Annotated in this window: 50 protein-coding genes, 3 pseudogenes and 1 CRISPR repeat array; of the genes and pseudogenes, 41 read left to right on the forward strand and 12 right to left on the reverse strand. The window is 26.2% G+C overall.

Features of this window, described 5'->3' with window-relative positions:
• Positions 1–302 precede the first annotated feature (302 nt).
• The 15 genes from MBORA_RS10080 to MBORA_RS00150 all read left to right on the forward strand — a co-directional run bounded on the left by MBORA_RS10080 (position 303) and on the right by MBORA_RS00150 (position 15,585).
• Positions 303–395: a hypothetical protein gene (locus tag MBORA_RS10080; RefSeq protein WP_231475858.1), complete on the forward strand. Its 93-nt coding sequence runs from the start codon at positions 303–305 to the stop codon at positions 393–395.
• A gap of 309 nt (positions 396–704) precedes the next feature.
• Entirely contained in the window at positions 705–1,724 is a 1,020-nt protein-coding gene (locus MBORA_RS00085; RefSeq protein ID WP_042692512.1) for a glycosyltransferase family 2 protein, read from the forward strand.
• A gap of 10 nt (positions 1,725–1,734) precedes the next feature.
• Positions 1,735–2,877: a glycosyltransferase family 2 protein gene (locus tag MBORA_RS00090; RefSeq protein WP_063720056.1), complete on the forward strand. Its 1,143-nt coding sequence runs from the start codon at positions 1,735–1,737 to the stop codon at positions 2,875–2,877.
• Positions 2,870–3,985, forward strand: a complete 1,116-nt coding sequence (locus MBORA_RS00095; protein WP_052331775.1) for a glycosyltransferase family 2 protein — start codon at positions 2,870–2,872, stop codon at positions 3,983–3,985. The genes MBORA_RS00090 and MBORA_RS00095 overlap by 8 nt, the downstream gene beginning before the upstream one ends.
• 3 nt (positions 3,986–3,988) lie before the next feature.
• Complete coding sequence (locus tag MBORA_RS00100) at positions 3,989–5,245, forward strand: glycosyltransferase family 2 protein (RefSeq protein WP_063720057.1); 1,257 nt, start codon at positions 3,989–3,991, stop codon at positions 5,243–5,245.
• A 10-nt stretch (positions 5,246–5,255) separates the two neighbouring features.
• On the forward strand, positions 5,256–6,578 hold the full coding sequence (locus tag MBORA_RS00105) for a UDP-glucose dehydrogenase family protein (protein ID WP_063720058.1): 1,323 nt from the start codon (positions 5,256–5,258) through the stop codon (positions 6,576–6,578).
• Positions 6,579–6,581: 3 nt separating this feature from the next.
• A complete protein-coding gene (locus MBORA_RS00110) occupies positions 6,582–7,943 on the forward strand; it encodes a glycosyltransferase family protein (RefSeq protein ID WP_042692509.1) in 1,362 nt (453 codons plus the stop codon).
• Between the two features lie 8 nt (positions 7,944–7,951).
• Positions 7,952–9,058, forward strand: a complete 1,107-nt coding sequence (locus tag MBORA_RS00115) for a glycosyltransferase family 2 protein (protein WP_063720059.1) — start codon at positions 7,952–7,954, stop codon at positions 9,056–9,058.
• 536 nt (positions 9,059–9,594) lie between these two features.
• Positions 9,595–10,272 (forward strand): epoxyqueuosine reductase, encoded by a 678-nt coding sequence (locus MBORA_RS00120; RefSeq protein ID WP_042692506.1) that lies wholly within the window; start codon positions 9,595–9,597, stop codon positions 10,270–10,272.
• Positions 10,273–10,381: 109 nt separating this feature from the next.
• Positions 10,382–11,212 (forward strand): amino acid ABC transporter substrate-binding protein, encoded by an 831-nt coding sequence (locus MBORA_RS00125; RefSeq protein ID WP_063720060.1) that lies wholly within the window; start codon positions 10,382–10,384, stop codon positions 11,210–11,212.
• Between the two features lie 27 nt (positions 11,213–11,239).
• Positions 11,240–11,890, forward strand: coding sequence for an amino acid ABC transporter permease (locus MBORA_RS00130; RefSeq protein ID WP_042692503.1), 651 nt, complete (start codon positions 11,240–11,242; stop codon positions 11,888–11,890).
• Positions 11,891–11,902: 12 nt separating this feature from the next.
• Positions 11,903–12,586 carry an amino acid ABC transporter ATP-binding protein gene (locus MBORA_RS00135; RefSeq protein ID WP_042692500.1) on the forward strand — a complete coding sequence of 228 codons (684 nt, stop codon included), beginning with the start codon at positions 11,903–11,905 and terminating at the stop codon, positions 12,584–12,586.
• Positions 12,587–12,797: 211 nt separating this feature from the next.
• On the forward strand, positions 12,798–13,784 hold the full coding sequence (locus tag MBORA_RS00140; protein ID WP_042692497.1) for a zinc-ribbon domain-containing protein: 987 nt from the start codon (positions 12,798–12,800) through the stop codon (positions 13,782–13,784).
• Positions 13,785–13,842: 58 nt separating this feature from the next.
• Complete coding sequence (locus MBORA_RS00145; RefSeq protein WP_042692494.1) at positions 13,843–14,898, forward strand: zinc ribbon domain-containing protein; 1,056 nt, start codon at positions 13,843–13,845, stop codon at positions 14,896–14,898.
• A gap of 27 nt (positions 14,899–14,925) precedes the next feature.
• Complete coding sequence (locus MBORA_RS00150) at positions 14,926–15,585, forward strand: uracil-DNA glycosylase (RefSeq protein WP_198643698.1); 660 nt, start codon at positions 14,926–14,928, stop codon at positions 15,583–15,585.
• Between the two features lie 217 nt (positions 15,586–15,802).
• Here MBORA_RS00150 and MBORA_RS00155 read toward each other — a convergent pair whose 3' ends face one another.
• Positions 15,803–16,354, reverse strand: a complete 552-nt coding sequence (locus MBORA_RS00155) for a manganese efflux pump MntP (RefSeq protein WP_042692490.1) — start codon at positions 16,352–16,354, stop codon at positions 15,803–15,805.
• 56 nt (positions 16,355–16,410) lie between these two features.
• Between MBORA_RS00155 and MBORA_RS00160 the strand changes: the two genes are divergently transcribed.
• The gene (locus MBORA_RS00160; protein ID WP_169805450.1) at positions 16,411–17,304 is read left to right on the forward strand and encodes an SLAC1 family transporter; all 894 of its coding nucleotides are present in this window, start codon (positions 16,411–16,413) and stop codon (positions 17,302–17,304) included.
• On the opposite strand, the gene MBORA_RS00165 is transcribed toward MBORA_RS00160, so the two are convergent.
• The gene (locus tag MBORA_RS00165; RefSeq protein WP_042692485.1) at positions 17,266–17,682 is read right to left on the reverse strand and encodes an NUDIX domain-containing protein; all 417 of its coding nucleotides are present in this window, start codon (positions 17,680–17,682) and stop codon (positions 17,266–17,268) included. The genes MBORA_RS00160 and MBORA_RS00165 overlap by 39 nt on opposite strands.
• Positions 17,683–17,729: 47 nt before the next feature.
• On the reverse strand, positions 17,730–18,050 hold the full coding sequence (locus MBORA_RS00170) for a DMT family transporter (protein ID WP_042692482.1): 321 nt from the start codon (positions 18,048–18,050) through the stop codon (positions 17,730–17,732).
• A gap of 132 nt (positions 18,051–18,182) precedes the next feature.
• Between MBORA_RS00170 and MBORA_RS00175 the strand changes: the two genes are divergently transcribed.
• From MBORA_RS00175 to MBORA_RS10445, 13 genes are all read left to right on the forward strand, one after another.
• The gene (locus MBORA_RS00175) at positions 18,183–19,151 is read left to right on the forward strand and encodes an NAD(P)H-dependent glycerol-3-phosphate dehydrogenase (protein ID WP_042692478.1); all 969 of its coding nucleotides are present in this window, start codon (positions 18,183–18,185) and stop codon (positions 19,149–19,151) included.
• A 9-nt stretch (positions 19,152–19,160) separates the two neighbouring features.
• The gene (locus MBORA_RS00180; RefSeq protein ID WP_042692475.1) at positions 19,161–19,856 is read left to right on the forward strand and encodes an IspD/TarI family cytidylyltransferase; all 696 of its coding nucleotides are present in this window, start codon (positions 19,161–19,163) and stop codon (positions 19,854–19,856) included.
• 18 nt (positions 19,857–19,874) lie between these two features.
• Positions 19,875–20,708: a LicD family protein gene (locus tag MBORA_RS00185; RefSeq protein WP_063720062.1), complete on the forward strand. Its 834-nt coding sequence runs from the start codon at positions 19,875–19,877 to the stop codon at positions 20,706–20,708.
• A gap of 13 nt (positions 20,709–20,721) precedes the next feature.
• Positions 20,722–21,552: a LicD family protein gene (locus MBORA_RS00190; protein ID WP_042692470.1), complete on the forward strand. Its 831-nt coding sequence runs from the start codon at positions 20,722–20,724 to the stop codon at positions 21,550–21,552.
• A 157-nt stretch (positions 21,553–21,709) separates the two neighbouring features.
• Positions 21,710–23,017 (forward strand): phosphoenolpyruvate mutase, encoded by a 1,308-nt coding sequence (aepX, locus tag MBORA_RS00195; protein WP_063720063.1) that lies wholly within the window; start codon positions 21,710–21,712, stop codon positions 23,015–23,017.
• A gap of 9 nt (positions 23,018–23,026) precedes the next feature.
• Entirely contained in the window at positions 23,027–23,758 is a 732-nt protein-coding gene (locus tag MBORA_RS00200) for a metallophosphoesterase family protein (protein ID WP_063720064.1), read from the forward strand.
• Between the two features lie 20 nt (positions 23,759–23,778).
• A complete protein-coding gene (locus MBORA_RS00205) occupies positions 23,779–24,777 on the forward strand; it encodes an NAD-dependent epimerase/dehydratase family protein (protein ID WP_063720065.1) in 999 nt (332 codons plus the stop codon).
• Between the two features lie 9 nt (positions 24,778–24,786).
• Positions 24,787–25,557: a DUF6564 domain-containing protein gene (locus MBORA_RS00210; protein ID WP_042692468.1), complete on the forward strand. Its 771-nt coding sequence runs from the start codon at positions 24,787–24,789 to the stop codon at positions 25,555–25,557.
• Positions 25,550–26,740 (forward strand): saccharopine dehydrogenase NADP-binding domain-containing protein, encoded by a 1,191-nt coding sequence (locus MBORA_RS00215; RefSeq protein ID WP_197017421.1) that lies wholly within the window; start codon positions 25,550–25,552, stop codon positions 26,738–26,740. Before MBORA_RS00210 ends, MBORA_RS00215 begins: the two co-directional genes overlap by 8 nt.
• A 15-nt stretch (positions 26,741–26,755) precedes the next feature.
• Positions 26,756–27,880, forward strand: coding sequence for a phosphonopyruvate decarboxylase (gene aepY, locus MBORA_RS00220; protein ID WP_042692466.1), 1,125 nt, complete (start codon positions 26,756–26,758; stop codon positions 27,878–27,880).
• Positions 27,881–28,021: 141 nt separating this feature from the next.
• The gene (locus tag MBORA_RS00225) at positions 28,022–29,449 is read left to right on the forward strand and encodes a flippase (protein WP_042692463.1); all 1,428 of its coding nucleotides are present in this window, start codon (positions 28,022–28,024) and stop codon (positions 29,447–29,449) included.
• A 174-nt stretch (positions 29,450–29,623) separates the two neighbouring features.
• Positions 29,624–29,815 (forward strand): hypothetical protein, encoded by a 192-nt coding sequence (locus tag MBORA_RS10440; protein WP_042692460.1) that lies wholly within the window; start codon positions 29,624–29,626, stop codon positions 29,813–29,815.
• Between the two features lie 2 nt (positions 29,816–29,817).
• Positions 29,818–29,970: a hypothetical protein gene (locus MBORA_RS10445; protein WP_155930808.1), complete on the forward strand. Its 153-nt coding sequence runs from the start codon at positions 29,818–29,820 to the stop codon at positions 29,968–29,970.
• A gap of 459 nt (positions 29,971–30,429) precedes the next feature.
• Here the strand turns inward: MBORA_RS10445 and MBORA_RS00230 are convergent, their stop codons facing one another.
• Positions 30,430–31,629 carry an ATP-binding protein gene (locus MBORA_RS00230; protein ID WP_063720066.1) on the reverse strand — a complete coding sequence of 400 codons (1,200 nt, stop codon included), beginning with the start codon at positions 31,627–31,629 and terminating at the stop codon, positions 30,430–30,432.
• Between the two features lie 231 nt (positions 31,630–31,860).
• On the opposite strand from MBORA_RS00230, the gene MBORA_RS00235 reads away from it, so the two are divergent.
• Positions 31,861–32,400 carry a glutathione peroxidase gene (locus MBORA_RS00235; RefSeq protein WP_042692458.1) on the forward strand — a complete coding sequence of 180 codons (540 nt, stop codon included), beginning with the start codon at positions 31,861–31,863 and terminating at the stop codon, positions 32,398–32,400.
• A gap of 316 nt (positions 32,401–32,716) precedes the next feature.
• Positions 32,717–34,131 (forward strand): annotated as a pseudogene (locus tag MBORA_RS00240) (nicotinate phosphoribosyltransferase).
• 5 nt (positions 34,132–34,136) lie between these two features.
• On the opposite strand, the gene MBORA_RS00245 reads toward MBORA_RS00240, so the two are convergent.
• Positions 34,137–36,212, reverse strand: a complete 2,076-nt coding sequence (locus MBORA_RS00245) for a Coenzyme F420 hydrogenase/dehydrogenase, beta subunit C-terminal domain (protein WP_082853363.1) — start codon at positions 36,210–36,212, stop codon at positions 34,137–34,139.
• A 594-nt stretch (positions 36,213–36,806) separates the two neighbouring features.
• Here MBORA_RS00245 and MBORA_RS00250 point away from each other — a divergent pair.
• Complete coding sequence (locus MBORA_RS00250; protein WP_169805451.1) at positions 36,807–36,995, forward strand: hypothetical protein; 189 nt, start codon at positions 36,807–36,809, stop codon at positions 36,993–36,995.
• Between the two features lie 279 nt (positions 36,996–37,274).
• Here the strand turns inward: MBORA_RS00250 and MBORA_RS00255 are convergent, their stop codons facing one another.
• Both MBORA_RS00255 and MBORA_RS00260 read right to left on the reverse strand, forming a co-directional pair.
• Complete coding sequence (locus tag MBORA_RS00255; RefSeq protein WP_042692454.1) at positions 37,275–37,664, reverse strand: type II toxin-antitoxin system VapC family toxin; 390 nt, start codon at positions 37,662–37,664, stop codon at positions 37,275–37,277.
• A complete protein-coding gene (locus tag MBORA_RS00260; RefSeq protein ID WP_042692452.1) occupies positions 37,664–37,894 on the reverse strand; it encodes an AbrB/MazE/SpoVT family DNA-binding domain-containing protein in 231 nt (76 codons plus the stop codon). Before MBORA_RS00260 ends, MBORA_RS00255 begins: the two co-directional genes overlap by 1 nt.
• 281 nt (positions 37,895–38,175) lie before the next feature.
• Here MBORA_RS00260 and cas6 point away from each other — a divergent pair.
• A pseudogene (gene cas6, locus MBORA_RS00265) lies at positions 38,176–38,868 on the forward strand (CRISPR-associated endoribonuclease Cas6); the annotation flags it as partial.
• Between the two features lie 41 nt (positions 38,869–38,909).
• Positions 38,910–41,124: a CRISPR direct-repeat array (repeat unit 30 nt; unit sequence ATGTTAATCAGACCAATTTGGGATTGAAAT).
• A 59-nt stretch (positions 41,125–41,183) separates the two neighbouring features.
• Here cas6 and MBORA_RS00270 read toward each other — a convergent pair.
• Both MBORA_RS00270 and MBORA_RS00275 read right to left on the reverse strand, forming a co-directional pair.
• Positions 41,184–43,460 (reverse strand): ABC transporter permease, encoded by a 2,277-nt coding sequence (locus MBORA_RS00270; RefSeq protein ID WP_042692449.1) that lies wholly within the window; start codon positions 43,458–43,460, stop codon positions 41,184–41,186.
• 4 nt (positions 43,461–43,464) lie between these two features.
• The gene (locus tag MBORA_RS00275; RefSeq protein ID WP_042692446.1) at positions 43,465–44,169 is read right to left on the reverse strand and encodes an ABC transporter ATP-binding protein; all 705 of its coding nucleotides are present in this window, start codon (positions 44,167–44,169) and stop codon (positions 43,465–43,467) included.
• A 468-nt stretch (positions 44,170–44,637) separates the two neighbouring features.
• Between MBORA_RS00275 and modA the strand changes: the two genes are divergently transcribed.
• From modA to MBORA_RS00310, 8 genes and pseudogenes are all read left to right on the forward strand, one after another.
• Positions 44,638–45,426, forward strand: a complete 789-nt coding sequence (modA, locus tag MBORA_RS00280) for a molybdate ABC transporter substrate-binding protein (RefSeq protein WP_042692443.1) — start codon at positions 44,638–44,640, stop codon at positions 45,424–45,426.
• Positions 45,427–45,444: 18 nt separating this feature from the next.
• The gene (locus MBORA_RS00285; protein ID WP_042692439.1) at positions 45,445–46,236 is read left to right on the forward strand and encodes an ABC transporter permease; all 792 of its coding nucleotides are present in this window, start codon (positions 45,445–45,447) and stop codon (positions 46,234–46,236) included.
• A gap of 26 nt (positions 46,237–46,262) precedes the next feature.
• A complete protein-coding gene (locus MBORA_RS10085) occupies positions 46,263–46,889 on the forward strand; it encodes an ATP-binding cassette domain-containing protein (RefSeq protein ID WP_157944468.1) in 627 nt (208 codons plus the stop codon).
• Positions 46,890–47,037: 148 nt separating this feature from the next.
• A complete protein-coding gene (locus tag MBORA_RS10090; protein ID WP_052331772.1) occupies positions 47,038–47,343 on the forward strand; it encodes a TOBE domain-containing protein in 306 nt (101 codons plus the stop codon).
• Positions 47,344–47,357: 14 nt separating this feature from the next.
• Entirely contained in the window at positions 47,358–47,834 is a 477-nt protein-coding gene (locus MBORA_RS00295) for a methylated-DNA--[protein]-cysteine S-methyltransferase (RefSeq protein ID WP_042692437.1), read from the forward strand.
• Positions 47,835–47,965: 131 nt separating this feature from the next.
• Complete coding sequence (gene rbr, locus MBORA_RS00300; RefSeq protein ID WP_042692434.1) at positions 47,966–48,511, forward strand: rubrerythrin; 546 nt, start codon at positions 47,966–47,968, stop codon at positions 48,509–48,511.
• A gap of 1,071 nt (positions 48,512–49,582) precedes the next feature.
• Positions 49,583–50,095 (forward strand): annotated as a pseudogene (mtrA, locus tag MBORA_RS00305) (tetrahydromethanopterin S-methyltransferase subunit A); the annotation flags it as partial.
• A gap of 159 nt (positions 50,096–50,254) precedes the next feature.
• Positions 50,255–52,783: a helicase C-terminal domain-containing protein gene (locus MBORA_RS00310; RefSeq protein ID WP_063720068.1), complete on the forward strand. Its 2,529-nt coding sequence runs from the start codon at positions 50,255–50,257 to the stop codon at positions 52,781–52,783.
• A gap of 2 nt (positions 52,784–52,785) precedes the next feature.
• Here the strand turns inward: MBORA_RS00310 and MBORA_RS00315 are convergent, their stop codons facing one another.
• The 3 genes from MBORA_RS00315 to MBORA_RS00325 are packed head-to-tail and all read right to left on the reverse strand — an operon-like array spanning position 52,786 to position 55,548.
• Entirely contained in the window at positions 52,786–54,222 is a 1,437-nt protein-coding gene (locus MBORA_RS00315; protein WP_063720069.1) for an ABC transporter ATP-binding protein, read from the reverse strand.
• Positions 54,215–54,958: an energy-coupling factor transporter transmembrane component T family protein gene (locus MBORA_RS00320; protein WP_042692428.1), complete on the reverse strand. Its 744-nt coding sequence runs from the start codon at positions 54,956–54,958 to the stop codon at positions 54,215–54,217. The genes MBORA_RS00315 and MBORA_RS00320 overlap by 8 nt, the downstream gene beginning before the upstream one ends.
• Before the next feature lie 8 nt (positions 54,959–54,966).
• Positions 54,967–55,548: an MptD family putative ECF transporter S component gene (locus MBORA_RS00325; RefSeq protein ID WP_042692424.1), complete on the reverse strand. Its 582-nt coding sequence runs from the start codon at positions 55,546–55,548 to the stop codon at positions 54,967–54,969.
• Positions 55,549–55,935 lie beyond the last annotated feature (387 nt).

Below are 55,935 nucleotides of genomic sequence, written 5' to 3' on the forward strand. Positions count from 1 at the left end.
TAATGCTTTAAATCAGCTTTAACTTCATGAATTTTAGAAAGTGGGATATCTTTATTAATATAAGCATTTCTACTCATATTACTATTTTAGTCACATTTAATATAAATATTTTTTGTCTAAAACTATATTTTACTAATTTCGAAGATAAAATAATTAAATATGATAATTTTAAAATAAAAATCTTCGAAGATAATAATAAAATATTTATTATTAAAACTAATTAAAATAATGATTAAGATTTGTATGGATGATATAAACCCTTTAAGTATATTATTCCTGTATATAATACTGAAGAATATTTAATAGATTGTTTAGATAGTGTTAAATCAACATTATCTGGCATTGAAATAATTTGCATTAATAATAAAACAACGGATAATTCTCTAATATACTGAAGAATATATTTGTAGGAATTTGTATCTTTTTATATTATTATTGTTAGTTAAAGTATTTTTCCAGTTTTATAATATTTTAGATTATGTTGAAAAATCAGTAAATATAATTAGTTAATCAGGAATTTTTTAGGAACTTAGATGATTTCACTTTATATAATTTATTTTATTATTATGATTTATTTTCAAAATTAAAGTTAGTAATTTATCTAAGGGGATTATTAATTAAGTTTTTTTTAAAATTCTATAATCTAGTCTTCTTTAAATATTATTAATTAGAAAATTATTACTAAATATTCTATTGTGGTGTTTATGATTAAAGTTTCTGTTGTTATTCCTGTTTATAATGTTGAAGATTTTTTAGAGGAATGTTTAGATAGTGTTATTAATCAAACTTTAGAGGATATTGAAGTTATTTGTATTGACGATGGATCAACTGATAATTCCTTAGAAATTCTTAATAACTATTCAAAAAAAGATAGTAGAATCCAAATAATAATTCAGGAAAATCAGGGGCATGCTGTAGCTACAAATAATGGAATAAAATTAGCTAAGGGTAAATATTTATTTTTAATGGATTCAGATGATATTTTAGAGTTAAATGCTCTTGAAGAGACATATAATGTAGCTGACGGGGATAATTTGGACTTTGTTATTTTTCAAGCAGTTAATTATTACATGGATACTAAACTTGTTAGAAGCGAGAAATATAGTATGAATGCTTTAGCGGATTATGTTGGAGATAGAGTTTTTAATTATAAGGATATTAAAGAATTTATATTTAAAATTACTGTTACACCTTGGAGTAAATTATATAATAGGGAATTTATTTTAAATTCAGATGCTAAATTTCCAGATGGTCTTATTTTTGATGATAATGTATTTTTCTTTGATATTCTCTTTTCTGCTAAAAGAATTGGATTTTTAAAGAAACATTTATTTAAAAGACGTTGGCATTCATCATCTTCAACTACTTATGGCGGTTCTAAATTTATTGATTATATAAAGATTTCAAACTTAATATGGGACGTTTTTAAAAAACATGATGTTTTTGATGAATTTAAGGAAGGACTTTATTCTAAAAAAACAGCTACGGTTTATTATTGGTATAAAAAGATTAATGATAAGTTTAAGCAAGATTATTTTAATGAAATGAAAAAAGATTATCTTAAATTAGCTAATAATAAAGATTTTATATATAATTTAAATAAAAATAATAAATTAATATTTGAAAGTGTTTTAAAATCAAATAATTATCATGAGTTTGATTTAAAAATGAAAAATAAAAAATCTATTAGTTCAATTTTGGATAAAATTTTAAGATTTTTTTAAATGTGATATTATGGTAAAAGTTTCAGTTATTATTCCAGTTTATAATGCTTCTAATTATCTAAAAGAATCTCTTAATTCTATTTTAAATCAGACATTAGATGATATTGAAGTTATTTGTGTTGATGATGATTCACAAGATAATTCATATGATATTTTAGTTGATTTTGCATCTAAGAATAGTAATATTTTAGTTTTAAATCAAAAACATAATGGTGGTGGAGCTGCTCGTAATATGGCTTTAAAACATGCTAAAGGTAAATATATTTATTTTATGGATGCTGATGATATTTTAGATAAAAAAGCTTTGGATGAGTTTTATCATATAGCAGAAGAAAAATCGCTTGATTTTTTAATTTTTCAAGCTATTAATTATGATGATGATACTGGAGAGTATTTTGAAACTGCTAAATATTCAATGAATAAGTTATATGATTTTGTAGAGGATAATATCTTTTCTTTTGATGATTTAGGAGATTATATTTTTAATGTTAATATGACTCCTTGGTGTAAGTTTTATAATCGAGAATTTATTTTAAAAACTGGTGCTAGATTTGCTGAGGGATTGATTTTTCATGATAATATTTTTCATTGGCAAATGTTTTTCGATGCAAAAAGAATATATTTTTATAAAAAATCTTACTATACAAGAAGAAGACATTCTAAATCATCAACAGGGGCTTGTGATGAACGTCATATTAACACAATTAAAATAAACAATCTAATTATTCAGGAATTTATTAATCACGGATATTTTGATAAATATAAAAAAAAATTATATAATAAAAAATTAAATACTATTTTTTTAAGATACTCTGAGATTCAAGATCAGTTTAAATCCTCTTTTTATGATGCTATGAAGAAAGATTTTTCTAAAATTCTAAATCATGAAAAATACGATGAAGTTATGCACTGTTTAAATGAACTTAATAAAGACAGGTTTACAAGTGTAATTAAAGCCGATAATTTTGAAGAATTTGAATTATTACTTTTAAACGTTGATTTGAGAAATGAAAATAGAAAATTAAAAGTTAAAAATAGAAAATTAAAAAAAGATGTAAAAAAAGCCAAGAAGTTAAATAAGTCAATTATCAATTCTAATAGTTGGAAATTAACTAAACCTTTAAGAGCTTTAAAAAGGTGGCATGATGCCTAAGGTTTCTGTTATTATTCCAGTTTATAATGCTCAAAAATATTTAAAAGAAGCATTAGACAGTGTTTTGAATCAAAGTTTAAAAAGTATAGAAGTTATTTGTATTGATGACGGGTCAATCGATAATTCTTTTAATATTTTAAATGAATATTCATTAAAGGATAATCGTATTAAAATATTTAAACAAGAAAATAAAGGTGCAGGAGCTGCCCGTAATTTTGCTTTAAATCAATCTAAGGGTAAATATATTTATTTTATGGATGCTGATGATATTTTAGATACAAATGCTTTAAAACAGTTTTATAAAATATCAGAAGAAAATTCACTTGATTTTTTAATTTTCCAGGCTATTAATTATAATGAAGAAAAAAGCACTTATTATAATATTCCAATATATTTAATGGATGATTTAATAAATGATAAAGTATTTTCTTTTGATGAATTAGATGATAATATTTTTAAGATCAATGTAACTGCATGGTCTAAGTTTTACAATAAAGACTATTTATTAAAAATCGGTGCAATTTTTCCCGAGGGAGTAATATTTGAGGATAATTTATTTTTTTGGAAAACAATGTTTCATGCAAAAAGAATATTATTTTACAAAAAATGTTTATATATTCATAGAATACACTTAAAATCATCAACTAGACTTTGTGATGAACGTTTTATTGATACAATTAAAATTAATAATTTAATTGTCCAAGAATTTATTAATGAAGGATATTTTGATAAATATAAAAAAGAATTATTTAATAAAAAGGTAATGCTTACATCTGTTAGATATAGAACTGTTCATGAGGATTTTAAGAAGTATTTTTACGAAAAAATAGTGGAAGATTTTACAAAAATTCTTAATCATGAATATTATGATGATTTTAGAGATAGTTTAGGTGAAATCAATACTCTTAGATTTGAAAATGCAATTTTATCAAAGAATTTCAAAGAATATGATTTAAAAAGCCAATATATCGAACTTAAACGTGAAAATAGGGAAATTTTAAAAGAAAATAATAGCTTAAAAAGGCAGATTAATAAGTTAAATAAGAAAAATAAGCAATTATTATCTTCAAAAAGTTGGAAGATTACTAAAATATTTAGGAGAAATTAAATAATGGTTAAAATTTCTATTATAATTCCAGTTTATAATGCAAGTAAGTACCTTAAAGAAACAATAATGAGTGTGGTTAATCAATCATTTAAAGATTTTGAGATTATTTGCATTGATGATGGATCATTAGATAATTCGTTAGAAATTTTAAATGAATTATCTGATAATTATAATCATGTTAAAATACTTAAACAATTTAATCAAGGGGCAGGTAAAGCTCGTAATTATGGTTTAGATGAAGCTAAAGGGGATTATGTTGCTTTTTTAGATGCTGATGATATTTATGTTGATGAACATGCATTGGAAATGCTTTATAAGGTAGCTATTGAAAATGATGCTGATATTGTTTGTGGGAATTTGAAAAAAATCACACAAGATCGGGTTTTAATCGATAATCCTAATTGTAAGGAGAATAATTATTATTGTTTTGATGAGTTTTGCACTATTTCTCCTGCTGAATATGGTGTCCCATGGGCGTTTTATAAAAATATTTTTAAAAAATCTTTTTTAGATGATAATAACATACGATTTAAGGATTTAATTAGAGGTCAAGATCCTGTATTTCTATCTGAGGCATTAGCTAATGTGGAAGTTCTTTATGGTGTTCCAGTTGATTTTTATGCATATATGTTTCCTCTTAGAGGAAAGCCTTATTATAAAGTTAACACTAGCTTAAAAAAATTACATTATATTACCCATTATAAAGATACTTTTGATATTTTAGAAAAAGCAGGTTTATTTAATTTATCTGAACAATATAAGCCTAAATTTATTAAATATCTTAATTATTCTATTAAAACTCAAAACCTTGAAATTTATAAATTGGTTATAGATGTTTTTGGTAAAAATAATGATTACTTTGATAACTTTCAAAATGAATATAATTTATTTATTGCATCTCATATGATGCATATGCTTTTAATTAATGATAATAATGATTATTTTAATAAAATACGTGAAGAACTTAATAATTTGGATATATTGAATAATAATTTGCTTCCAATTGAGCTATATGAAAATATTAAATTATTATTTGAAGCTACTAATTATAAAGAATATAAAAATAAATATTTTAAATTAAAAATAAGTCAGATTAAAAGAGAATATGATTTATTAACTGAAAAGAACAATTCATTAATAGATGAAAATACAAAATTAAATAGTAAGTTAAAAAATCAAAAAGAATTAACAAATGCTCTTTTAAATTCAAAAAGTTGGAAAATAACAAGTGTTTTAAGAAAAATTAAAAAACAACATTAAGGATGGTATTGTGAATATTACAGTTATTGGTGCTGGTTATGTAGGTATTGTAACTTGTGCATGTTTTTCAAAGATGGGAAATAAAGTTTATTGTGTTGATATTGATAATCAAAAAATTAATAACCTTAAAAATAACATAATGCCTATTTATGAACCTAATTTAAAAACACTTGTTAAGGAATGTCAAAATAAAAACGATTTATTATTTACAAATAATCTTAAAGAAGCATTAGATGACTCAAATATTATTTTTATAGCTGTAGGTACTCCAATGGATGATGATGGAAGTGTTAATTTAGATTATATTTTTTCTGCTGCTCGTGATATTGCAAATAATATTACTAGAGATTCCTTAGTTGTTGTTAAATCAACAGTACCAGTAGGGACATGTTTTAAAATAAAAAAATACATTGAAAATATTCTTGATGAAAAAAATTCTTCAGTTAAAATTAATATTGCATCAAATCCAGAATTTTTAAAGGAGGGTAATGCTATTGAAGACTGTTTACATCCAGATCGTGTGATAATTGGGTGTGATAATTATGAAATTTATGAAATTTTAAAAGATTTATATTCTTCTTTTGTTTTAAATCATGATAGATTTATTTTTATGGATATTAAAAGTGCTGAAATGACTAAATATGTTTCTAATGCAATGCTTGCTACTAAAATTTCATTTATGAATGAAATAGCTAATATTTGTGATGTTACAGGAGTTAATATTAAAAACATTCGCTTAGGTGTTGGTTCCGATAAAAGAATTGGTTATGATTATATTTATTCTGGATGTGGATATGGAGGAAGTTGTTTTTCAAAAGATGTTCGTGCACTAATTAAAACTGCTGAAAATAATGGTTATAGAACAAACATATTACCTAATGTTGAGATGGTCAATAAAAAACAGAAAATGCTTTTAATAAGAAAGATTGTAGATAAATTTGGTGAAGATTTATCAGCTCTTAATTTTGCTATTTGGGGTCTTTCATTTAAACCAGATACGGATGATGTAAGGGAAGCTACATCACTTGTTGTAATCTCAGAAATTATTAAAAAAGGCGGTAAAGTCAAAGTATATGATCCTAAAGCTCAAAGTGAATTTAAAAAAGAGATTTCCAACGACTATCTAAGTTCTATCGAATTTACAAATAACCGTTATGATGCTTTAAATGATTGTGATGCATTAGTTTTAATTACTGAATGGAAAGAATTTAGAAATCCTGATTTTGATATTTTATCAAAAAGATTAAAGCGAAAAATCATTTTTGATGGCAGGAACATTTACAATAAACGAATTATAAATTTAGGCTTTGAATTATATCAAATTGGATGCTAGATTATGAATAAAACATTAGTTATATCTTATTTTTTCCCACCAAGTAATTTTACATCAGCAGTTGTTCAAGCCAAACGAATTATATCAAATAAGGAACATGTTGATTTATTATATGTAGATGATGGAGGTAGCTACAATAGCTTAAGAGAGTTGGTCGATGAGTTCATTGATTTAAAAATCCCGATTAAGATTAATGCTGAAAACAAACTGGATATAATTAAAGAATTTAATAATTCAATTTCGCATATTAAAAAAGATTATAGTGCTGTTTATAGTAGGTCATGGCCTGAATATAATCATTTTTTAGCTTTAGAATATAAACTTGAAAATCCTAATGTTCTTTGGAGGGCTGAGTTTTCAGATCCTATTTTTGTTAATATTGATAATTCAAGAAGAAAAAACAAACTAAATTTTGATGATGACTATATTAATAAAGTTAATAGTAAAATAGCTAAATTAAATAAGGACTTACCATTGATAGCTAATCCTGTTAATACATTTGCCTTAGTTGAGTATTTAACATTTATTTTTGCTGATGAAATAATTTTTACTAATTATAATCAAAGAGAGATCATGTTAAAATCATCGCCATGGGATGTTTATGATTTGGTTGTGTCTAAATCAATTATTAAGGCTCATCCAACACTCGATAATGATTATTACAATATTAAATCATCAGATATTGATTTAGATGATGATTGTATTAATATTGCTTATTTTGGAAATGACTATTATAGTCAAAGACATTTTGAAAGCTTATTTTACGCTTATGATTCATTAGTTCACAAATATAAGAATAAAATTAAGTTTTATTTCTTTTTATCTAATGATAAATTATTTAGATTATTTATTAAAGATTTAGAAATAACTAATAACATCATTATTAAAAAACCGATTGATTATTTGGAATTTTTAAATGCGTGTAATAAATTTGATGTTTTACTTGTAAATGATGTTATTACTAATTATTCATTTGAATTTAACCCATATTTGCCATCAAAACTTGCTGATTATTTAGGCTCTAGTAGTGATATTTGGGCAATCTGTGAAAGTGGCAGTATTTTATGTGGTGTTGATTGTAGATATAAATCTGATATTCATGATTATGACTCTTCTCGAGAAGTATTGCTTAAATTATTAAATGATTATAATTTGTCCGATGAAAACTTTGAATTTAATAGTGGCTATGTAGATTATAGGCTAACAATTTTAAATGAATTAGTTGAAGAGGAATATAATAAAAATGTCAAGCTAAATAAACAAATCAAATCTCTTAAGGGTCAACTTAAACATGTAAGGAATAAAAATAATGAAATGTTATCATCAAAGAGTTGGAAGTTAACAAAAATATTTAGAAAAAAATAGGTAAAATCATGACAAAAATATCTGTTATAGTTCCAGTTTATAATGTTGAAGACTATTTAGGTGAATGCTTAGATAGTCTAATCACACAAACACTTAGTGACATTGAAATAATTTGCATAAATGATGGATCTACAGATAATTCTCTAGAAATATTAACTAACTACTCAAAAAGGGACTCAAGAATTAAAATCATAACACAAGAAAATAAAGGACTATCAAGTGCTAGAAATCGGGGTTTTGAATTTATAAATGGCAAATACACTTATTTTATAGATAGTGATGATATTTTAAAGTCAGATGCATTAGAAAAGCTATATAATTTGGCTTGTGATAAAAACACTGATTTTATAATTTTTAAATTAATCAACTTTGACAGCGAAACTAAAGAATTTTCTAAAAACGATTACTTTGAGGCTAAAAAATTAGCTAAACGGGTTGAAAATAAAGTATTTAATTATAAAGACATTATTGATATTGTATTTTCAACACCTGTAAGTACTCCTGGAAATTTCTATAAAAGTGAATTTGTAAAAAACTTTCGATTTATTGAAAATAAGATATTTGAAGATAACTTATTCTTTGCAGAATGTATTTTCAATGCAAAAAGAGTCTATTTTTTAAACCAACATTTATATTACAGAAGAATAAGACCAGATTCAATTACAACAACACCTACAAAAAATTATGTAGACAGAATTTATATTTCAAATCGGATTTTTGATTTAACAAAGAAATTAAATCTTTTTGAAGATTGTAAAAAACAGCTCTACAATAAAAAGATTAATCTAGCTTATAATTATTTGTTTGAGCTAGAAGGTGAAGATAGAGAATATTTTTTTAGTGAGGTTAAAAAGGATTTTCAAAACAAGAAAGAAGAGTTTGAAGGGGATCATGATTTTTTAAAAGTTTTATATCCAAAATCAAAGAAAATATTCTATGCAGGATTATCATCTACTTCCGCTAATGAATTTAAATTAGCTGTTGAGAGTGAAACATCGGATCATAGTGTCACATTAGAAAAAGAAAATGATGGCTTTAAGAAAAAAATAAAAAAGGATTTTAAATCATTAATTCCTTTTAAAAATATTAATTTTAAATTTTTAAAGTTTAAATGACATTATAGCTAATAAATGTAAGTTTTAGGTTAATTATGCAATATATGATATTATAATGTTCATATTTTAGCTAAATAACAATTGTTGGGGGGAGCTTATAATGGGATTCGATAAAGAATAATTTAAAAAATTATTGCATTATATCATACACAAATGTGGATTAAACCCGAATGTAGGAAAAACAGTAATTTACAAATTATTATATTTTTCAGATTTCAATTGCTTTGAACTATATGAAAAAGCATTAACTAATGAAAAATATAGAAAATTACCCTATATAGAGTAAGAAATTATGACTCAAACTGATGCGGGTTATGACAAAAATACTGAAAATGATGAATATTTTCGTATTGCTGGTTTAGATAAATGCATGACATTACCTGCTTTTGTTGCTAATGTTATCTAATTGTGAAAAAATGAATTAAATTGGTTTGGATAATAAAGTTATTAAAGAACAAATAAAAAATTATAATCATGAAATTCCTTTAAATTAATTTAGTAATTATATATGCTAAAATTAAAATCAGGTAGTAATCATGGTATTTGAAATGGAACTTAAAAAGTATTTATTGGATTTAGGTGTAAGTAAAGTTGGGTTTGCAGATATAGATGGCTTAGCATCTGATTTTTTAGATTTACCTAATGGAATTAGTCTTATTTTAAAACTTCCTAAAAAATGCGTTGATTATATTGAAAATGATGAATATGATAAATATTGGATGCTATTTCACAAAACAATGGCTGAAATTACTAAAATTGCACTTTTGGGTGAGGAATTTATTAAAAATAAAGGTTATAATGCTTTTGCTCTTACAATGGATAGAAATGAATGTGATATGGAAAAATTATTAAGCATTTTACCTTTAAAAACAATAGCTACAAAATCAGGCCTTGGTTGGATTGGTAGGTCTTCTCTTTTTGTATGTGAGGAATATGGCTCAGCGGTTTGTCTTTCGGGTATTTTAACTGATATGCCAATTGAATTTGCACATTCAATTGAAGATTCTTATTGTGATGATTGTGAAGAATGCCAAGATGCTTGTCCTGTTGCTGCAATTAACCCTACTAAGTGGAATTCACGGCTTAATAGATCAGATATTATAGATATTGAAGTTTGTAGTGAATATGTAATTGATCAATTTAGAAAAGGTAGTGGTTGTAGTAAATGTTTATCTGAGTGTAAATTAACTCAGGAATACTATAAGAAAATTTAGCTTTTTTTAAAATTAAATCTTATATAATTAAATATCTTAATGGATATAAAGTTAGACATAGATTAGATTACTCTATTCTATCTAGAAAAATATTTTTTTGGTGTAAATAATGAATAAAAAGATAGGTTTAATATTAGCTATAGTAATAATATTATTTTTAATAATAGGTACTGCTAGTGCTGGTTGGTTTGATGGTTTATTAGGAGGCCAATCAAGTTCTGATAATGATGATAAAACTCTTGTTGTTGGTTTTGATGCTGAATTTCCTCCATATGGATATAAGGATGATAATGGAAGTTATACTGGTTTTGATTTAGATTTAGCTAAAGAAGTCTGTAAAAGAAATAATTGGACATTTAAAGCACAACCAATTGATTGGGATGCAAAAGATGCTGAATTGGAATCTGGTTCTATTGATTGTATTTGGAATGGATTTACAATAAATGGTCGTGAAAATGATTACACATGGTCTGATGCATACATTGACAATAAGCAAGTTATTGTTGTAAAATCTGACTCTGATATTTCTTCTTTAGATGATCTAAAAGGTAAAACTGTAGAAACTCAAAAAGATTCCTCTGCTTTAGGTGCTCTTGAAGGAGACAATAAAACTTTAGCAGATACATTTGCAACCTTAACTCAAGTAGCTGATTATAATACTGCATTTATGGATTTAGAATCTGGAGTATGTGATGCTGTAGCTATTGATATTGGAGTTGCTCAATACCAAGTAAGTTCTAAAGAGAATCCTGATGATTATACTATTTTAAATGATACTATTTCATCTGAACAATATGGTATTGGATTTAAAAAAGGAAATACTGATTTAAAAGATCAGGTACAAAAAACTTTAGACGAAATGTTTAAAGATGGTACTGTAGCTAAAATTGCTGAAAAATATAGTGATTCTGGTGTTCCTGGGTCATTAATTACAAAATAAATTAGTTATTAGTTTTGGAGAGTAGTTATGATTTTAACAACAGCAATAAGTCAACTTTTTGGAGGTTTAATTACCTCAGTAGAAATATTTATACTTACTTTATTATTTTCAATCCCTCTTGGTTTTTTAGTAGCTGGTGGGAGAATGAGTCGTATAAAACCTTTAAGTGCTTTAATGAAGGTGTATATTTCTATTATGAGAGGTACTCCATTAATGTTGCAGTTAATTGTGATATTTTTCGCACCTTATTATATATTTGGTCTTAATTTATCTAGTGATTATAGATTTTTTGCAGTTATTATTGCATTTTCTATAAATTATGCTGCTTATTTTGCTGAGATATTTAGAGGTGGAATTGAGGCTATTCCAAAAGGTCAGTATGAAGCTGCTCAAGTTTTAGGATATAATAAACTAGAAACATTCTTCATTGTTATTCTACCTCAAGTAGTCAAAATTATTCTCCCTGCTGTAACAAATGAAGTAATTACTTTAGTAAAAGATACTTCTCTTTCATTTGTAATAGCTATTCCTGAGATGTTTACTGTAGCTAAACAAATTGCAGCTGCAGATGCATCTATTACAGCCCTTCTTGTTGCAGGTATATTTTATTATGTTTTCAATGCAGTTGTTGCTTTTGTAATGGCTCGCTTTGAGAAAAAATTAAGTTATTATGATTAGGGGGAATATTTAATGAGTTTATTAGAAATTAAAAATCTTAAAAAAAGTTTTAATGATGAAGTAGTTCTTAAAGATATCTCTCTTAATGTTGAAAAAGGTGAAGTATTATGTATTATTGGACCATCTGGGGCGGGTAAATCCACTTTACTTAGGTGTATTACAGGTCTTGAAACAAAAAATAGTGGTTTAATTAATTTTGATGGAACATTTGGATTAGTTTTCCAGAATTTTAATTTATTTCCTCATCATTCTGTTATGAAAAACATTACAAATGCACCTATTCGTGTTCAAAAAAGAGATAAGAAGGAAGTTTATGAAACTGCCCGTGATTTACTTAAAAAGATGGGACTAGAAAATAAAGAGAATGCTTATCCTTGTGAATTATCGGGTGGTCAACAACAAAGGGTTTCAATAGCTCGTGCATTGGCTATGAATCCCGATATCTTATTTTTTGATGAACCTACCTCGGCATTAGATCCAGAATTAACTGGTGAAATTTTAACTGTTATTCGTGATTTAGCTAGTATGAAGATGACTATGGTAATTGTAACTCATGAAATGAGTTTTGCTCAAAATGTTGCTGATACAATTATTTTCATGAATGATGGTGTGATTGCTGAAAAGGGTAGTCCTGAAGAGGTATTTACTTGTGAAAATCCTAGAATGAAAGAATTTTTAGGTAAATTTCATGATTAAGATATAATTTTTATTATATCTTCTTTTTTTATATTAGTATTACTTATTAGGATTATTATTCTTTAAGGAACTTCTTCTAGTTAATTGAATATTTGATTTATTTTTGTAAATTAAAAATATTCAAAATTAAATAATTTCTGCCAACCCTCACATTTATTTATAATTGTATATAAATTATTATTAAATAATAGTTTTTTTTTGGTGTCATGAAATGTTATGTCCAAAGTGTAAAACAGAAAATAGTGATTCGGCTAAGTTTTGTAAGACTTGTGGTGCACCTCTTAATTCAAAAACAATGAGCCATAAAAATGTAATTAATTCTTTTAGTTCTGATGAAATTAATAATAAAAATAAAAAGATTTTAATAGCTATTTTGGCTATTGTTGTTGTTAGTTTAGCTGGTGCTTTTATATTTTCTTCTGGAATTTTAGGTTCAAATGAAATACCTTTAGAAACACAAAATTTTGAAATATTTAAAATTGATGCTCCTGTTGGTTCTAAGTTCATTGAGTATACTTCAATGCCTAGTTATGCTAATATTGGTGGTTTTATTCTTCTTGAAAATGTTGGAAACTATTCACAAGAGGTATTTATGTTAGGAGTTTCAACATTAGAATTTTCTCTACCTCCATCTAATTTTGCTCTTGTTGATGGTGAGGGCGATATTAAAATTTATGAAAATTCATCGGTTAATTTGTATTTGGTGGAAAGGACTATTGATGGTTATACATTTTCTTTAATGGGTAATAATCTTGATTTATTAAAAAAGATGATTAATTCAGTTGAAATCACTGATAAAAATGCTTTAGCTAAGCAAAGTAGTTCTCAATCGACAAGTAACAACAACCCAACATCAAGTTCTAATCCAACTAGTTCTCCTTTAACTATTCAAGGTGGTAGTTTTTCAACAGGAAGTGGTTTATCTGATAAAACTGAGGCGTCTATTTATGTAGGTTCTGAACATGCTGGTGAAAAAGTTACAATTCAGATTTATTACAGTCGTGATGGTAATTCATTGAATAGTGGTAACATGGTTCAAAAAACTGTGGATTCATCAGGTTATATTCATGTAAATAGTGCTGATTCTTATAAGTATTATCCTGATTATGCTACAGTTAATGTTTATGATTCAAGTGGAAATCTTCAAGATAGTGTTAGTGTTAATTTAAGTCCAACTAGTGGAACTCAAACATTTTAAAAAATTTTATGTAGTTAGTTTAATAAAATATTATTAAATGAATATTTAGGTGTTTTAATTGTTATGTCCAAAGTGTAAAATTGAAAATAGTGATAATGCAAAGTTTTGTAAAAGCTGTGGAACACCTTTAGCTAAAAAAACTATTGATCATAAAAGTGTCATTGAATCTGTAAGTTCTAATAATTCTTCAAATAGTGATAATAAAAAGATGATAATGGCTATTTTGGCTATCGTAGTTATTGTTTTAGCGGGTACTTTTGTGTATTCTTCGGGTATTTTATCTCAAGATAATAATCCTAATAGTGTTGAGGTTCCTTTATCTAATTCTAACAGAAGTGTTGAAGTTCCTGTAAGAAATAGTGAAAATTCACAAGCAACAACCCAATCCACGAAAATTGAATTAAAAACTCAGAATTTTGGTGATGTTATAAAAATGTCAGTTCCTAAATCTTCTAATTTTATTGAAGATGGATCTGATATGAGTATTGTATTTTATTCTTATAGAAATACTGGTGATTATTCATATGATGCATATGCTTTAATGTTTTGCCCTATCAAACCGGATATGTCTGATAATTTTAATTTCATTAAAGTTGATGGTGATGTTAAGGTATACACATATAAAGATAATAGTAAGTTTTATGTTGTGGAAAAATCAATTGATGGATGTTATTTCTCATTAATGGGTGATAATTTAGATCTCTTAGAGAAAATGATTAATTCCATTGAAGTTACAAATAAAGATGCATTATCTTATTCAACTTCTAGCTATTATGATACTTCGTCTAATTTACCTTTAAGCATTTTAGGAGGTAGTATTAGTACTGGTAGTGGTTTATCTGATAAAACTGAGGCGTCTATTTATGTAGGTTCTAATCATGCTGGTGAGAAAGTTACAATTCAGATTTATTACAGTCGTGATGGTAATTCATTGAATAATGGGAATATGGTTCAAAAAACTGTGGATTCATCAGGTTATATTCATGTAAATAGTGCTGATTCTTATAAGTATTATCCTGATTCTGCAATTATTAATATCTATGATTCAAATGGAAATATGCAGGATAGTGTAACTGTTAGTTTAACTCCAAATAGCGGTAAACAAACGTTTTAACACTTTATCTTTTTTTTAATGGTTTTTATGATAGGTAATGATTGGGATATACTTTTAAAAGATGAATTTAATAAGGATTATTTTAAAAATTTAGAGGAATTTGTATTAAACGAGTATAATACTAAAACTATTTATCCTCCTTTTGGTGATATTTTCAATGCATTTAAATTAACTCCTTTTAGTGAAGTTAAAGTAGTTATTTTAGGTCAAGATCCATATCATGAGAAAGGTCAGGCTCATGGGCTTGCTTTTTCAACACCACCCAATAGACCTATTCCTCGTTCTCTTAAAAATATTTTTAAGGAGATTGCTAATGAGTATGGTTATCCTATTCCTGATTCTGGTTGTTTAGAGTCATGGGCTAACCAAGGAGTTTTTTTGTTAAATACTGTTTTAACTGTTGAGGAAGGTAATGCTAATTCTCATAGTAAATGTGGTTGGCAGACTTTTACTAATAATGTTATTAAACTTTTAAACAAAAAAGAAAGTCCTATTGTTTTTTTATTATGGGGAAAACAAGCTGAAGTTAAAAAGGAGTTATTAAATAATCCTAGTCATTTGGTTTTAGTTACTTCTCATCCAAGTCCATTTTCTGCTAGACGTGGATTTTTTAAATCTAATCATTTTAAATTAGCTAATGACTTTCTAAAAAAGAATAATATTTCTCAAATTAATTGGAAATTATAAAAAGGGGTTTTTGGTGTTTAATTGGCTGCTTAAACACCAAAAGGATACATGAAAGGGTGTTTTCATGTTTGATTTATAGAAATTTCTTTCTACTTTTTTTTGGAGATTGTATTTTTTGATTGATATATGATTAAAATTTAGGACAACCTAAATTTTTATCATCATACATACTTAGATTGTCATAGTATATAAACTTTTAGGTATGCCTAAATTTTTTTTATATTCCAAGTAAAATTTTAACACCAATTAGGATAAGTACGATTCCACCAACAATTTGGAATTTATCTCCAAAGTAATCTCCAACTTTTCTTCCAATGAATATTCCACATACACCGAATATAAAAGCAACGATTCCAATTATAAAACAGGATAATAAAAGAGGATCATTTAAAAGTGCAAATGTAATTCCCACAGCAAAAGCATCAATACTAGTTGCAATGGCAAGTAAGGTTAATTCTTTAAAACTAAATTCATCACTTATTTCTTCACCTCCACTTAAACTTTCTCTAATCATATTTAATCCAATTGCTAAAAGAAGTATAAATCCAACAATTGGAGAAAAAGATGAAATTAATGAGCTGATGGTATTTCCACATAAAAAGCCAAATACAGGCATCATAAATTGAAAACCACCAAAAAATAATCCGTAATATAAAATATGTTTATTTTCTAAGTTCTTCTGGGAAAATCCTTTTGTTAAGGATACACTAAATGCATCCATAGCAAGAGCTATGGCTACAACTATTATTGAAAGCAAATTTGTTGTCATTAACTTAATATTAAACTTTTAATCTATTTATATCATTTGATATAATAAGTATGTTTATGAACAAATTCTTTAATAACTTACCATTATCTATTAGTGGGATAATGCTTGCGATTTTATCATTAGGAAATATTTTCGAGAAGTTTAAATATATATTTTTAGCTTTAGGATTTATTATTCTATTATTACTTATTTTTAAGCTAATTTTTTCATTTAATTCTTTTAAAAGTGAATTAGATACAGTTATTGGATTAAGTAGTTTTGGTACTTTTTCAATGAGCCTAATGAGTATTAGTGCTTATTTTGCACCATTTACTCAAAGTTCAGTTCTTTTATGGTATTTAGCTATTTTAATTCATATTGTAATAATAATTTGTTTTACTAAAAAATACCTTTTTGATAGTTTTAATATTGAAGATGTTCATGCTTCATGGTGGATTGTCTATATTGGTCTTACAATGGCATCAATTACTTCTCCAGCACATAGCTTTAGTGAGTATGCATATATTTTCTTTAATTTCACTTTCGCATTAATGATACCTACATTAATATTGATTTCATACAGATACTTTAAGTTTCCTTTAAAGGAGGATAGTGCAAAACCATTAATTTGTATTTACACTGCATTATTTTCAATCCTTCTTGTAGGATATGTTAGTTCATATGAAATTGACAAAGTTTTCATAACTGTTATCTACATAATAGCAATAATATTTTATATTTTCTCATTTTACAACTTTGTAATTAATCAAAAAATAGAATTTTATCCAACATTTGCTGCATTTACATTTCCATTTGTAATATCAGCAATTGCAACAAAAGACGTTTATAATGTGTTTCAACTAGATTTTCTAGGATTCATATCAACGTTTGAAAATCTAATTGCATTAATACTTGTAATTTATATTTCATCATTATTTTTTAAACACTATTTTACTAGCATCACTAAGTAAATCCTGATTATAAAGTTCGTTTATTTCCTCTTTACTAAACCATTTGTAATCTTCATGTTCTGCACTAATTTTAACATTCTTAGATTTTGCATTAACCTTCATAATAAGTTGAATAGATTTAACTTCCTCACCACTTTTACAAGCAGTATAATCTCTTTGAATAGCATCAAATAAATTTTCAATAAAAATCTCTAAACCGGTTTCTTCCAGGTATTCTCTTCTTAAGGCTTCATCAAAAAATTCTCCTTTTTTAACTTTTCCACCAGGAATTTCCCATTTATGAGAGTCATGTTTAGATTTAGATCTAATTTTTAAAAGTAAAATTTCACCATCAATTTCACAGATTCCACGAACTGTTAATCCCCATTTGTCATTCATAATTTTTCACCTACTAAAATGTATATTAATTAAGATTTTTAAATAATTTATGAATTAGTTAATTTTAAACCAATAATTCCTAAAACAATCAAAGTGATGAATAATATTCTTAAAAAATTTGTTGATTCATTAAAAAATAATATTCCAATAAGTATCACACCAACAGCTCCAATTCCAGTCCAACAAGCATAAGCCGTCCCCATCGAAATAGTTTTAAATGAAAATGATAAAAAAACAATACTAAAAATCATTAAAATAGTAGTTAAAACGATATAATTAATTTTTGTAAAATTTTGGGAAAGTTCAAGTGAAATAACCCAGCCCATTTCAAAAATACCAGCTATTATTAAATAAATCCATGAATTCATACATTATTTTATATTAAAATGTATTTAATAATTATTTTGTTGGTAAAGAAATATGTTTATTATTAATTTTCAATAATATTTTAATATCTTTTTTTACATAGTTATAGTAATTAAAATTAATGAGGAATATTAATGTCTTTAAAAATTGGTGTGGTTGGTGCAGGAGCTATGGGAACTGCAATCTCACAAATTGTAGCTGAAAATACTAATGAACTTTTATTATATGCTAAGAGAAAAGAAATTTGTGATATGATCAATCAAACAAGATATAATTTAGAATACTATCCAAATATAGAATTACATAGAAATATAACTGCTGTCAATGATTTAAACGATTTAAAGGAATGCGAAATTATTTTCTTGTGTATTCCTTCGTCAACTATGAGAGAAATTGTTGAAAAATTAAATGAAATAATTCCACCTGAGTGTATTTTAGTTAGCACAGCTAAAGGTTTAGAACATTCTACTAATAAAAGAATGAGTGAAATAATTGAAGAAGTGATTAAAAGACCTGCAGTTGTGTTATCAGGACCGAATATTGCATCTGAAATGATGAAAAGTTTATTTAGTGCAACAACAATTGCAAGTTCCAATGAAAATTATTTAGATAAAGTATATTTAGCACTATCAAGTAATAAATTCAAAATAAATAAAAATAATGATATTATTGGAACTGAATATTGTGGTATTATTAAAAATGTTTTAGCAATTTCACAAGGTATTTTAGAGGGAATGGATATTAATGCTAATGCTAGATTTGCGGTTTTTACTAAGAGTTACACAGAAACAAAAGAGATAATTGAGGAATTAGGTGGTCTTAGAAAAACAGTAGATGATTATTGTGGTTTTGGAGATATAATAACTGCATCTACATTAAATGTAAGTAGAAATCATACTTTAGGTGTTCTTCGAGGACAAAATCTTATAATAGATGAAAAAGCATCTGGTGTGTTATTTGAAGGTAAAAACACATCTAAAATCCTAAAAAGAATATGTGATGATTTAAATATCAATGCTTTAACTGTTGATTTTGTTCATGAAATAATTATTGAAAACGAAAATCCAAAAGAAGCATTTATGAAATTATGGAATAAACTATGAGGAATTCAAATGGTATTTGCTGCAATATTAGCTGGAGGAATTGGTAAAAGATTAAATTGCCAAGAACCAAAACAATTTTTAAAAATTCATGGAATTCCAATTTTAGCTCATTCAATTGAAAAATTTGTTAGGGTAGATGAATTTAAAAAAATAATCATATCATCTCCAAAAGAATATATTAATGAAACTCAAGAATTAGTTAATAACTATTTTCCTTTAGATAAACGTTTAATTGTAATTGAAGGAGGAGTTGAAAGAAGAGATACAATATTAAATTCAATTGATTATGCTTTAAAAAATGGAGCAAATGATGATTCAGTTTTAGCAACACATGATGCAGCTAGGATTTTTGCAAGTCCTGATTTAATTAAAAAAAGCATAAAATATGCTCAAAAGTACGGTGCAGCAAGCCCAGTCATCCCTGCAACAGACGTGATTTTTGAGAGTAAAAATGGATCTAAACTTGATTTTGTGCCTTTAAGAGAAAATCTATATCATTCACAAACTCCACAAACATTTAATATTAAAAAATATTTAAAAATTTATAATGATTTGGAATTTGATGAAATTGAGAAATTAGATGAAGCAATGGTTTTATTTAATATGAAAGATGAATATGTTCATTTATTTGTAGGTGAAAAATCTAATTTTAAGATTACAAGACCATTTGATGTAAAAATAGCTGAAACAATGTTTAATGATTAATAATAGTATTGGGATATTATGAGAAAAATAAAAAAATATGATGATGATACTCTAAAACATTTGCAAAAGGTTTCATTAATGATTTTAAAAGACTTTATTGAAATTTGTGAAGAAAATGATTTAACATATTTTGTTTATGGGGGTACTTTACTTGGAGCTATAAGACATCAAGGTTTCATACCTTGGGATGATGATGTTGATGTAATCATGTTTAGAAAAGATTTTGATAAATTAAACGAAATATTTTTGAAAGACAATAATCCTAAATATGATTTTTTTAATGTTATTAATGAGGAAGATTATTTTTATACATTTGGAAGATTAGGTTTAAAAGGTACAAAATTTGAGGAATGGTGGGCAAAACAGGTAAATTATGAAACTCAAATTTTTATTGATATTTTTATATTGGATAATATTCCCAATAATAAAATTAAAAGATTTTTTCAGAAGTATCTAAGTTTTATTCTTAATCAACTTACAATATATTCTGTTATAAAATATGAGAATTTTTCAAGAATTAAGGAAATTATTCAACGTTCTTTATATTATTTATTAAAGATTATCCCCATCAAATCTACTAGTATTAAGCAAAAATGTGTTAATATGTTTTCTAAGTATAAAGATGAAAATTGTGAGGAATTATGTGACTTTCCAGCTATTTGTCAAATGCCAATTTATAATAAGGATGATTTTAAACATATTAAAAAGTTTAAATTTGAAGATATTGAGGTTAATGTTCCAAATAATTATGATAAAGTTTTAACACGTATTTATGGAGATTATATGGAATTACCTCCTAAGGATAAACGATTTGCATTTGCTCCTGAAAAAATTGATTTTGGAAAATATTAACTATGTGATTATAATGTTTTATATTAAAGAAGGATCTGAAGATTTGAAACATTTACAAAAAGTTTTATTAATGATTTTAAAAGATTTTATTGAAATTTGTGAAGAAAATGATTTAAATTATTATGTATGTGGCGGTACTGCATTAGGAGCAGTTCGTCATAATGGTTTTATACCTTGGGATGATGATGTTGATGTATATTTATTTAGAAAAGATTATGAAAAATTCTTAGAAATTGTTTCTAAAAAAGAAAATGATAAATATACTTTTGTTAATGTTAAAACGCATGATGATTATTTTCTTTATTTTACTAAAATGATGTTAAATGGTACAAAATTTGAAGAGTGGTGGGCTAATCAGGTAAATTTCAAATCTCAGATTTTCATAGATATTTTTGTTTTAGACAACATTACTGATAATCGTTTTAAACGTTTTTTTCAGGTAAAAATTTGTAGAATTTTAGATAGATTAACTACAATAGCTGCAATTAAATTAGAGGGTTATCCTAAGTTTGTACAAATACCTTCAAATATTATTCATAATATTTTTAAATTACTAAAAATTAAACCTATTACAATAAGTAATTTGAATTTAAAATTGATGAAAATTAATAAAGATGATAATTCAAAAATGGTATGTGACTTTTCAGAGGTTGGTCAACCTGCGGTTTATGAAAGAAAAGATTTTGGAAAACCAATTAAAATAAAATTTGAATCAATTGAGGTAAATGTAGCTCAAAATTATAATTATACTTTATCAAAAATTTATGGAGATTATATGAAGATTCCAGATAAAAAAGATAGAATTAATCATAAAATATCTGAACTTGATTTTGGAATATATTGATAATTAATATTATTAATGTATGATTTTATATTAATAAAATGATTATAGGAATATATAATAAAAAAAAGATAAATAATTATAATTTATATCTATCTAAATATTTATTGTATGTATTTAAATTATTATTAAGAATATTAATAAATACTGGGAGTTCAACATGACATTAAATAATCCAATTGTTTATACTTGTTTTTGCACAGATATAATTCATGAGGGACATTTAAATTTAATAAAAGAAGCTAAAAAATATGGTGATGTAATTGTAGGTGTTCTTTGTGATTCAGAAATGGTTAAATATAATCAATTTCCACTAAAGAGTACTGAGCAACGTATGGAGATAGTTAAAAATATTTCTGGTATTAAAGATGTTGTTGTTCAAAATGAAATTATGTATGATAATATAATTAAAGAAATTCGCCCAGATTATGTTATTCATGGAAATAATTGGGAAGAAGACTCCATGAAGCTTATAAGAAAAAACATTATCGAAGTTACAAGTCGATATGGTGGTGAGCTTATTGAGATTCCATATACTTTCAATGAACATGTTCAAAAAATTGATAAACAAATGAAAGAAAAACTTGCTATGCCTGAACTTAGAAGAGCAAGATTAAAAAGATTACTTGATATTGTTCCGATTGTAAAAACTATTGAAGTTCATAGTGGTTTAACTGGTTTAATTGCTGAAAAAACAGTTCTTGCTGATGGTGAGGTTATAGACCAGTTTGAAGCAATGTGGGTATCTAGTTTATGTGATAGTACGGAAAAAGGAAAACCTGATATTGAACTTGTTGATATGACTTCAAGATTTAGAACAATAAATGACATTATGGAGGTTACTACAAAACCAATTATCTTTGATGGAGATACAGGAGGTATTGCGGAACATTTTGTTTATACAGTTAGGTCTCTTGAGAGAATGGGAGTTTCTGCAATTATAATTGAAGATAAAGTAGGATTAAAGAAAAATTCACTTTTTGGAACTGATGTTGAGCAAACACAAGATGATATAGAACACTTTTGTGAAAAAATTGCTGCAGGTAAAAAAGCACAAATTTCTGATGATTTCATGATTATTGCAAGAATTGAAAGTTTGATTCTCGAAAAAGGAATGGATGATGCGCTTAAAAGAGCATTTGCATTTAGGGATGCAGGTGCTGATGGAATCATGATTCACAGTAGAAAAAAAGACCCTTCTGAAATCTTAGAATTCTGTGATAAATTTAGAGATGAAGATCAAAAAACTCCAATTGTTGTAGTTCCATCATCTTTTAATTCAATCACTGAATCAGAACTTAAAAAACATGGTGTTAATATTGTAATATATGCAAATCAACTATTAAGGGCGGCTTTTCCAGCAATGCAAGATGCTGCAAAAAGTATTCTTAAACATCATAGAGCAGAAGAAATTGATAATAAACTCATGTCTATTAAAGATATAATAACATTAATTGATGAGATATAATGTGATTAAATGTCAAAATATGCAATTTTATCAGATATTCATGGAAATTTATATGCATTATTAGAAGTTATGAAAGATTTAAATAATCATGATATTAAAGGAATTTTTTTATTAGGTGATTTAATAGATTATGGAATGCAATCTAATGAGGTTGTTGAGTACTTTAAAGATGATTTTGATGGAAATATTTTATGTAATATTTGGGGAAATCATGAAAAAGCTATTTTGACATCAGATTATTCTAATTTTTCAAGTATTAGGGGGGTTGAATCAGCAAAATATACCAATTCACATCTTAATCAAAATGTAAAAAATTATCTTAATAGAGAATTAATTAAACAAGGATATTTTGAATTTGAAATAGGTGGTAAAAAGATATTAGCTATTCATGGTTCATTATTAGATCCGTTTTGGAGAGCTATTTTTCCAGAAAATGTGAATGGCGATTATTCATCATATGATATTGTAATTTCAGGACATTCACATTATTCACATTATTTTCAAAAGTTTTATAATGCAGATGATGTTGAAATGAGAAACAAAAAGATTGTACATTTTATTAATCCAGGTTCTGTAGGACAACCTAGAAATCATAATCCTAATGCTCAATATGCTATTATTGATATAAAGGACATGTCTGTAAGTTTAAATACTGTTAATTATCCTAGAAAAAAAGCTATGGATTTATATGATGGTAGTGTTGATGATTTTTATCGGAAAAGATTAGAAAAAGGAATTTAAATTATTGGAGGATTTTATTAATGAAAATATTATATGTCATTAGTGGTGTTACAGGTATGACTGGAAATGAATTAGTTCGTCAACTTTTAGGTGAATCTGATGAGGAAGTAAAAATTATCGGCTTTGATAATTTTTATGCATCTTCAATTGACACTGTAAGTGATTGTATAGATGATGATAGATTTGATTTTTTTGAATATGATTTAAATAATACAGAAGAAATGAGCAAGATAAAATTTCTTGTTTTAAACTCAAAAAAATCTTATAATGAAATTGTTTATATCAATTGTGCTGCTGTAGTTCATACAGAACACTTCTATAATGTTCATGAAACTTATGAAACAAATGTTGTTGGTATGAATAATTTTTTGAATCAAGCTATTGAAGTTGGAGCTGATAAGTATATTAATTGTTCCACATCAGAAATTTATTCAATGAATTCATGGAATGAATATGGTGGAGTTAAAGAATCTGATTATATTACTATGGCTGATGCAGAACATAGTCAAAGAACAAGTTATGCAACTGGAAAATTGTTAACAGAGTTCTTTATGAAAGATGCAGTAAATAAAGGAAAAATCAAAGGTTGTTCTATTCGTTTTGCAAATGTATATAGTAAAGACGAAAGGTATCCTAAACATGTAATTCCCCATATTATCAATAGTCTTAAAAATGATGGAAAAGTTGTTTTATTGGAAAATTCTAGAAAAAATCGTAGAACTTTTTTAAATAATTATGATAGTTGTAATGCTGTTATTGAATTAATTAAATCTAGTGAATCATTAGATGGTTCAATATATAATGTAGCTACTGATGAAGAAGTTTCTATTATTGACTTGGTTAAAATAATTGCTAAAAAGATGGATATTGAACCTATAATTGAGTTTGATGGTTTTAGGGAATCTGATCCTGAAAGAAGAATTTTATCAACAGAAAAAATAAGAACTAAAACAAGATGGATACCAAAAATTTCTCTAGATGAAGGATTGGATGAATGTATTGAAAATTATACTAAATAGGTGACTAATTTGAAAATTGCAATAATTACTGTTGCCGGAGTATCTAGTAGATTTAACAAAGATATTTTAGATGAAAAAAAGATTTTAAAATGTATTTATTATGAAGATAATCCAAAAGATACATTAATTTATCATTTAATTAAAAAAGTTGAATACGCTGATGTTATTGTTATTGTTGGAGGATATAAATATTCAGATTTAGAAAATTATATTTATAACTATCTTCCTAACAATATAATTGAAAAGATTTTAATGGTAAATAATAGTCATTTTTTTGATTTAAGTTCGGGGTATAGCTTATATCTAGGCATAAATAAGGCTATTAGTACTATTTCTGACATTGATGAAATATTATTTGTTGAAGGTGATTTGGATATTGATGATGAATCATTTTTAAATGTTGTTAATTCTAATAAAAATGTTTTAACATTTAATTATGAACCAATATACTCTAATAAAGCAGTTGTTTTATATAAAAATGATAAAAATCGTTTTTGTTATGCTTTTAATAGTCAACATGGGTTATTAAATATTAATGAAGCATTTGAATGTATTTTTAATTCAGGGCAATTATGGAAATTTAAAGATATAGATGCTTTAAAAATTTCAAATAAATTCTTTAAAGAAAATTCTATTGAAGATAATAATTTAGCTATTATTCAGAAATATTTAGATTTATTAGATGATACAGAGTCTATAGAGATAATAGGTTTAAAGCATTGGGTAAATTGTAATACAAGAGATGATTATAAAATAATAAAAAATTACTGGAATGAGTAATATGAAAAATTTAAATGAAAGACTACAAGTTGTTGAGAATCATGTAAATGATGGGAATATTACAGTCATGATAATTGGTTTGGGAAGTGTTGGAACATACTTATTAGACTTTTTAGTAAGTAAAAATGATCCTTCAATTAAAATAATTGTTGTTGGTCGTAATTATGAAAAAATGGAATCTGATGTTAATATCATTAAAATTGCGAGCCTTATAAGGGAAGTTAATAAAAGCCAAATAGATATTGAATCTGAGGTAGACTTAAACGATATTGAATCTATAGTTAATGTTATAAGTAAACATAATCCTGACTTTATTATAAATTCAAGTAGGGCATATCCAGGTCTTAAATATGGTAGCATATCTTGGAATAATATAAGAGCTTATGGCATATGGACACCTCTTTCTATTAAATTTACAAAAAACATAATGGAGGCTTGTAACAAAACAGATACAAACGCAATTGTTATTAATACTTCTTATTCTGATGCTGTTATTCCATGGTTAAAAAGTGCCAAAAAAGATTATCCTGACTTTGGAAGTGGAAATTTAAATCATTTAATTCCAAGAATGAAATTTGCCGTTGCTAATATATTAGGTGTTGATGATTTTTGGAATGTAGATTTTAATTTTGCTGCAGGACATTTTCATGATGTTTGTATTAGTAAAGAAGGTCAAAGTGAAGGTGTAAAATTACCATTAAAGATATATTATAATGATGAAGAACAAGAAATAGATCATGATGAAATTTTTAAAGCATGTTCTATAAGCATGCCTGTTGACCAAAAAAGAAACATGATGAATGCTTCAAGTAATTATAGGATTATTACTGCAATAATCGAAGCTATTCGTACTGGTGAAAATCAAAAGATTTTTAGTCCTGGTGTATTTGGAAATATTGGAGGATATCCAGTTATCATTGGTTATAAAGAAAATAAGATTTCTGCATGGATTGATGAATCAGTATTTACATTTGAGGAAATGGATAGAGCTAATAGGGAATCTTTGGCTTTAGATGGCATTGAAAATATAAAAGAAGGTAGACTATTTTATACTGATGATTTAATTACTAAAGTTAAAAATATATTTAATGTCGATTTACCAAAATCTGTTGATTATGAGGATATAGAAAAAACAGCAAATTTCTTAATTGATAAAATAATTACTCCTCAATTAGATAAATAATATAAGGCAATTTTTATGGAAGTTAAAGAATTTGTAAGAATATTAGGTGCTGATTTCTATACAGGAGTGCCGGATTCACAGCTTAAAGCACTTTGTAATTATTTAATGAACGAATATGGTATAAATGAAAAACATCATATTATAGCTGCTAATGAGGGTAACTGTACAGCTCTTGCAGCGGGTTATCATTTAGCAACTAATAAAGTCCCTGTTGTTTATATGCAGAACAGTGGCGAAGGAAATATTATTAATCCTGTTGCATCACTTTTAAATGATAAAGTATATGCAATTCCAGTTATTTTTGTAATAGGATGGCGTGGAGAACCTGGAAAACATGATGAACCACAGCATATTTATCAAGGTGAAGTTACTTGTAGATTACTTGATGATATGGGTATTAAAAACTTTGTCATTGATGAAAATACTACTGTTGAGAAGCTTGAAGATGTGATGAATGATTATAATAATATTCTTAAAACAGGAAAAGATGTGGCTTTTGTTATTAAAAAAGGAGCTTTAAGTTATGATGAAAAAATAGAATATAAAAATGAAAATTCAATGACTAGAGAAAATATTATTAACCACATTGTTGATATAACTAATGAGGATCCAATTATTTCAACAACAGGTAAAACTAGTCGTGAGCTTTTTGAAATAAGAACAGAGAGAAATCAAAGTCATAAGCAAGATTTCCTTACTGTAGGTTCAATGGGCCATTCTTCTTCAATTTGTTTGGGAGTGGCTATTAATAAAAAAAATCAAAAAATATGGTGTATTGATGGAGATGGTGCAGCACTTATGCATATGGGTGCAATGGCAGTTATAGGGAGTTATTCTCCAAAAAACATGGTTCATATTTTAATAAATAATGGAGCTCATGAAACTGTTGGGGGAATGCCGACTGTAGCTTCAAAAATAGATATGGTTGCTATAGCTAAAGCTTGTGGATATTACTATGCAGTTTGTGTAGATAATTTTGATGATTTAGATAATGAACTTTTAAAGGCTAAATCAAGAAATGAACTAAGTTTCATTGAAGTAATGTCATCTATTGGTGCTAGAGATGATCTTGGAAGACCTACAACTTCTGCAATTGAAAATAAAAAGAATTTCATGGATTATTTAAGTTCTATTAATTAAAGTGATTGAATGTATAAAATTAGTGTAATTATTCCTGTGTATAATGCAGAAGGTACTTTAAAAAATGACATTGGATCAATTTTTCAATATTGAACAACAAAACAAAAAAATCAATATCTTAATTAGCTAATGAGTGGTTTTATGAGTAATGTTAGAAGAGTTTTTGCAAACATGAGTTGGATGATGATATCTCAGATTTTGACAAGTGTTCTTGCTTTTTTTTGGACAATTTTAGCTACTCCTTATTTAGGAGTGGTTGATAATGGTATTTTTGGAAATGCTGTTTCATTTGCTAATTTATTAGTGGTTATTGCTGATTTGGGTATGACTACTTATATTACAAGAGCTATTTCTACAGATTCTAATTTAGAAAAGTCTTATATAGGTAATGCATTGACTATTAAAATTTTACTGTCATTTGTTTATTTGGCAGTAACTTTAATTATTGTTAATTTATTTGGCTGGAATAATAGAATAGGTTTTGTCATATTTTTATTTGCTTTTGAAAGTGTTATTAAGTCATTCTGCAATCTATTTTATGCATCTTTCCAAGCACATGAAAAAATCAAATACCAGGCAATATCTAATATTATCTTAAATGTTTTAACATTTGTTTTCATTGTAATTGTTACATTTACAAGTTTTGGACTTTTTGGAATTGCAGTTGCATATATTATAGCTAATATATTAGCTTTAATTTATAGTTATTTAGCTATAAGAAGGTATTTTATAGTTCCTAAATTATTATTTGACAAAGATCTTTCTAAAAAATTAATTATTGCAGGAATCCCATTTGCTCTTACAAGTTTATTTTATACTGTCTATTATTCTATCGATATGGTTATGTTGACTAAATTTATTGGAGCTTATCCAACTGGTCTTTATAATGCTTCATATAAATTAATTAATGTTTTAACACTGTTTTACACAATTTACTCTGCAGTTGTTTTTCCTGTTATGAGTAAGTTATTTAAAAATGATAGGGACATGCTTACTTTAAGTTTTAATAAGTCTGTTAAATATTTATCTTTAGTAACGATTCCATTAGCTATTGCTACTTTATTTTATGCAGGAGATGTTATTCGTATATGTTATGGAAATGCATTTGCAGAGGCGGATAATGTATTAAAAATATTAATTTGGACTGTCTGTTTCTTATTTATCAACGGAGCTGCATCATTAGTTTTAAATGCATCTCACAAAGAGTTTTCTGTTACTAAAATTTACTCAATAGCTGCGGTATTTAATGTTATTTTAAATTTTATTTTGATTCCTAATTATTCCGTTTATGGTGCATCTATTGCTACGGTTTTAAGTGAGGTTTTAATATTAATTCTAGAGTTATACATGTTGTCTAAGATTAATCAACTTCCAGATAGACATTTGATCTTTGATTTAGTTAAAATTATTATGGCTTCAGTTATAATGGGTTTTGTATTAAATATTTTAGGTTTAAGTGTATGGTTAGCTATTCCTATTGGAATCATTGTTTATTTAGTTGTTATAATAGCTATTAGGACAACAGATGAGGATGATAAAACTATTTTAAGACAATTGTTAAATAGATAAATTATTTTTTCAATAAACAACTAATGATATGTTTTGTATAGTATTTTTTAGATGTAATATTTATTTTATAGGATAGAACATAATGAAATGCCCAATATGGAATAATCAAAATAATGAATCTTATTTTGTCAAAAAACTATAAATGGACCTTAGAGAAGAATTTGGACATGTCGAATGTTAAAATTGTGGTTGTTATTTATAAAAAACATTCCTAAAAATATTGCTGATTATTATAGTTATTATGGGCATTATCAAGACAGAGCAACTTTTAAAAATAAATTTCTTAGAAAATTTGTAGGTTTATATTTAGTTAATGTAATGGGTGGTTTTTTAGTACCTAAAAATTTTGTTCCAGTTTTTGAATAGCTTTGGAGAAAAAAGTATCTGAAAAATATTTTAATAAAAACTCATCTATTTTAGATGTGGGATTTGAAAAAGGAGAGTTTTTATCTTATCTAAGTGCTGGAGGTTATAAAGGTTTAGATGACATTGATTTATTCATTGATGATGAATATTCCTAGGGATATTAAAATTTCTTTGAAAATATAAACCTTCTAAAAAAAATATGATGTGATTTTTTCGAACCATTCTTGAACATATGGAAAATCCTTTAAAAAATCTTAGATGTTATGAAAAACTACTTAATAAAGATGGATTAATTTTTATCAGGATTCCTATTAAATCTGATTTTATTTAAAAAAATATGGTGTTAACCGGTTTAAAATAGACGTTCCAAGACATTTTTTTATATACTGTTGAAAGCTTTAAGATTTTAGCTAGTAAAACAAATTTAATCGTTGTTGATATTATTTTTGATTTTAGTTTTCTTATATTTGTAAATAGTGAGAAATATGTTCTATACATCTCTTAGGGGATAAAAAGTGGAGTGCATTCAAATTCGATAAAAGAATATCAGATGATTTTAAAAAGCAAACTAATATTTTAAATAATCAAAGAAAAGTGATTAAGAAATTATAATACTAAAATTCATTATAACTCGATTTTAAAAAATCAATAATGTTTAAGTGAATTATTCCCTCATTTGAAAAATTGTATTGATCCATTGTTATAATATATTTTGGATAATTATCTTTAACTTTTTTCAATGTTTTTAATTCTTTTTTTCGTGTATTAGTATCAATTATTGATTGAGAAACTTGAATATAAATTTTTTTATCAAGTTTTTTACAGATAAAATCTATTTCTAAATCATATATTTTTCCAATGTTAATATCATATCCTCTTCTTTTTAATTCTATAAACACTATATTTTCTAGTAATTGACCCCAATTTCTTTCATTTTCATTATTAAATAGATAGTAAAATGCAGGGTCAACTAGATAATATTTATCTGAAATTAATAATTTCTTTTTTAATTTTATATCTCTACGTTTTACTTGATAAAAAATAAATGCTTTTGTAACATTGTTTATATAATTGATAATGGTGTTTGTTGTTGTTTTTTGATTTTCATTTTTCATATATTTTGTAATTGAATTAGCTGAAAATGTATTACCAATGTTACAAACCATAAATTCCATTAATCGTTCTAATAAATCAATATTTGAGATATTATTTTTGGTTATAATGTCATTGTAGGTGATTGTAACATATAAATCTCTTAAGTAATCTATTTTTTCTTCATTTTCATATCTTAAAATTCCAGGAAATCCTCCATAACTCAAATAATGATTAAATAATTCAATATCATTTTTATCTTTATAATAATTAGATAATTCTTTAAATGATAATGGATAGATTTCTATTGTAATATAACGTCCAGACAATAATGTTGCAAGCTCACCTGAAAGTAGGTGGGAATTTGAACCCGTTATATAAATATCGCAGTCTAAATCAACTCGAAATGAGTTAATTGATCTTTCCCAGTTTTTAACATTTTGAATTTCATCAAAAAGTAGATAAATTTTTCCAACTGAATTTTTAGTTTTTTTATAAATTAGTTCATCTAATTGATTTTCATTTGTTATTTTTTTGTATTGAGCTGTTTCAAAGGAAATATATAATATATTTTCATTTTTTATTTCACGTTTTTTTAATTCAGTTATTATTTGTTTTAAAATAGTTGTTTTTCCACAACGACGTACGCCTGTTATTATTTTGATTTCTTCCCTATCCCAAACTTTTTTTATTTTATTTAAATAAAATTCTCTTTGTATCATATTATCACTTTTTTTAATATGATTAATAATATGTTTTAAATAAATATTTAAATTTATCTTTTAAAAAAAATAAATTTTAAAAAACTTAAAAAGTTTTTTTTAGAAAAAATATATTTAGATTTCATTTAATTCAAATGATAAATATGTTATGTATTCTTCTTTAATTTAAATAATAACTTTTTTAATAATAGACTTTTAAAATTTATACATAAATTATAATGAGGTTATAAAATGTCAGTTTATGATTTTGAAGTTAAAGATAGCGAAGGAAATATGATTTCACTAAAAGATTTTGAAGGTATGGTTCTTTTAATTATTAATTCTGCTACTGAATGTGGTTTTACTCCCCAATACACTCAATTAGGCGAAATTTACAATGAATTTAGGGATGATGAGTTTGAAATTTTAGATTTTCCTTGTAATCAGTTTGGAGGACAAGCTCCAGGTTCCATTGAAGAAATCAAAGAGGTTTGTCGTAATAAATGGTTAGTTCCTTATCAAATTTTTGATAAAATTGATGTTAATGGTGAAAATGCAGATCCATTATATGTGTATTTAAAAGGTGAAAAAGCATTTACGGGTTTTACTGGTGAAGGTGCTAGCAATTTAGATTCATTTTTAAAAACAATTGATGAAAATTATGCAGATAATAATGATATTAAATGGAATTTCACTAAATTTTTAGTTGACCGTGAAGGTAATGTTGTTCAAAGATTTGAACCTACTGAAGACTTAGATGATGTTAAAGAATGTATTAAGGAATTGTTATAATAAATTAAAATGTCTTTATTAAATATTGCTTTTGATATATAGATTTAGCAATTTAATAATATTGAATACTTTAATTAAATCCATTAAATTAAAATTACGCATAAAATAATTAAATTTATTCGCGTCTAACATAAAATAATGTTTCTTCTAATGGTTATTATTGATGTAATTTGAGTACTCTTGTGTAGAATTTTAAGGTTAAACTAAAATGAGGTATAAAAATGTAAACTTTTTGATTGAAATTAAAGGTAATATAATTTAATAACATGATTTATATACAATTAAAAACAACCTAATCAATTAAAGGGGGTAACTAATGATAAAAAATAACATATGTCTTTTAACAGATAGTTATAAATTAACTCATCACTATTTCTATCCTAAAGGAACAGAAAAAATATATTCTTACCTTGAAAGTAGAGTTGGTGGAGAATTTAACAAAACTATCTTTTATGGACTACAATACATTCTTAAAAAGTATTTAAATGGTAATGTTGTTAGCGAGGAAAAAGTTCTAGAAGCAGAAAAATTGTAAATTCCCATATTGGTGAAGGTATCTTTAATACCGATGGATGGTTATACATAGCTAATGAGTTAGATGGTAAATTGCCAATTGAAATTAAAGCTGTAGCTGAAGGAATGCCTGTTGATGTAGGTAATGTACTTATGGCAGTTGAAAATACTGATAAAAGGTGTTATTGGTTGGTAAATTATTTAGAATCATTATTATTACAAGTTTGGTATCCATCAACAGTTGCTACACTATCTGCTGAGGTTAAAAAAGTATGTAATTTTTATTTGGATGTTACTGCTTCAGCTAAGGATAATTTAGCATTTATGGTACATGATTTTGGTTATAGGGGTGCAACTTCAACAGAATCTTCTGCATTATGTGGGTCTGCTCATTTGCTTAACTTTTCAGGTACTGATACACTTACTGCTTTAACAATTCCTCCGAATTATTATAATGATAATAATATTTATGGATTTTCTGTACAAGCAACAGAACATAGTGTAATGACTTCCCAGGGTCAAGATGGGGAATTTATGCAAGCTGTAAATGTTGTTAAAAATGCGAAAGATGGAATTTTATCGATTGTTATAGATAGCTATAATTATCAAAATTTCTTGCAGAATGCATGTTATAGTGGAAACGAGTTAAATGAAGTTATTTTAGAGTTTTTAAATAATGAAAATAATAAAGTAGTTTTCAGACCAGATAGTGGAGATCCAGTTTCAACTACCATTGATTGTTTAGAAATAATTGGTGAAGGATTTGGTGTTAAAAAAACTCCTGAAGGTTATAAAGTCTTTGATAGTAATGTTGGTCTTTTATGGGGTGATGGTCTTGACTATAAAAAAATCAGAGATGTTTTATTTGCTATGAAAAACAATGGATGGGCTGCTGAAAACATTATATTTGGTATGGGTGGAGGCCTGCATTCTCTTGTAACTCGTGATACACAAAGAAATGCATTTAAATGCTCTGCTCAATTTAGAAATGGTGAATGGTATGATATATTCAAAAAACCATTAGATAGCAGTAAAAAATCAAAATCTGAAAGATTTAAATTAATTAATGAAAATGGTGTATTTAAAACTGTTAAAATAGGTGGTGATGGTGAAGATTATCTTAAAACAGTATTCAGGGATGGTGAAATCTTAAAAGAATACACTTTTTCAGATATTAAAAACAGAGCTTCTGGATATATTTGTCATACTATTAAATAGGTAATTTATTTACCCATTTTTAATTTTTCAACTTCATTAAAGAATTTAATTGGTGTTACTCGTTTAATTGTTGTTGCTAGACGTTCTCTTTGTGGTTTTTTACTTAATTTATTATAAACTTCAAATACAGCATCAAGTGTGTCATAAATTTCTTGTTCATCTTCAACAAAGACTGGATAACCAATAACTGTCTCTCTTCCACCTTTTCCACCAATGTATAAATTATATCCTTTTGATTTAAGATCTTTAGCATTGTTGGGACAAGCTTTAATACATTTTCCACAATCAACACATAATTCATAGTTTGTAATAGCAGTATCTCCTCTAATTTCAATAGCTTCTACTTTACAAACATCTTGACAACACCCACACCCATTACAATCATCATTAGTTTTGGGTGTTTTAACGCCATGTAGACCAAAATCAACAGTATCTACACCTAAACATTTATTTGGACAACCTGTAATGCCTATTTTAAACTTATAATTAGCTGGTTTTTCAGCATATTTTTCTTCAATTTTTGAAGCAATTTCATTTGTATTTATTAATCCAAGTAAACAACGTTCTTTTCCAGGACATGACATTATTGACCTTACTAGCGGACCTTCTGTACCATTTATTAAATCTTCATCTTTAACATCTTCAAGTAAATCTTCTATCTGGTTTAATGCAACATTCTGGATTTCAATTTCTTCACGGGAAGTTAATTTTATGATTCCGTTATATTTTTTAGCAACTTCTGAAATTCTAATTAAGGTATCTGCATCGTAATATCCGCCAATTGGTGTTCTAAATCGAACATAAGCCTTTCCTTTCTGACCCATTCCAACACCGCCATGACCCCAAATGTAATAGAATGAGTTAAATGCTTTTTCTTGTGCTCGTTTTAAAACTTCTTTATTAAATCGTTTATTTTTAAAACTTTTCATAAAGTCAATTCTTTCCAAATCAACACCAGTATAGAGGTTCATTAAGTCTTTTATTCTTTTTCCTTTTTCGCTTCTAATAACAACTGTTGTATAACCTTTTGGTGAACCTTTCTCTCCAAAACTAATATCAGCTAGCTCTGCATCAAAGTCTCTACACATTAAGCAACCTGGAGATGGATTTATGTCGCTTAATTTGATTTTGTATTCTTCATCATCAGTATATGCTTTAAAGTAAGGTCCGTTAACATCAAATTTTTTAACTTTATCAATGTCAACTTCTAATTTATCTAATATTTCATCATGTCCAAATTTTTCAGTACAAAAGAGTCCAAGTAAATATTCGATTTTCGGAAGCTTTGCTGCTTTTCCATTTTTCCCTCTTTCAGCTTCATGTTTGGAAATAATTGAGTGATATTGAAGATTTCTAAGTCCTGCAATTTGACATGGAAGACCTACAACAGCTATTTTTTCAAGACCCATTTCTCCAGCTTCACGAACTGCATTTAGAGAGGATACAGAGTATTTACTTTTCTTTGTGGATTTATTAATGTCTGTTAGGTCTTTAGATGAAGTAATAATCATACTTGAAGGTTTCCAATGGCTGCTTCCAATAACTACAGCACCATCAATTTCACCTAAATCAAGTAAAATTTGAAGAAATTTTGTAACTACTCCTCCGGATTGGCCTTTTACATTGGTACTTCCATAATAATATTCTTCAGATAAATTTAAGCGTGTTCTTATATCATAGCTTCCAGAAATTATTCTAGGACAAACTTCTTTACACATTCCGTTTCCTTTTCTTAAGCACTCTTCATTAAGGAATGGTTTTTCATCAAATCCGATTAAGTTATTTGGACAAACTATACTGCAACTTCCACATTTAGCACATAAATCATTATCAACAATGCTATTTAAAAACCAATCATATTTAATGAAGGGTTTAACATCTTCAATTGTTTTTAAATTAGCTATTTTACTTACAATCTCTTTAATTGTTTCAGTTGTTAATTCATCCTGGTTTTCTTTTGCAATATAATTGATATAATCCCATAATCTTAATTTTAGCTTTGAAATATTGATGTTGTTGTCTTTTTTTATTAAATCATCTAGACATTTATTAATTAGTTTTTCATTATCCACACTTAGCATTTAATCCCTCAGAAAAAATAGCTTTCTTATTATTATTTTAAAAATTAAAATTTAATAAATATTTTTATTTATAGCTAACTTTTCAAATGCTCTTTAATTATATTTATGCTCTATTAATATTAATAATGGAAGTTAGCCAAGAATCTTTAAATATTGATTTTTCCTGATATTAAGGGGAAAATATGTAGAAATCAGATGATTCTTTATGTTAAAAATCATGATTTATCTTTAAAATTAAGAAAATGTAAAAAATTTACATTTTAAGAATTATTTTTGTATGGGTCTTTGTCGGATGTTTTTGAAAAAGAAATTGGTTCAAAGAATTTAATACATGTGATGTTGAATTATAAAGATTTAATATATATAACAAGGAATAATATCTTTCAGACTTCACAAATAAACATTTAAACGAAATAAAAAAAGTATTAGAAACCTTATTAAACAATGAATCTCATTTTAAAAAAGATTTAATCTCTTTATTCAAATATTATGGAATCAATACTCTATTAAAAGAAAAACGATTTTATTAAGTTAAATGCTTATTTTGATGATAAAAATGTGTTTTACGAATTAAAAAATGAATATTTAAAAAATATGGAAAATTATGATTTTAAGAGAAATAAATTTATAGCATTTGTAAAGCTGAAAATCAAATTAGAAAAAAAATATAATGAACCTTTAATTAATGAGAGGTGGATTAGTGAAGCAAAATTATTTAATAAACTTTGTGATTTATTTTCAGAAGAAAAAATTGAACGGCATGGAAGACCTCACTGGATGTAATTACAACATTTAGATATTTATTTTTCAAATAGAAATATAACTATTGAATATCAAGGAATTCAACACCAACAACCGATAGAATATTTCAATAGAGAAGAAGGATTCGAAATATTAGTGATGTTAAAACTAAAATTCAAAAAATAATAGAAAAAGATGAAATGAGCATTAATAATCAATAAAATAACATCATGGTGTCTAGTCTAAGAAGTATAAAATTTTAATAAAACTAAGTTGCAAAACAAGAACTGGTAAAATAGCTATGATTAATTTTTCTTATTTTTAATATTTCCTTATTATTCCATTTATTTTATCAAAATCAGAATCAAAACTATAAATAGTAATCATTTCTTTTTCTTTCATTAAATAGACAGCTAAACAATCAGCTAAACTTAAACTATTATATTTTAAAACTAAATTCATACTCTCTTTAATATCTCTTTCATCAGGAAAATATACTGTAAAATTATCAATTATAGTTTCATAAGCAATTTTAGCTATTTTTCCGTCACATCGTGAACTTAAACTAGCTACTACCTCTGATAACATGAGTAATGGCACTATCTTATCATCTTCATCCATTATCTCTTTAGATAGCTCAATAGCTCTTTTATGATATTGATCTTTTTCATTTATTAAAGCTATAAAGAAATTACTATCTACTAATATCATTAGAATTTCTCTCCCATTCCAGCTTTTTTAGTAGATTCTACACTATCTAGAGAATCATCACTTATCAATGCTATTAAATCGTTTAATTCTCTTTTTCTCCTAACAGTCATTATAATCTTATTATCTTTTGTTGTCCAATCTAGAATATCTTTTTCTTTAATTTTCATTTGATTTCTAATTGTTTTGGGAATTATTGTTTGATATCCTTTATAAACTCTTGTTGAAACCATTTAAAACTCCTCCTTGACTACCTAATTTAATATTTATTTTAGGTGATATTTAAAAATTTAGGTTTTTTTATTTTTTTAGAAATAAACTAATTAATAAAATATTAATCAATATTTAAATAATATTATAAACTTGTGTCTATTTTAGATAAAAATTAATTTTTAAACCAATTAATATTAAAATAATAAACAATATTCAGTTTATTTGATTATTTATATTGAACTATAATATTTTTTAAGTTGAATAGGACATTTTATATAATACTTTAATTAAATATTTTATCATGTCTAGGTTGAAAATCTCATTAAAGTCTTCATCAAATAATCTAAAAATACCATTTAATTATAATCACATACTTTCAGCAATAATCTACAATAAAATAGATGATTTGGATTTAGCTTATAAATTACACTCATCACAGTCATTTAAATTCTTCACATTTTCCCAATTAAATATTTCAAAAAAGAAAATGACCAAAAAAGGATTTATTTCAAGGAATGGAAAAATATCTTTTTTTATATCTTCACCTGATGATTATTTAATTAAAAGTTTGGTCAATGGATTTTTAGAAACATTAGAAGTAAACTTAAATGGGCAAAAATTATTGGTTGAAAAAATTGAACTATTAAAAGAACCTAATTTTACACATAAAATGGAATTTAAGACGTTATCTCCAATAATAGCTAGAACTAAAAGGGAAATTGATGGAAACTTAAAAGAATGGGATTTAACTCCTGGAGATGAATTTTTTAAAGCTTTAGAGAAAAATCTTATAAAAAAATATAAAAAATATAATGAAATTGAGGAAACAGATAAAGAAATAAAAATTTATTCTGAGATGAAAAATGTTAAAAGAAAAAGAATAGCTATTGTTAAAGGACCTCAAACAACATACCATAGAGCATTTATGATGGATTTAATTCTTGAAGGTGATTTAAATTTGATTAAATTTGCTTATGATTGTGGATTTGGAGAAAAAAATAGTATAAGAGCCATAATAGCTGCTATTACTGCTGCATGTTAATCAGACCAATTTGGGATTGAAATGTGTAATGCATCACATATTCACTATCCATGTCAAATGTTAATCAGACCAATTTGGGATTGAAATATACTAAATCCAGCAGTATCGAGTTTAAATATAGCAATGTTAATCAGACCAATTTGGGATTGAAATTAAGATAATTAAAATTAAATTAACGAATAACAATACATGTTAATCAGACCAATTTGGGATTGAAATGATTATTATAGAGCATCAATGAAAAAATATGCTACAATGTTAATCAGACCAATTTGGGATTGAAATAATAATGTTATTAAGATTGTAACTAACCATTTTAAGAATGTTAATCAGACCAATTTGGGATTGAAATTTCCTTTGTAAGTTCATGTTCAACTTTATTTTCATCATGTTAATCAGACCAATTTGGGATTGAAATTTATTGACCATCTCTTACATATTTTAATTTTCTTAAATGTTAATCAGACCAATTTGGGATTGAAATATGTATATCAAGAGGCAACTATTGGACAATTCACATATGTTAATCAGACCAATTTGGGATTGAAATTTGCTTAAACATGCAAATAAATAATCAAACAATTGAATGTTAATCAGACCAATTTGGGATTGAAATTAAACCAAGAAAAAAACAAACACCCCCAAAAAACACTATGTTAATCAGACCAATTTGGGATTGAAATCAACATAGTATAGATGATAAATATACTTATAATCAAATGTTAATCAGACCAATTTGGGATTGAAATAATTTAGATGGGACACATGGAGCAAGGTATAAATATTATGTTAATCAGACCAATTTGGGATTGAAATGATTGCTCAACACAAGACCCAGCGACAGCAAAAAAATGTTAATCAGACCAATTTGGGATTGAAATGGGCGTATCCTAGGATTTTTATCCCCCGGTAATAATAATGTTAATCAGACCAATTTGGGATTGAAATCAAAAAAAGGAAAGTAGGTATGTTAAGACCTTCAAATGTTAATCAGACCAATTTGGGATTGAAATTAAAACTCATGAGTATTAATTTTGCCGGAACCTTTAATATGTTAATCAGACCAATTTGGGATTGAAATTTATTGACCATCTCTTACATATTTTAATTTTCTTAAATGTTAATCAGACCAATTTGGGATTGAAATATGTATATCAAGAGGCAACTATTGGACAATTCACATATGTTAATCAGACCAATTTGGGATTGAAATTTGCTTAAACATGCAAATAAATAATCAAACAATTGAATGTTAATCAGACCAATTTGGGATTGATGACTGGTTATTAAGTTGGGCGTCATCTGAAACATATGTTAATCAGACCAATTTGGGATTGAAATCTACACATTTCAAAAACAAAAAGCCACATAAGGGGATGTTAATCAGACCAATTTGGGATTGAAATCCCAATACTCGAAAAGATATCGATATACAAATAGAAAATGTTAATCAGACCAATTTGGGATTGAAATTAACTATAACCAGGTGGTGACGATGAAATCACAAGTAATGTTAATCAGACCAATTTGGGATTGAAATATTGATTATAGCCTAGACACAAAACAAAGTAGAACAATGTTAATCAGACCAATTTGGGATTGAAATGATAAATCCTATCAATATTCTCTGATTTAAGAAAGTGCAATGTTAATCAGACCAATTTGGGATTGAAATCAGTGGAATAGGTGTAGTCTATTCCATCCTCACTCCCTATGTTAATCAGACCAATTTGGGATTGAAATTGCTGTACTTGTTGCAAGACAAATACGAGGTGTGATATGTTAATCAGACCAATTTGGGATTGAAATAGCCTTGGTAAGCCTAGTAAGAAGAAGAGTGAGGATGATGTTAATCAGACCAATTTGGGATTGAAATGGATTATATTTAAAAAAAGAAATATTCTAACCTAATAATGTTAATCAGACCAATTTGGGATTGAAATCCTCAAGAGTGTTATTCACATTCTTCACCTTCTATAAATGTTAATCAGACCAATTTGGGATTGAAATCAATTCATCATCAGTAATAATCACATCATTACCAGATGTTAATCAGACCAATTTGGGATTGAAATACACTCAACAAACCTTGCAACTGTACAGCTGTAACCTATGTTAATCAGACCAATTTGGGATTGAAATTAAATTTTCCCATCAATTTCAAGAAAAACATTGCTTATGTTAATCAGACCAATTGGGGATTGAAATCATGGATGTTAATTAGCCATAATGGTTTTAAAATAAAAAAATAAAATTGGGAATAATTTTTATTCCCTTTCTTTTTTAAGTGATTGAACCATGTCAATCTTTTTAAGTTTTCTTGTTAATAGGTAATTAACAATTAATGACAGCACTATAGTTAAAATAAAGCTTAATATTATAGTTCTTGCAGTATAATGTGTTGGGTAGAAGAATGTATCACCAACGGTATCCCACATGAAGTCTAGAACTGCATATCCTGTTGGTACACCAAGTACATATCCAACAATAGATAATGCTAGGTTTTGTGTTAAGAATAGCTTTTGTAGGTTTTTAGTTTTAAAACCAAGTACCTTTAATGTTGCCATGTCTCGCTCAACTTCGGTAAATCCGAGAATTCCTAAACTATACAGTACAACTATTGATAAAACAATTGCAAATATTAATAATGCTCCAACCATTAAATTGGCAGTTTCTGTTAAATCATCCCAACTTTTTACCAAATCGTTTATGGAATTTGCACTAGCTACACCAGTTAAATTTTTATCAACACTTTGATTTGTTATAATATAAGTTGGTTTAAAGTCAATGTCAAAGTCATCTAGCTTTTGAGGAGTCATTATAATTCCTTGTGTTGCTGGATCTGCATTTATAGCATCAATTTTTGATGTATGCCAAGTTGAATTTCCATATAAGTGCCATTTGATTGTATCTCCAACACCTACATTTAATAATTCAGATGTTTTTTGAGTTATTGTAATTCCGTTTTCAGGTAAATCAATTTTTTCCATATATTGGTTTGTTGGAGTTATTAAATCTGTTTTATTGTAAACTGAGAGTGTTTGTGTCTTTTTAACACCATTGGCCTCTATCTCAATAGCACCCATCATTAGCTGAGTACCATTAACCTCTTTTTGAATTGAATCAATTTGTGATGAAGTTATATTATCTTCAAGTACTAATTGGGTTTCATAATGGTTAATTCCTTCATATTGCCAACTTTTAAGGTCATCCATTCCATCTTGCATTCCAAATGCTGAAATTAATAAAACAGTACATCCAAGTACACCTAAGATTGTAACAAGAGATCTCATTTTATTTCGATTAACATCTCTTATGTTCCATCTTATACTGAAGTTTAATTTATCCCAGATTCTTGTATTTTCTAGTATTCTTATTTTAGATATTTTTGGAGCTTTTGGTTCCAGTGCTGATGCAGGGGATTCTCTAATAATATTTTTAGTTGCTATATATGTAAATGCAAGTGAAACAAGTACTAGTGAAGCCCCTACAATTATAAATTTTATATTAAATCCAGATTCCCAACTTGGTAGTGTGTAAAAGGTTGACATCGATGGGAAGAAAAGTGGAGGAATTATATAATAACCTAGTATCATTCCAAGAATACTTCCAACAAGGGTTAAATAAAATCCATAGGAGAAGTAATGTATCATTAATGATCTATTAGTAAAACCTAATGATTTTAAAGTTCCAATTTGGGTTCTTTGATGATTTACAATACGTGTCATTGTTGTAAGTAATGTTAATAGAGCCACTACAACAAATATTACAGGAAACATTACTGCAAATATTGTATGTTGATCTATTTCATCCATTACTTGTTTATCACTAACTAAATCTGATCTTGGCATAAATGTATTGTAGGTATCGTTATCAACTGCATTATCTAGTTTTTCATGATATGCTTCTGTGCTATCATTAGTTTTAATCAATAATTTATTATATTGGATTGTATCTAATGGAAAGGCTTTGTAAGATAAGTATCCAAATCCTTGTAGGCTAAAATCTGAAATTAGTCCATTATCTGATTCTTCATAAACATATTCAGGCGAATATCCAAGACCTCTAATTGTTTTTTCTATTGTTATTCCATTGAATTTAACTGTAATATTGTCTCCAATATCTAAATTTTTAGTTTCAGCGAAACGTTGATCTAACCAGATTCCTTTTTTATCATCAAAATCAATATTTCCACCTTTAATTGGATAATATTGTGAAAGTTCATTTTTTTCAATAAAATGCAGTGTTACAGTTGGGTCTTTATCTAGATCTCCTGTTGTTTTAAGAACTAGCTGTCTTTCAACACCATTGGTTGATGAAATATTAGATATGTCATCTAGGGTTTTGTTTGAAAAATTATCTCCATATAGCCAAATATCGGCCATATTGGTTTGGTTATAAAAATCATGAACAGAGTTATCAAGTCCTTGTACTTCTGCTCCAACACCAACAAAGACAAGTAATGTAATAAATGCCATTAAAAATATGGATATAAATTGCATTTTATGCTTTTTCATATCACGTAACATTTTCTTAAATAGCATAGAATCACCATTCAATATCATCAATTGTCATTGGAGTTTCGTTTATTTCGACATTTTCGATAATACCATTTTTAAGATGTATTATTTTATCCGAAATTTTAGCTAATTCAGTATTATGTGTTACAATAATGACTGTAGTTTTTTCTTTTAAACATAATTCTTGCAATAGTTTTATGATTGTATATCCTGTTTTAGAGTCAAGTGCTCCTGTAGGTTCATCACATAAAAGCATTTGTGGATTTTTAACTATTCCTCTTGCAATAGATACTCTTTGTTGTTCTCCTCCTGATAATTCTGATGGAAATTGATTTGCATGGTCAGCTAGTCCAACTTGACTTAATACTTTCATTCCATCAATTTTCCTATCAGATATGTCATTTAATAATTCGATATTTTCTAGTGAAGTTAAGCTTGGAAGTAAATTGTAAAATTGGAAAATAAATCCAATATCGCAAGCTCTATATTTTGTAAGTTCTTTATCGGAAAATTCAGATATTGTTTTTCCATTTACTATAATGTCTCCACTTGTTACATTGTCAAGTCCACCTAATAGGTTTAATAATGTGGATTTTCCACTACCTGATGGACCAAGTATTACTACAAATTCTCCTTCATTTATTGTGAAGTTAAGTTTGTTTGCAGCTTTTAAAACATGATCTCCAGTTTTATATTCTTTTGTTACATTTTTAAATTCTATTAATTCACTCATAGTACCCTCCTGTAATTTAAGTTTTTTGTATTCAAGTTAGACTATATTATTTAATAATATATAAAATTTAGGTATACCTAAAAATTTAACATTTGTGTAAAAATTCTCTAAAAAAATAATAATGCTTTAATAAATAGAATTATTATTTAAGTAATTAATTCTTAAACATATCAAAGCTTTATAATAATTACTTTAAATAATTAACTCATAACGATATGAAATTATTTACTAAGATATTATTGATAAAAATAAATTCTATATATAAAATTCTATTTTAAAATATAATATTTACTACATAACAGCTATAAAATCGTAGTTTATAGATAATAAAATTATTTCGCTTTGTTTTTTTAAATAATAACATTTTATATTTTAATTTAATATTTATTAAGATTAAATAATAAGATTTAAATATACATCCACATCGATATTATAATAGATAACATTTGTTATCAAAGGAGAGGTAATATGGAAAATAAACAAATTTTTATAATTATAGTCGTAATAGCAATAATCGCTATAATTGTTGGTGCTTTTGCAACAGGCACAATAGGTAATAGTACTTCAAGCGAGAAAGGAAGCATTGAAGTTCTTGCAGGTGCAGGATTTAGTAAAGTTGCACCAGAATTAGTAAAAGCTTTTAATGAAAAGTACCCGAATATTGATGTAAATGTAAAATATGGTGGAAGTGGAGAGTTATTCGCAACAATGGAAACTCAAAAAGAGGGAGATGTATTCTTACCAGCTGCATATAAATACATGAATGAATCAATAGCAAATGGTTATATGGACAATGCTACTGTTAAAAACATTACTGAAAATGTACCAGTAATAGTTGTTCAAGCAGGAAACCCCAAAAATATCACATCTTTACAAGACTTACAAAAAAGTGATGTAAAAGTAGGATTAGGTGAAGCTGAAGGACCAGCAATTGGTAAAACATCTGAAAAAATCATGGAAAAAAATAACTTAACAATAGACCCAGAAGTTACAACAACAACTGTAAATCAATTGTTAACCTATATTGTTTCAGGAGATATTGATGCAACAATTATTTGGAAAGACATGACTGTATGGGATGAAGCTAAAAACATTGAGGTTATAGAAATTCCACAAAACCAAAACTGTCCAAGTACAGTTCCTGTTGGAGTAACAAAATTTGCTAAAAACCCTGATGCAGCCCAAAAATTTGAAGACTTTCTAACATCAGATGAAGGAAAAGAAATTTGGGAAAAATGGGGTTTTGAAATAAAATAAATTTTATATGTTGATGATATGAGATCTAAATTTGAATGGCTGTTTATAGTAATTACAGCAATTATCACTTTATTATTTTTTGTTGTAATTTTTAGTATGTTTTTAATTCCTAATTTTGATGGATTTATAAAATCATTAACTTCAAGTCAAATGCTATTTGCAATAGGTCTTACACTATCAACTTCTAGTGTATCTGCACTTCTTGTAGTGTTGTCATGTATTCCTATGGCATATACTCTTAGTAGATATCATTTTAAACTAAAATGGCTCTTTAAAATTATATTAGATATGCCAATGGCATTTCCAGAAATAGTAATAGGCATTGCACTTTTAATGTTTCTTGGAAACTATGGAATAGGCCAATACTTAGATGCACTAGGCATTAAATTAGTTTTTAATAGTATAGCTATTATTATAGCTCAATACTTTGTAGCTTTGCCTTATGCAATAAAAATGCTTTACTCTACATTTGATTACATAGATACTCGTTATGAGTTTGTTTCACGTAGTTTAGGATATAGCGAGTCTGATACTTTTTTTAATATAACTCTTCCATTAGCTAAACAGGGATTATTTGCAACAATAATCATAACTCTAGCAAGATGTATTGGAACATTTGCAGCTGTATTATTTGTTGGAGGAGGTATTCTAATGAAAACAGAAACATTAGCTATTGCAATGTATCTTAATTTATCAACAGGGGACATCGACATGGCTATTACAGCAGGAATACTTCTTGTAATTATTTCATTTATAACAATTGCCGTTATGGAAAAATATGCCAATGATAATTATTCTGAGGTGCAATAATGTTTTTAGAAATAATAGATTTAACTGTGGATTTAGACGATTTTAAGCTAGATAAAATAAATTTTTCAGTCAATAAAGGTGAATATTTAATATTAATAGGTCCAACAGGTTCCGGTAAATCTGTTCTTCTTGAAACAATAATAGGATTTTACAGACAAAACTCAGGATTAATTAAGCTAAATGGAAAAGAAATAACTGAAGTGCTACCTGAAAAGAGAAACATTGGTATCGTATATCAAGATCATGTGCTTTTCCCAAATATGAATGTTTATGAAAATATTAAATATGGATTGAAAAGGGATAATAGTCTCACAGATGATGAAATTGATAAAAAAATCCACAAAATGGCACGTATAATGGAAATAGAACATATCCTAGATAGAAACATTAATACATTAAGTGGCGGTGAATCTCAACGAACAGCACTTGTTAGGACATTAATTGTAGAACCTGAACTTGTTTTAATGGACGAACCGTTTAGTGCACTTGATGTTACAACACAAAAAAGACTAACTGAGCTTATAAAAACAATAGGAAATAATCTAGGAACAACATTTGTTCATGTAACTCATAACTTTAATGATATATGGAATTTAGCAGATAAAGTTGGGGTTATGAAAAAAGGAGAATTACATCAGATAGGCTGTTTATGAAGTATTTTCAAGACCAGAAAACGATTTTGTAGCAGATTTTGTTGGAATTCAAAATATATTTGAAGGAAAACTTAAAAAAGGTAAATCCTGCGAATCACTTGAAATAGTTATAAATGATAATTTAGTTTTATTTAGTAATGATTATAATGTGTGTATTCATTTAGAAGAAGGGTCTAATGTTCTTGCAGCTATCAGGCCAGAAAATATTATTTTTTCTAATACAATTCAAGATTCATCGGCTAGAAATAGAGTTAAAGGAATTGTTAGAGATATTAAAATAACAGGGCCTGTTGTTAATATTGAAAGTGAAGTTGAAGGAATAATTTTTAAAGGACTGCTTACAAAAAGTTCATATGAATCTTTAGAAATTGAAATTGGAAAAGAAATATATTTAATATTCAAATCATTAAATGTAAATGTCATTGACAGATATAATACTTTTAAAATTGAGTAATAGGAGGTTTTAACATGTATAAATCATATTATGATTCAAAGTTAGGTAAAATCATACTTTTAAGTAAGAATAATAAATTAACAGGCCTTTATTTTGAGAATCAAAAATATCTACCATTAAATCTGGATGATTATATAAAATCTGATGATTTAGATATATTTGTAAAAACAAAAGAATTACTTGATAGTTATTTTAAAGGTGAAAAAGTTGATTTTTCAAAATTAGATATTGCTTTAGAAGGTAGTGATTTTAGATTAAAAGTATGGAAAATACTTTTAAAAATTCCATATGGAGAAGTTACAACATATGGGGAAATTGCATCAAAAATATCTAAAAATATGTCAGCTCAAGCAGTTGGTGGAGCAGTAGCTCACAATCCAATATCCATTATAGTTGGATGCCATAGAGTTGTTGGTAGTGATGGAAGTTTAACAGGATATGCTGGTGGAATTGAAAGAAAAATTGAACTATTAGAACTAGAAAAAATGTAATAAATTTTTTACATGGAAAACTTTTTTAGTAATATTTATTAAATCTCGGTGCTAAAATAATAATAAGTAGCTTATAAGGAAATTTCTTTTAACTACTTAAAATTTGGAGATTATATTTTTTGGTGATTGACATGGTAAATTTAAAAGGTACCAAAACAGAAGCAAACTTACAAGCAGCTTTTGCTGGTGAGTCACAAGCACATACAAAGTATCAATACTTTGCAAGTAAAGCTAAAAAAGAAGGATATGTACAACTACATGATATTTTCATGGAAACTTCTAAAAACGAAAAAGAACATGCTAAAATCTGGTATAAACTTTTACATGATGAGGACATCCCAGACACAATAGCTAATCTTAATGAAGCCGCTGATGGTGAAAATTACGAATGGACTGATATGTATAAAACCTTTGCTGAAGAAGCTAGAGAAGAAGGCTTTGATGTTATTGCAGCATTATTTACTATGGTTGGAGCAATTGAAAAAGAACATGAAGAAAGATACAGAACTCTACTTAAAAATGTTGAAGAAGGAACTGTATTTAAAAAAGAAAGCGAAATTGAATGGAAATGTAGTAACTGTGGACACATTGTAAAAGGATCACAAGCTCCTAAAATCTGTCCTGTATGTAAACATCCTGAAGCTTACTTCGAAGAAAGAGCTACTAATTACAAATAGATTTTTTCTTTTATTTTTTTTCTTTTTATAAACTTACTAATTCTTTTTTTATATTTGGAATTGAGAATAGGTAGTTTATTTAAACTGTATAGTGATTATTTTTATCAAAACACTTTTATTTAATTCTATAGGTCTAATACTTAAATATTACTTTAACTTTAATTGCTAAGGAGCATATTCAAAGTCGTTATTTATAATATAGTTCTAAAAATTATTACTTTATATCCTTGATTTATTTTTAAGATAAAATTCATGTATAAGTCCAAAGTTAGTTTAGCTTTAAGGATATATTAACTTAAAATGATGGTATGTAGTTTTAAAAATAGATATGTTATATTGTTAAATAGTAAAAGATAGCTTAAAACTATCTATTTACTATTGTACTTGAGTTTAATGTTTTTAAAAAAACATTATTTTAGTATTCCTAAATTTGTTAACATTTCTGTTAACACTTAATTATTTTAATTAGATAATATTTAAATATATCAAATTTTTATCATACCTAAATTATTTTTTTTAAATAATATTCAAAACAAAATTGTACTTGCTATACAGATAATCTTGCATCATCATTATTAATGCCAAATAGTGCTTTGTATTGACTTAAAAATAAAATTTTTTCATGGAATTTAAGAGATATTATAAAATCTGAACAGTATTTTAAAATTAGTCACTTATCATTACTTTACAGACTTTTAAGTCTTAATTTTATTAATTTAAATGAATTTAATGAATATAAGTTAAATGTAACTCATGAAACAGAAAAATTAAGTTATGATATTTCTTTTTATAAATCATCCTCTGAAAGTCAACAATATTTTTCATTAGATGAATTAATTAGGTTTATACAAGGAGTATTTGAAAATAATAAAATTTCTCAAGGAAAACGAAGAGAAATATTATTAAAATCTTATAGAAGTGATATGATTTATGATATTGATAAAGAGTTAGGGCTTCTTGATTAATAGCTAATTTTTACCATACCTAATTTTCACCCTTTGTAAGTGACAAAATATTTATATATAATAATTTTTATAATTCAAATCATAGAATGACAAGGAGGAATTATTTATGGCTGATAAAAAAGCACCTGCTGATGGTTGGCCAGTAATCAGTGGGGATTATATTGTAGGAGACCCTGAAAGTCCAGTTGCTGTTACAACTTTAGCTTCTCACATTGAAGCTGATCTTACTGGAGCAGCTATTGCGGGGCCATGTAAAACAGAAAACTTAGGAATTGAAAAAGTAGTTGCAAATATTATTTCAAACCCTAATATTAGATTTTTAATATTAGCTGGTGCAGAAGTACAAGGCCATATTACTGGACAAAGTTTCATGGCTTTACATGAAAATGGAGCAGATCCAGATAAAAAGAAAATTATCGGAGCTACTGGAGCTATTCCATTTGTTGAAAATGTTCCTTTAGAAGGGGTTGAAAGGTTCCAACAACAACTGGAAATTGTTGATTTAATTGATACTGAAGATATAGGTACTATTCAATCTAAAATCAATGAATGTGTTGAAAAGGATTCTGGTGCCCTTGAAGAAAAAGAAATTGTAATTGCAATTAATGAAAATAATAAAGCTTTAGATATTAATTCTTCTGAAGAGAAAATTGAATCTGAAGCATAAAAGTGGATTTTATTTTAAAAGTTCACTTTCTTATCTTTTTTTTATCAATACATATTTTAAATAATATTTATAAAGATTATCCACTAAATATAATTATGATTGGTGAGCTTTATGAATATTAATCAAAATAAATGGAAATATACTACTTATTCAGATGTTAATCCTGAAGTTAAACAATATTTTCCATTTTCTAAAGCTAGAAAAGGCCAATTAGAATTAACATCTGAAATACGCCATGCTATTGATAATGGTTATAAATTCATTGTTTTAGAAGCTGGAACTGGAACTGGTAAATCTGTAATAGCTGCAACTCTTGCTTTAATGGCAGAAAATGCGTATATTTTAACAATGACTAAACAACTTCAAGATCAATACTTAAATGATTTTAAAAACATAGGATTTAGACTTATTAAAGGTAAGGGAAATTATCCTTGCATGACTTATATTGATGAGGGTATATCTGAGTCTTGTGAATTTGGAAAGTGTGTACTTCAAAATTATAATTGTAAATATAAAAAAAACTTAAACAACTTAGAGGACTGTCTTAAAGATGATTGTTGTATTTACAGAAGAGAAAAATCAATTGCACTTCATAGTGATGTGGTTATTACAAATTATTCTTATGCTAATTTAGAATTAAATAATTCGTCTGATTTTACAAAAAGAGAGTTAATGGTTTGTGATGAAGCTCATAATTTAGAAACACAACTTATGGGTGTGTTATCTTTAGAATTGTCTAGAAAAGAATTAAAAGAGGATATTAATTTTAATTTATCAAAAGAAGTAGTTTATAATCTTCAAATTGGTGATTACTTAACTTGGATTAATTTTATTCAAGAAATAACCAATAAATATGAGAATAAAAAAGATGAACTCGAAAAATTAGTATCTTATGATAACGTTTCTTTAACTAAGTTTTATAAAATTATTAAAAGTAAGATTGTTAAATTTTATGAATTTTTAGAGCTAATAGAGGAATATCCTGAAAATTGGGTTTTTGATTATAATAAAAAATCCATGATAGCTTCTTTTAAACCAATTACAATAGATAATTATGCTCGTAAATTGTTATTTAATCATTGTGATAGTTGTCTTTTTATGAGTGCAACAATACTCGATTATGAGCAATTTGCTAAATGGTTAGGAATTTCAAAATCAGAAATTTATCCGATAAGGATGAAATCCCCTTTTGATGTTTCAAGAAATCCAATTAAAACATGTGATGTTGTTAATTTGTCTTACACGAAACTTAAAGAAAACTCTCCAAAAACAATTCCAGTTATTAAAAAAATCCTTAATGCTCATAAAAATGATAAAGGAATTATCCACACAATAAGTTATGATTGTAAAGATTTTATAATGAATAATTTACATAACTCAAGATTAATTGACCATAATACCTCAAATAGAACACGTATTTTAAGAGAATTTGAAGAATCAGATAAACCTTTAGTTTTAGTTAGTCCATCAATGAATGAAGGAGTTGATTTACCTGGAGATAAGTGTAGATTTCAAATAATTTATAAAATACCATATCCAAATATCTCTGATAAACAAGTGATGATTAGAAAAGAAATGGATAATATGTGGTATGATTATAATACAGTAATCAATTTAATTCAGACTTATGGAAGAGGAATGAGATCTGAAAACGATTATTGTAAAACATATTTCATTGATAACCGCTTAAAAGATTATGTTATAGTTGATGATTTTACATATAATTTTATTCCCGATTTTTTCAAAAAAGCAATTAATATTGGAATGGACGATCTATCTAAATCAATTGAAGAACATTTAATAGCTTTAGGAGATGACAGAAAAGTAAATTCAATAATTGACAATAGCTATGAAGTCACAACACTAGATGATTTTGAAAAAGTAGACTTATATCATGACTATGACACATCTAAAAGTAATGAGGCGGTATTAGAAAAGTTTGAATTAATTCAAGCTGGTAAGGATTTAATTTTTCAAAAACGTTATGATGAAGCTAGTGAATATTTTTGCTGTTTAACTAAACACAAGTATTTTATTAATGATTATTATCCGTATCGTCAGTTAGTAATTATTTATGAGAAAATAAAAGATTATAAATCTTTAGAAGAAATTATTTTTAAATTCTTAAAAAGTGGAATTTATTGTAATAATCATAATTACTTATGGTTTATGATTAAATTAAAAAGATTTAGCGAGATTAATGATAATATAATTCAAGGATATGAAGAATATTTTAAATTAAACTCTTTAAAAAATAAATATAAATCAAATACTCCAGTTGTAATAGCTGAGAGAATTAAAGGCAGATCTTGTGATGAGTTATATCTTTTAAGTGAAAAAGAATATGATGAAATTCAAAAAGCATATGAATTAGAAGAAATTGGAAGATATCTTGAGAGAAATAATGAGTTTACAAAGGCAATTGAGCATTATTTAAAAGTAATTAAAGACCTTAAATATTATTCATATACATTTCATAAGCAATTATGCATCGATTTTAGAAAAATAAGAGAATATAATCGTGAAATGGAAATTATCGAAGATTATTTTAAAAATCCTAAAGTGTCAAAAACAGATTATTCAGATAAATGGTTTAAAGATAGACTATTAAGTCTTAAAAAAATTAAAAAAGGAAAATAGTTTTAAATGATAAAGAATTTTTTTAATTTTTCTTCATCAATTTTATAACTATCTATTATTCGTCCATTTTCAAAATGTAGAACATGTGAACAGGATTCACAAATTAGTTCATAGTCATGTGTTACAATAAATGATGTAATACCTAATTTTTGAAGGTTAACTAAAATATCGCTTACTTCTCTCATGTGTCTTAAATCAAGACCACTTGTAGGTTCATCAAAGATTAAAATATCTTTCATTGAAGCAAGTGCACTTCCAATAGCTACTCTTTGTTTTTCACCACCAGATAATGCCATTGGGTGTGTGTCTTTTAATTTATCTAGATTTAACTTTTTAAGTATATCTAAAGCTTTGTTTTCATCTTCTTCATCCATACTTAAAAGTAATTCTTCTAAAACACTTTCTGTAAATAGTTGGTGGTTCACATCTTGCATTACCATGAATGATCGTTTTAAACGTTTTTTATTGTTTAAAATTTCCCCATCCATCGTAAGCTTTCCTTTACAACTTCTTTCAAGTCCACAAAGGCATCTTACAAATGTTGATTTTCCTGCTCCGTTCTCACCGATAATAGCTATTATTTCATTTTGAGGAATATCGACATGCTCAATATTTAAAGCTTCATTTTTTTTATAGCTAAACTTAAAATTATCTAGTGACATTACTTTACTATCGTTGGAATAATATGTTGGATGTTTAACTTTTGTATTTTTTAAATTTAATTCTCTTAAATTTAATTTATTAAAGTTTTTTTGTTTAAATTCATCAATAGTCCAATCATATAAGATTTCACCATTTTTTATAAATAGAACTCTATCAACTACATCTTTTAAAAAGAATAATTTATGTTCAGCTATGACAACAGTTTTTCCTTGATTTTTCCATTCTTGGATTATATTTTCAAATTCCCAGCTTGATTTATAATCTAAGTTTGAAGAAGGCTCATCTAAGATTATAATATCAGGGTTTACTGCTGAAACTGATGCACAAGCTATTTTCTGTTTTTCGCCACCAGACAACTTAAAAATACTTCTATCTATGATGTTATGGATTTTATAATCTGAGGTAACTTGTTTGAATCTTTCTTCAATATCACTAACACTATAACCTAAATTTTCACAACCAAATACAATTTCACTTGTTGTATCAACATTGAAAAATTGTGTTTTAGGATTTTGAAATACAGATCCAATGTTTTCAGCTAATTTATAAATTTCTATATCTGCAATATTGTTATTTTTAAAGTAAGCCACTCCATTTTCATGACCATTATAAAAATGGGGTATTAATCCATTTAAAATACGGGTAATAGTTGTTTTACCACAACCTGATTCACCACATAATAAAATAACTTCTCCAGAAGATATGTTTAAATTAATATTTTTTAAATCATATTTTCCTTTGATATAACCAAATGATTTATTTTCTATTTTAAACAATTGTTATCCCTCCAAATTTAGATAAAATAAAAAGTAAAAATCCAATGATTACAACTGCAGATACTATAATATCACTTTTTCCAAAATTAATTTCGCAAATATTTGTTCGCTCATTTGGATTACTAAGTCCTCTTGAAAGTGATGCTGCTGTAAGTTCATCACTTGTTTTAACTGCATTAATTAGAATTGGAATAAATAAATACTCAATTAATTTATGAGGAGCTTTTAGAGAATCAATATTTAATCCAATACCTCTCATTTTCATTGCATCTCTAATAGCTTTAATATCTTCAAATACGGTTGGAACATATCTAAAGATTACAGATATTGGTATTGTAACATATCGAGGCATTTTAATTTGCTCAAGTGAAGCTATTATTTCGCTTACTTTAGTAGTTATAAAAAAGTACACAGCCATCAGTCCAATAGGCAACATTCTAGCAAAGGTATAAGAAAATCCAACAACAAAAATATTTAAAATTCCAGTTGTAGATTCAACTAAATATATCTGTGATAGTTTAGCTAATATAAACATTATTATATAAATAATAGCTATTTTCTTATGATTTGATAAAAATAAGCAGAAAAATGGAATAAGAGAAAAAACTACAGTTATATATAATGGTACTTCTGTAAAAGCCATAAAACTTAACAAAACTAATGAAAATAGCTTTGTTCTAGGATCTAGTTTTAATATTCCATTTTCTGAATTCTTATCGTATGAACTAAGTTCCATTTAAACGCCTATACAATTCCAGCTTTTTCAAAGTGTTTTTTAAGTAATAGTCTTCCAATATAAGCTCCGATTAAACCTGCAATAAATGTTGCTATTAGTAATACAAAAAAGGATTCATTGGTTACATAAAGCATTACAATATCAGTATATTCTTTTCCCATTTGACTAGACATCATACTAAAATAGTAATCTTTCATAATAAACATTGGAATCATATTTCCCATAACGCCTAAACAGTAGGTTGCATATGCAAAATATGTATTTTTAACAGATGTGTAATTACCTTTTCTAAGTATTAAATCAGCTATAAATCCACAAATTGTAAATGATATAATTGGTACCCCGGTGTGGCCGGTTCCAAAGAATATTAATCCTATAAGTAATGATAATATAGTAACCATTCCAAATTTATTAGCTTTAGTTAAGAATAGCATAAATGGTATTCCACAGATTATTGATAGTATTACTGGTAATCCAAACATTAATATTGGGATATATCCAAGCATTCCGAAAGTAAACATTACAATAAACAATATTACTGTGAATATTGCGATTGTAATTAAATCACTTATTCCTATTTTTTCGTCCATATAATTGTCTCCTAATTTATTTATTTGAATTAATATTTTTAATTCATTTTTAGGTATGGCTAAATTTTTATATAAAGTTATCTATTTTATTTTAAAAATTGTTATTATTGTATTGAAGGGTTTTTGAGTTAAATAAAAGAAAATGTTGTTAAAAAAATATATATAATGAGACTGTCCAATAATTATTTTGAAATTTTTTTCTTTTTTATTTTTCTTATTTTTTTAATTTGAATATTAAATTTTTATAGTATTATTTAATTCTAATTTTTAAAAGTAGTTAATTATAAATATGTGAGAATGTAAATAGTTTAATAAGCACAAAAAACTCAAAACATTCTCACATTTTATTTTTATGTATTTTGTGACACTTAAATGTTTTGGTTTTTG

The sequence above is a fragment of the Methanobrevibacter oralis genome (assembly GCF_001639275.1).
Classification (GTDB): Archaea; Methanobacteriota; Methanobacteria; order Methanobacteriales; family Methanobacteriaceae; genus Methanocatella; species Methanocatella oralis.

Excerpts from the sequence above, each read along its gene's own strand:
- MBORA_RS00085 (WP_042692512.1), top strand. The coding sequence starts at position 705 with ATGATTAAAGTTTCTGTTGTTATTCCTGTTTATAATGTTGAAGATTTT.
- MBORA_RS00090 (WP_063720056.1), top strand. The coding sequence starts at position 1,735 with ATGGTAAAAGTTTCAGTTATTATTCCAGTTTATAATGCTTCTAATTAT.
- MBORA_RS00095 (WP_052331775.1), top strand. The coding sequence starts at position 2,870 with ATGCCTAAGGTTTCTGTTATTATTCCAGTTTATAATGCTCAAAAATAT.
- MBORA_RS00100 (WP_063720057.1), top strand. The coding sequence starts at position 3,989 with ATGGTTAAAATTTCTATTATAATTCCAGTTTATAATGCAAGTAAGTAC.
- MBORA_RS00110 (WP_042692509.1), top strand. The coding sequence starts at position 6,582 with ATGAATAAAACATTAGTTATATCTTATTTTTTCCCACCAAGTAATTTT.
- MBORA_RS00115 (WP_063720059.1), top strand. The coding sequence starts at position 7,952 with ATGACAAAAATATCTGTTATAGTTCCAGTTTATAATGTTGAAGACTAT.
- MBORA_RS00120 (WP_042692506.1), top strand. The coding sequence starts at position 9,595 with ATGGTATTTGAAATGGAACTTAAAAAGTATTTATTGGATTTAGGTGTA.
- MBORA_RS00125 (WP_063720060.1), top strand. The coding sequence starts at position 10,382 with ATGAATAAAAAGATAGGTTTAATATTAGCTATAGTAATAATATTATTT.
- MBORA_RS00130 (WP_042692503.1), top strand. The coding sequence starts at position 11,240 with ATGATTTTAACAACAGCAATAAGTCAACTTTTTGGAGGTTTAATTACC.
- MBORA_RS00135 (WP_042692500.1), top strand. The coding sequence starts at position 11,903 with ATGAGTTTATTAGAAATTAAAAATCTTAAAAAAAGTTTTAATGATGAA.
- MBORA_RS00140 (WP_042692497.1), top strand. The coding sequence starts at position 12,798 with ATGTTATGTCCAAAGTGTAAAACAGAAAATAGTGATTCGGCTAAGTTT.
- MBORA_RS00150 (WP_198643698.1), top strand. The coding sequence starts at position 14,926 with ATGATAGGTAATGATTGGGATATACTTTTAAAAGATGAATTTAATAAG.
- MBORA_RS00155 (WP_042692490.1), bottom strand. The coding sequence starts at position 16,354 with ATGACAACAAATTTGCTTTCAATAATAGTTGTAGCCATAGCTCTTGCT.
- MBORA_RS00160 (WP_169805450.1), top strand. The coding sequence starts at position 16,411 with ATGAACAAATTCTTTAATAACTTACCATTATCTATTAGTGGGATAATG.
- MBORA_RS00165 (WP_042692485.1), bottom strand. The coding sequence starts at position 17,682 with ATGAATGACAAATGGGGATTAACAGTTCGTGGAATCTGTGAAATTGAT.
- MBORA_RS00170 (WP_042692482.1), bottom strand. The coding sequence starts at position 18,050 with ATGAATTCATGGATTTATTTAATAATAGCTGGTATTTTTGAAATGGGC.
- MBORA_RS00175 (WP_042692478.1), top strand. The coding sequence starts at position 18,183 with ATGTCTTTAAAAATTGGTGTGGTTGGTGCAGGAGCTATGGGAACTGCA.
- MBORA_RS00180 (WP_042692475.1), top strand. The coding sequence starts at position 19,161 with ATGGTATTTGCTGCAATATTAGCTGGAGGAATTGGTAAAAGATTAAAT.
- MBORA_RS00185 (WP_063720062.1), top strand. The coding sequence starts at position 19,875 with ATGAGAAAAATAAAAAAATATGATGATGATACTCTAAAACATTTGCAA.
- MBORA_RS00190 (WP_042692470.1), top strand. The coding sequence starts at position 20,722 with ATGTTTTATATTAAAGAAGGATCTGAAGATTTGAAACATTTACAAAAA.
- aepX (WP_063720063.1), top strand. The coding sequence starts at position 21,710 with ATGACATTAAATAATCCAATTGTTTATACTTGTTTTTGCACAGATATA.
- MBORA_RS00200 (WP_063720064.1), top strand. The coding sequence starts at position 23,027 with ATGTCAAAATATGCAATTTTATCAGATATTCATGGAAATTTATATGCA.
- MBORA_RS00205 (WP_063720065.1), top strand. The coding sequence starts at position 23,779 with ATGAAAATATTATATGTCATTAGTGGTGTTACAGGTATGACTGGAAAT.
- MBORA_RS00215 (WP_197017421.1), top strand. The coding sequence starts at position 25,550 with ATGAGTAATATGAAAAATTTAAATGAAAGACTACAAGTTGTTGAGAAT.
- aepY (WP_042692466.1), top strand. The coding sequence starts at position 26,756 with ATGGAAGTTAAAGAATTTGTAAGAATATTAGGTGCTGATTTCTATACA.
- MBORA_RS00225 (WP_042692463.1), top strand. The coding sequence starts at position 28,022 with ATGAGTAATGTTAGAAGAGTTTTTGCAAACATGAGTTGGATGATGATA.
- MBORA_RS10440 (WP_042692460.1), top strand. The coding sequence starts at position 29,624 with ATGTTAAAATTGTGGTTGTTATTTATAAAAAACATTCCTAAAAATATT.
- MBORA_RS00230 (WP_063720066.1), bottom strand. The coding sequence starts at position 31,629 with ATGATACAAAGAGAATTTTATTTAAATAAAATAAAAAAAGTTTGGGAT.
- MBORA_RS00235 (WP_042692458.1), top strand. The coding sequence starts at position 31,861 with ATGTCAGTTTATGATTTTGAAGTTAAAGATAGCGAAGGAAATATGATT.
- MBORA_RS00245 (WP_082853363.1), bottom strand. The coding sequence starts at position 36,212 with ATGCTAAGTGTGGATAATGAAAAACTAATTAATAAATGTCTAGATGAT.
- MBORA_RS00250 (WP_169805451.1), top strand. The coding sequence starts at position 36,807 with ATGGAAAATTATGATTTTAAGAGAAATAAATTTATAGCATTTGTAAAG.
- MBORA_RS00255 (WP_042692454.1), bottom strand. The coding sequence starts at position 37,664 with ATGATATTAGTAGATAGTAATTTCTTTATAGCTTTAATAAATGAAAAA.
- MBORA_RS00260 (WP_042692452.1), bottom strand. The coding sequence starts at position 37,894 with ATGGTTTCAACAAGAGTTTATAAAGGATATCAAACAATAATTCCCAAA.
- MBORA_RS00270 (WP_042692449.1), bottom strand. The coding sequence starts at position 43,460 with ATGCTATTTAAGAAAATGTTACGTGATATGAAAAAGCATAAAATGCAA.
- MBORA_RS00275 (WP_042692446.1), bottom strand. The coding sequence starts at position 44,169 with ATGAGTGAATTAATAGAATTTAAAAATGTAACAAAAGAATATAAAACT.
- modA (WP_042692443.1), top strand. The coding sequence starts at position 44,638 with ATGGAAAATAAACAAATTTTTATAATTATAGTCGTAATAGCAATAATC.
- MBORA_RS00285 (WP_042692439.1), top strand. The coding sequence starts at position 45,445 with ATGAGATCTAAATTTGAATGGCTGTTTATAGTAATTACAGCAATTATC.
- MBORA_RS00295 (WP_042692437.1), top strand. The coding sequence starts at position 47,358 with ATGTATAAATCATATTATGATTCAAAGTTAGGTAAAATCATACTTTTA.
- rbr (WP_042692434.1), top strand. The coding sequence starts at position 47,966 with ATGGTAAATTTAAAAGGTACCAAAACAGAAGCAAACTTACAAGCAGCT.
- MBORA_RS00310 (WP_063720068.1), top strand. The coding sequence starts at position 50,255 with ATGAATATTAATCAAAATAAATGGAAATATACTACTTATTCAGATGTT.
- MBORA_RS00320 (WP_042692428.1), bottom strand. The coding sequence starts at position 54,958 with ATGGAACTTAGTTCATACGATAAGAATTCAGAAAATGGAATATTAAAA.
- MBORA_RS00325 (WP_042692424.1), bottom strand. The coding sequence starts at position 55,548 with ATGGACGAAAAAATAGGAATAAGTGATTTAATTACAATCGCAATATTC.